51 protein-coding genes (2 of these 51 running past the window's edge) are annotated in these 56931 nt (G+C 61.9%); 30 read left to right on the forward strand and 21 right to left on the reverse strand.

Annotation, left to right across the window (positions count from 1 at the left end; genetic code table 11):
• From J2X43_RS30445 to J2X43_RS30475, 7 genes are all read right to left on the reverse strand, one after another.
• A protein-coding gene (locus tag J2X43_RS30445; RefSeq protein WP_310301327.1) for a VWA domain-containing protein crosses the window boundary here: on the reverse strand, positions 1 to 522 show its 5' end (the start). The gene continues 1032 nt to the left of window position 1, outside the view; 522 of the gene's 1554 nt are visible here — the first part of the coding sequence; its start codon is at positions 520 to 522; its stop codon lies beyond the left edge, outside the window.
• Positions 519 to 1508 carry a VWA domain-containing protein gene (locus J2X43_RS30450; RefSeq protein ID WP_112389980.1) on the reverse strand — a complete coding sequence of 330 codons (990 nt, stop codon included), beginning with the start codon at positions 1506 to 1508 and terminating at the stop codon, positions 519 to 521. Before J2X43_RS30450 ends, J2X43_RS30445 begins: the two co-directional genes overlap by 4 nt.
• The gene (locus J2X43_RS30455; RefSeq protein WP_112389979.1) at positions 1495 to 2007 is read right to left on the reverse strand and encodes a DUF4381 domain-containing protein; all 513 of its coding nucleotides are present in this window, start codon (positions 2005 to 2007) and stop codon (positions 1495 to 1497) included. Before J2X43_RS30455 ends, J2X43_RS30450 begins: the two co-directional genes overlap by 14 nt.
• Positions 2007 to 2960: a DUF58 domain-containing protein gene (locus J2X43_RS30460; RefSeq protein WP_112389978.1), complete on the reverse strand. Its 954-nt coding sequence runs from the start codon at positions 2958 to 2960 to the stop codon at positions 2007 to 2009. Before J2X43_RS30460 ends, J2X43_RS30455 begins: the two co-directional genes overlap by 1 nt.
• Positions 2957 to 3934, reverse strand: a complete 978-nt coding sequence (locus J2X43_RS30465; RefSeq protein ID WP_112389977.1) for a MoxR family ATPase — start codon at positions 3932 to 3934, stop codon at positions 2957 to 2959. Before J2X43_RS30465 ends, J2X43_RS30460 begins: the two co-directional genes overlap by 4 nt.
• A 63-nt stretch (positions 3935 to 3997) precedes the next feature.
• Positions 3998 to 5629 carry an arylsulfatase gene (locus tag J2X43_RS30470; protein ID WP_112389976.1) on the reverse strand — a complete coding sequence of 544 codons (1632 nt, stop codon included), beginning with the start codon at positions 5627 to 5629 and terminating at the stop codon, positions 3998 to 4000.
• A 185-nt stretch (positions 5630 to 5814) separates the two neighbouring features.
• On the reverse strand, positions 5815 to 7026 hold the full coding sequence (locus J2X43_RS30475) for an alpha/beta hydrolase (RefSeq protein ID WP_112389975.1): 1212 nt from the start codon (positions 7024 to 7026) through the stop codon (positions 5815 to 5817).
• Positions 7027 to 7195: 169 nt separating this feature from the next.
• Between J2X43_RS30475 and J2X43_RS30480 the strand changes: the two genes are divergently transcribed.
• Entirely contained in the window at positions 7196 to 8602 is a 1407-nt protein-coding gene (locus J2X43_RS30480; RefSeq protein ID WP_112389974.1) for a DUF1254 domain-containing protein, read from the forward strand.
• A gap of 35 nt (positions 8603 to 8637) precedes the next feature.
• Here the strand turns inward: J2X43_RS30480 and J2X43_RS30485 are convergent, their stop codons facing one another.
• The gene (locus tag J2X43_RS30485; protein ID WP_310301335.1) at positions 8638 to 9942 is read right to left on the reverse strand and encodes an aspartate aminotransferase family protein; all 1305 of its coding nucleotides are present in this window, start codon (positions 9940 to 9942) and stop codon (positions 8638 to 8640) included.
• On the reverse strand, positions 9939 to 10991 hold the full coding sequence (locus tag J2X43_RS30490; protein WP_310301339.1) for a phosphotransferase: 1053 nt from the start codon (positions 10989 to 10991) through the stop codon (positions 9939 to 9941). Before J2X43_RS30490 ends, J2X43_RS30485 begins: the two co-directional genes overlap by 4 nt.
• Before the next feature lie 110 nt (positions 10992 to 11101).
• On the opposite strand from J2X43_RS30490, the gene J2X43_RS30495 reads away from it, so the two are divergent.
• The gene (locus J2X43_RS30495; protein WP_112389971.1) at positions 11102 to 12319 is read left to right on the forward strand and encodes an ROK family transcriptional regulator; all 1218 of its coding nucleotides are present in this window, start codon (positions 11102 to 11104) and stop codon (positions 12317 to 12319) included.
• A 2-nt stretch (positions 12320 to 12321) separates the two neighbouring features.
• Here the strand turns inward: J2X43_RS30495 and J2X43_RS30500 are convergent, their stop codons facing one another.
• A complete protein-coding gene (locus tag J2X43_RS30500; protein WP_112389970.1) occupies positions 12322 to 13347 on the reverse strand; it encodes an SIS domain-containing protein in 1026 nt (341 codons plus the stop codon).
• A gap of 28 nt (positions 13348 to 13375) precedes the next feature.
• A complete protein-coding gene (locus J2X43_RS30505) occupies positions 13376 to 14266 on the reverse strand; it encodes a BadF/BadG/BcrA/BcrD ATPase family protein (RefSeq protein WP_112389969.1) in 891 nt (296 codons plus the stop codon).
• Between the two features lie 139 nt (positions 14267 to 14405).
• Between J2X43_RS30505 and J2X43_RS30510 the strand changes: the two genes are divergently transcribed.
• The 7 genes from J2X43_RS30510 (at position 14406) to J2X43_RS30540 (ending at position 21493) form a co-directional block, all read left to right on the forward strand.
• Positions 14406 to 15656, forward strand: a complete 1251-nt coding sequence (locus J2X43_RS30510) for an extracellular solute-binding protein (protein ID WP_112389968.1) — start codon at positions 14406 to 14408, stop codon at positions 15654 to 15656.
• Between the two features lies 1 nt (position 15657).
• Positions 15658 to 16593 (forward strand): carbohydrate ABC transporter permease, encoded by a 936-nt coding sequence (locus J2X43_RS30515; RefSeq protein WP_112389967.1) that lies wholly within the window; start codon positions 15658 to 15660, stop codon positions 16591 to 16593.
• Positions 16594 to 16622: 29 nt separating this feature from the next.
• Complete coding sequence (locus tag J2X43_RS30520; RefSeq protein ID WP_112389966.1) at positions 16623 to 17453, forward strand: carbohydrate ABC transporter permease; 831 nt, start codon at positions 16623 to 16625, stop codon at positions 17451 to 17453.
• 20 nt (positions 17454 to 17473) lie between these two features.
• Complete coding sequence (locus J2X43_RS30525) at positions 17474 to 18526, forward strand: ABC transporter ATP-binding protein (protein WP_112389965.1); 1053 nt, start codon at positions 17474 to 17476, stop codon at positions 18524 to 18526.
• Between the two features lie 9 nt (positions 18527 to 18535).
• Positions 18536 to 19300, forward strand: coding sequence for an SDR family NAD(P)-dependent oxidoreductase (locus J2X43_RS30530; protein WP_112389964.1), 765 nt, complete (start codon positions 18536 to 18538; stop codon positions 19298 to 19300).
• Between the two features lie 112 nt (positions 19301 to 19412).
• Positions 19413 to 20417, forward strand: coding sequence for a GlxA family transcriptional regulator (locus J2X43_RS30535; protein ID WP_112390083.1), 1005 nt, complete (start codon positions 19413 to 19415; stop codon positions 20415 to 20417).
• Positions 20418 to 20530: 113 nt separating this feature from the next.
• A complete protein-coding gene (locus tag J2X43_RS30540; protein ID WP_112389963.1) occupies positions 20531 to 21493 on the forward strand; it encodes a GGDEF domain-containing protein in 963 nt (320 codons plus the stop codon).
• A 4-nt stretch (positions 21494 to 21497) separates the two neighbouring features.
• Here J2X43_RS30540 and J2X43_RS30545 read toward each other — a convergent pair whose 3' ends face one another.
• Positions 21498 to 22511 (reverse strand): LacI family DNA-binding transcriptional regulator, encoded by a 1014-nt coding sequence (locus J2X43_RS30545; protein WP_112389962.1) that lies wholly within the window; start codon positions 22509 to 22511, stop codon positions 21498 to 21500.
• Between the two features lie 221 nt (positions 22512 to 22732).
• On the opposite strand from J2X43_RS30545, the gene J2X43_RS30550 reads away from it, so the two are divergent.
• From J2X43_RS30550 to J2X43_RS30570, 5 genes are all read left to right on the forward strand, one after another.
• A complete protein-coding gene (locus J2X43_RS30550) occupies positions 22733 to 23872 on the forward strand; it encodes a sugar ABC transporter substrate-binding protein (protein ID WP_112389961.1) in 1140 nt (379 codons plus the stop codon).
• A 78-nt stretch (positions 23873 to 23950) separates the two neighbouring features.
• Positions 23951 to 25489, forward strand: a complete 1539-nt coding sequence (locus J2X43_RS30555; protein ID WP_112389960.1) for a sugar ABC transporter ATP-binding protein — start codon at positions 23951 to 23953, stop codon at positions 25487 to 25489.
• The gene (locus J2X43_RS30560; RefSeq protein WP_112389959.1) at positions 25486 to 26481 is read left to right on the forward strand and encodes an ABC transporter permease; all 996 of its coding nucleotides are present in this window, start codon (positions 25486 to 25488) and stop codon (positions 26479 to 26481) included. Before J2X43_RS30555 ends, J2X43_RS30560 begins: the two co-directional genes overlap by 4 nt.
• Positions 26478 to 27461, forward strand: a complete 984-nt coding sequence (locus J2X43_RS30565; RefSeq protein ID WP_112389958.1) for an ABC transporter permease — start codon at positions 26478 to 26480, stop codon at positions 27459 to 27461. The genes J2X43_RS30560 and J2X43_RS30565 overlap by 4 nt, the downstream gene beginning before the upstream one ends.
• 375 nt (positions 27462 to 27836) lie before the next feature.
• Entirely contained in the window at positions 27837 to 28193 is a 357-nt protein-coding gene (locus tag J2X43_RS30570) for a hypothetical protein (RefSeq protein WP_112389957.1), read from the forward strand.
• On the opposite strand, the gene J2X43_RS30575 is transcribed toward J2X43_RS30570, so the two are convergent.
• Complete coding sequence (locus J2X43_RS30575) at positions 28177 to 28728, reverse strand: ribonuclease H (RefSeq protein ID WP_112389956.1); 552 nt, start codon at positions 28726 to 28728, stop codon at positions 28177 to 28179. The genes J2X43_RS30570 and J2X43_RS30575 overlap by 17 nt on opposite strands.
• Before the next feature lie 139 nt (positions 28729 to 28867).
• Here J2X43_RS30575 and J2X43_RS30580 point away from each other — a divergent pair, with 139 nt between their 5' ends.
• From J2X43_RS30580 to J2X43_RS30595, 4 genes are all read left to right on the forward strand, one after another.
• Positions 28868 to 29137, forward strand: coding sequence for a hypothetical protein (locus J2X43_RS30580; protein ID WP_405049668.1), 270 nt, complete (start codon positions 28868 to 28870; stop codon positions 29135 to 29137).
• 152 nt (positions 29138 to 29289) lie between these two features.
• Positions 29290 to 32262 carry an autotransporter domain-containing protein gene (locus J2X43_RS30585; protein ID WP_112389955.1) on the forward strand — a complete coding sequence of 991 codons (2973 nt, stop codon included), beginning with the start codon at positions 29290 to 29292 and terminating at the stop codon, positions 32260 to 32262.
• A 116-nt stretch (positions 32263 to 32378) separates the two neighbouring features.
• On the forward strand, positions 32379 to 33200 hold the full coding sequence (locus J2X43_RS30590; RefSeq protein WP_112389954.1) for a bifunctional allantoicase/(S)-ureidoglycine aminohydrolase: 822 nt from the start codon (positions 32379 to 32381) through the stop codon (positions 33198 to 33200).
• Between the two features lie 74 nt (positions 33201 to 33274).
• Entirely contained in the window at positions 33275 to 35269 is a 1995-nt protein-coding gene (locus J2X43_RS30595; RefSeq protein ID WP_112389953.1) for an ABC transporter ATP-binding protein/permease, read from the forward strand.
• A 63-nt stretch (positions 35270 to 35332) separates the two neighbouring features.
• On the opposite strand, the gene J2X43_RS30600 is transcribed toward J2X43_RS30595, so the two are convergent.
• The 5 genes from J2X43_RS30600 to J2X43_RS30620 form a co-directional block, all read right to left on the reverse strand.
• A complete protein-coding gene (locus J2X43_RS30600) occupies positions 35333 to 36727 on the reverse strand; it encodes an amidohydrolase family protein (protein ID WP_112389952.1) in 1395 nt (464 codons plus the stop codon).
• A 107-nt stretch (positions 36728 to 36834) separates the two neighbouring features.
• Positions 36835 to 37695 carry a LysR family transcriptional regulator gene (locus J2X43_RS30605; protein ID WP_112389951.1) on the reverse strand — a complete coding sequence of 287 codons (861 nt, stop codon included), beginning with the start codon at positions 37693 to 37695 and terminating at the stop codon, positions 36835 to 36837.
• Between the two features lie 69 nt (positions 37696 to 37764).
• Positions 37765 to 38049: a hypothetical protein gene (locus J2X43_RS30610; protein ID WP_112389950.1), complete on the reverse strand. Its 285-nt coding sequence runs from the start codon at positions 38047 to 38049 to the stop codon at positions 37765 to 37767.
• Positions 38050 to 38125: 76 nt separating this feature from the next.
• Entirely contained in the window at positions 38126 to 39952 is a 1827-nt protein-coding gene (locus J2X43_RS30615) for a GGDEF domain-containing protein (RefSeq protein ID WP_112389949.1), read from the reverse strand.
• A gap of 164 nt (positions 39953 to 40116) precedes the next feature.
• Positions 40117 to 41139, reverse strand: coding sequence for an NADP-dependent oxidoreductase (locus J2X43_RS30620; RefSeq protein WP_112389948.1), 1023 nt, complete (start codon positions 41137 to 41139; stop codon positions 40117 to 40119).
• A 174-nt stretch (positions 41140 to 41313) separates the two neighbouring features.
• On the opposite strand from J2X43_RS30620, the gene J2X43_RS30625 reads away from it, so the two are divergent.
• The 11 genes from J2X43_RS30625 (at position 41314) to J2X43_RS30675 (ending at position 53892) form a co-directional block, all read left to right on the forward strand.
• Positions 41314 to 42306, forward strand: a complete 993-nt coding sequence (locus J2X43_RS30625) for an MsnO8 family LLM class oxidoreductase (RefSeq protein WP_112389947.1) — start codon at positions 41314 to 41316, stop codon at positions 42304 to 42306.
• Between the two features lie 20 nt (positions 42307 to 42326).
• Positions 42327 to 43676: an LLM class flavin-dependent oxidoreductase gene (locus J2X43_RS30630; RefSeq protein ID WP_112389946.1), complete on the forward strand. Its 1350-nt coding sequence runs from the start codon at positions 42327 to 42329 to the stop codon at positions 43674 to 43676.
• An 18-nt stretch (positions 43677 to 43694) separates the two neighbouring features.
• Positions 43695 to 44894: a M20 aminoacylase family protein gene (locus J2X43_RS30635; protein ID WP_112389945.1), complete on the forward strand. Its 1200-nt coding sequence runs from the start codon at positions 43695 to 43697 to the stop codon at positions 44892 to 44894.
• A gap of 7 nt (positions 44895 to 44901) precedes the next feature.
• Entirely contained in the window at positions 44902 to 45447 is a 546-nt protein-coding gene (locus J2X43_RS30640; RefSeq protein WP_112389944.1) for a GNAT family N-acetyltransferase, read from the forward strand.
• Positions 45448 to 45465: 18 nt separating this feature from the next.
• A complete protein-coding gene (locus J2X43_RS30645) occupies positions 45466 to 47244 on the forward strand; it encodes an amino acid ABC transporter permease/ATP-binding protein (RefSeq protein ID WP_112446069.1) in 1779 nt (592 codons plus the stop codon).
• A gap of 89 nt (positions 47245 to 47333) precedes the next feature.
• Entirely contained in the window at positions 47334 to 48278 is a 945-nt protein-coding gene (locus tag J2X43_RS30650) for an ABC transporter substrate-binding protein (protein WP_112389942.1), read from the forward strand.
• A 70-nt stretch (positions 48279 to 48348) separates the two neighbouring features.
• Positions 48349 to 49281, forward strand: a complete 933-nt coding sequence (locus J2X43_RS30655; RefSeq protein ID WP_405049669.1) for an ABC transporter substrate-binding protein — start codon at positions 48349 to 48351, stop codon at positions 49279 to 49281.
• 9 nt (positions 49282 to 49290) lie between these two features.
• A complete protein-coding gene (locus J2X43_RS30660) occupies positions 49291 to 50364 on the forward strand; it encodes an LLM class flavin-dependent oxidoreductase (RefSeq protein ID WP_112389940.1) in 1074 nt (357 codons plus the stop codon).
• A gap of 2 nt (positions 50365 to 50366) precedes the next feature.
• The gene (locus tag J2X43_RS30665) at positions 50367 to 50963 is read left to right on the forward strand and encodes a 2-hydroxychromene-2-carboxylate isomerase (RefSeq protein WP_112389939.1); all 597 of its coding nucleotides are present in this window, start codon (positions 50367 to 50369) and stop codon (positions 50961 to 50963) included.
• 141 nt (positions 50964 to 51104) lie between these two features.
• A complete protein-coding gene (locus J2X43_RS30670) occupies positions 51105 to 52424 on the forward strand; it encodes an LLM class flavin-dependent oxidoreductase (RefSeq protein WP_310301371.1) in 1320 nt (439 codons plus the stop codon).
• A gap of 79 nt (positions 52425 to 52503) precedes the next feature.
• Positions 52504 to 53892, forward strand: a complete 1389-nt coding sequence (locus tag J2X43_RS30675; RefSeq protein ID WP_112389937.1) for an FAD/NAD(P)-binding protein — start codon at positions 52504 to 52506, stop codon at positions 53890 to 53892.
• Here the strand turns inward: J2X43_RS30675 and J2X43_RS30680 are convergent.
• The 3 genes from J2X43_RS30680 to J2X43_RS30690 are packed head-to-tail and all read right to left on the reverse strand — an operon-like array spanning position 53878 to position 56386.
• Positions 53878 to 54369 (reverse strand): Lrp/AsnC family transcriptional regulator, encoded by a 492-nt coding sequence (locus tag J2X43_RS30680; RefSeq protein WP_112389936.1) that lies wholly within the window; start codon positions 54367 to 54369, stop codon positions 53878 to 53880. The genes J2X43_RS30675 and J2X43_RS30680 overlap by 15 nt on opposite strands.
• A gap of 45 nt (positions 54370 to 54414) precedes the next feature.
• On the reverse strand, positions 54415 to 55485 hold the full coding sequence (locus J2X43_RS30685) for an LLM class flavin-dependent oxidoreductase (protein WP_112389935.1): 1071 nt from the start codon (positions 55483 to 55485) through the stop codon (positions 54415 to 54417).
• A 55-nt stretch (positions 55486 to 55540) separates the two neighbouring features.
• Entirely contained in the window at positions 55541 to 56386 is an 846-nt protein-coding gene (locus tag J2X43_RS30690; RefSeq protein WP_112389934.1) for an NADPH-dependent oxidoreductase, read from the reverse strand.
• A gap of 396 nt (positions 56387 to 56782) precedes the next feature.
• Here J2X43_RS30690 and J2X43_RS30695 point away from each other — a divergent pair, with 396 nt between their 5' ends.
• Positions 56783 to 56931, forward strand: partial view of a fructose bisphosphate aldolase gene (locus J2X43_RS30695; RefSeq protein ID WP_112389933.1) — the 5' end (the start) only. It continues 748 nt past the right edge of the window; 149 of the gene's 897 nt are visible here — the first part of the coding sequence; it begins with the start codon at positions 56783 to 56785; the stop codon falls past the right edge of the window.

The raw sequence follows: 56931 nt of genomic DNA on the forward strand, positions 1-56931 counted from the left end.
AGTATCCTTGCCGGGTTTCGGCATGATGCGTGTCGCCAGCGCATCGGTATAGGTTTCGATGAGCGCTTGGTCCTCCGTCAGCGGTACGACGAGAGGCGCCGTCCCGGCATAGGCGACCACCGCGGTGCGGGCACCGGCGCGGGCCGTCAGGATGTCGTGGATCTTGAGCTTGGCGCGCTCCAGCCGGCTTGGCGTGATATCGACGGCGTCCATCGTCGGCGATAGATCGACAGCGATGACGAGGGCGGCCGAATCCGAGACGAAGGGAGGCGCTTCGCGATGCCAGGTTGGCCCAGCACCGGCGAGGATGGTCAACGCGGCCAGAGCCGCGATCATCCAGGCCGGCCGCAGATGACGTCGGCGGTCGGGCTCGATGACCAGGCTGTCGAGGAGGTGCGGGGCAATCATGTCGCTCCAGCGGGCCCTGCTGTCTCCGGCGCGATGTGCCAGCCAGACGATCACAGGGGGCAGAGCCAGTGCAAGCAGCCACCACGGCCGCAGGAAATGGAAATCGGCGATCATCCGGGCGCCCTCCGCCTGACCAGCCCCGCGCCGCCGGAGATCAGATAGTAGCCGCCGAGCAGGACGGCTGCGGCTGTGGCCGGCCAATGGAAAAGCTCGGTGCGCGGCCGCCAGGTCAGAACTTTCTGATCTTCAGGCGTCATGCTGTCGAGCGTGTCGTAGATGGCCGCGAGTTCCTGCTGATTGCCGCCGAAGAAATACTGGCCGCCGCTGCTGGCGGCGATCTGCTTCAGGGTTGCCAGATCGAGCTTGTCTTCGCCGGTGGCATCAGGGTCGCCGATGCCAATCGTGTGGATCGTGACGTTCTTCGCCTTGGCCACTTCAACGGCTTTGAGGGGCGGCATCTTGCTTGCCGTGTCGTTGCCGTCAGTCAGCAGGATCAGGACCTTCTCCGGCACCGTGGTCTTGTCGAACATGCGGATGGCAAGGCCGAGAGAGTCGCCCAGCGCCGTTCGCGGTCCGGCGATCCCTGGCATCAGGTCTTCGACCATCGTGCGGACGAGGGCATGATCCATGGTGAACGGAGCGAGCGGATAGGGCGCATCACCGAAGGCGATCAGCCCGATCCTGTCGCCGCCACGCTTGCCGATGAAACTGGCTACGACCTGGCGGACGGCATCGATGCGGGATTCGAGCGCGCCCTGTGGCGTGCGGAAGTCTTTCGCCTCCATCGATTGCGACAGGTCGAGTGCCAACAGGATGTCGCGCTGCGGCTCCTTCTTCTCGATCGGGGGCTCGACATATTGCGGGCGCGCCAGCGCGATGACGATGAGGCACCATGCAAGCGCGAGAACGGCGGTCTGCACCCATCCTCGCCGCGCGACGACCGAACCCTCGCTCGGTGTCACGCCGGCTGCCCGCGCGACCTGGTCGAAGAAGGGCAGGCGGACCGATGTCGAGGTCTCGCGTTTTGGCGGCAGAAGCCACCAGACGAGTAGCGGTACCGGCAGGAGAAGAAGCAGCCAGGGAAGATCAAGCTGATACATGATGTTTCTCGATCCAGCGGCGGGCGCCGAGAGCCGCATCTTCGACGGTGCCCGGTGCAAGGGCAGAAAGCGCCGCATCCGGCCGGTATTCAAGATCGTCGAGAACGCCATTCAGCGCCTTACCGGCACCTCCCGACGTGCTTAGAAACTGAACCCAGTCTGCGCCATCGATCGCCGCCACGTCCTTTCGCGGCCAGGCGGCGAGGGCAGTGCGCTTCACAAGTTCGGCGATTTCGCGCAGCGCAAGGGCCGGCTTTGCTTTCGCGGTGCTGCTTTCGATCTGATCAAGCTGCCGCATAGCCTCTCGGCGGTAGGCATTTCGGTGGTACCGGAGAGCTGCAAGGATGACCCAAGCGAGAGCGAGCGCACATGCGATCGCCGCCAGGACGGCCCAGCCCCAGGTCTGCGGCATCCAGGATACCGGCGGCGGCACCGCAATGTCGCGCAGCGAGCGCAGCGCCGTTTCCGTCATCGGATCGAGTTTCGCGGCCGGTTCCATCAGCGCCTCCGCTGGCGCCAGGCCGATTGTTCCAGCAGTTTGCGCAGCTGCGGCGCCGTTTCTTCCGCCGCGGAAATCGGCAGCATCGGAAGGCCAAGTTCTTTCTGCCAGGCACGCAATTCGTTGCCGCGATCGGTGGCGAATTTGCCGATGGCGGCGCGAACGGCGCTGCGGCCAAGGCTGAGTTCCGCCTGCAATGCTCCGCCGCTAACGACGATCTCGCCGCTATCGGGCAGTTCCAGCAGAAACGGGTCGTAGATCAGCAGGCATATCACGTCATTGGTGGCGGAAAGCTGCAACAGCAGGTCGCGTGTCATGGCGCCATGGCCATCGAAGTCGCTGACGATGATCACCAGATGATCGTGGCGGGCGACGCTGGCCGTCTGGCGCAACGCATCGTCAAGCGCGGTTGACGCAGGCGCATCCGCATAGGCTGCCGAAAGCCGCGCGTTCTTCTCGGCAATGCGATCGGCAAGAGCAATGACGGCATTGCGACTGCGATGCGGGCGGACTTCGCTGATGCCGGTATCGCCAAAGACGAAACCGCCGACCCGGTCTCCGGAGCCGAGGATGCGCCAGGCGCAGAGCATCGCAGCTTCAGCCGCCGTCACCGATTTCATCGACCGGCGGCTCCCGAAGAACATGTTGATGCGCTGATCGACGACGAGGATGGCGGGCCGCTCCTTCTCTTCGCCGTAGATCCTGACCACGGGCCGCGATGTCCGCGCCGTCACCCGCCAGTCGATGGAGCGGATGTCGTCTCCAGGCAGATATTCGCGCAGTTCTTCGAAGATCAGACCGCGGCCGCGCAGAGCCGATTGCATGCTCCCGGCCATCTGCTGGTGGCTTCTGGCTTTCTGCACGAAGGTCAGGTCGCGGGCTCGGGCTTCGAGTGCGACAAGCTGCTCGGTCGAGATATGAACACCATCGTTTGCCAACGGCGCTTGTTTCATGAGACGGCCACCAGTTCGGTGATGCGGTCGATTACCTGATCGGCAGGCGTGTTGGAGGCATGGGCTTCATACGAGAGGATCAGCCGGTGACGGAACACGTCGTTGACGACGGCCTTCACGTCATCGGGCGTCACGTAGTCACGGCCCCGGAGCCAGGCGTAGGATCGCGAAACCTTGTCTAGGCCGATCCCGCCGCGCGGGCTGACACCGACCTGCAGGAGAGCGGCAAGATCCTTGTTGTAGCGGTCCGGATAACGGGTCGCGAATACCAGGGCGACGATATATTTCTCGACGGGATCGGACAGTGTGACCGCGCCTATTTCCCTGCGGGCATCGAAGACCGACTGCTCGCTCAGACGTTCCACCACCGGCGGTTTGGCTGTCGTCTGAGCAGCGTTCTCTTCGCTCCGGTTGAGCTGCATGATCAGCGCTTCCGACTTTTCGTCGGGATAGCCGACCTCGACATGCATCAGGAAGCGGTCGAGCTGCGCTTCAGGGAGAGGATAGGTACCCTCCTGCTCGATCGGGTTCTGCGTCGCCATCACCATGAAGAGGCCGGGCAGAGGATAGCTTTTGCCGCCGACCGTTACCTGCCGCTCCTCCATGGCCTCGAGCAGGGCGGATTGCACTTTCGCTGGCGCCCGGTTGATTTCGTCGGCGAGGATCAGATTGGCGAAAATCGGTCCTTGCTGAAACTTGAATTCGCCCTTTCCGCCTTCGGAGAAGTAGACCTCCGACCCGGTGATATCGGCGGGCAGCAGGTCGGGCGTAAATTGAACGCGTGAGAGATCGGCGGCGAGGTTCTTCGCAAGGCTCTTGATCGCCCGCGTCTTGGCAAGCCCTGGCAGCCCCTCGACGAGCAGATGACCGTTGGCGAGCAGCCCGAGCAGCAGCCGTTCGACCATGGCGTCCTGGCCGATGATGGACTGGCCGATGCGTTTGCCGAGCGCAATGATATCGTCGCGTGCCGTCATGAAACCCTCGAGGAATAACGGGAAATGGGAGACGCGCACAGATGCGCGCCTCCTTCGTCGTTGTTACTTCTCGATGCCGCGATCCTTGAAGGACTGGTCGATCGCCTTGTCCACCTGGGCGCGGACGCCCTCGATGTTGAAGCTGGCGACCCGCTGGCTCGGCGGATATTTTACGAAGGTCTCCAGAAAATTGGCGGCTTTCAGCTGGCCTTTGACCAGCAGATAGTCGTTGCGAGTCAGCCAGTCGTTATACTGGTCCGAAACCGTATCGGCGCGTTCGTACGGGTCCATCCGCAGGTTGAACAGCTTGGGAATGCGCCAAGTGATCAAAGGCGTACGCCACACTGCAAAGCCACCGGACGCAGGCTGCTCCTTGAAGACAACTTTCCAGTCGTCGTAGCGTATGCAGACCAGATCGCCATCGTCGTCGAAGTAGTAGAAGTCGCTACGCGCGCTCTTGTCGGACTTTCCGGTGATGTAGTCCAGCTGGTTATAGCCATCGAGATGGTTCTTGAACGTCGTGGTGCTGCCCTGTGGCTGCCAGCCATCAAGGAGGCGTTTCTTGACGTCGGGATCGCCCGCTGCCGCGAGCAGTGTCGGGAACCAGTCGAGGCCGGACATCATGCCGTTCGAGATCTGGCCCGGCTGGATGTGTCCGGGCCATTTCACCATGGCGGGCACGCGGAAAGCGCCTTCCCAGTTGGTATCCTTCTCACTGCGGAAGGGCGTTGTCGCCGCATCCGGCCAGGAGAATTGATTAGGCCCGTTATCCGTGGTGTAGACAACGATGGTGTTGTCGGCGATGCCGAGATCGTCGAGTGCCTTCAGGAGTTTACCGACGTCGCCGTCGTGCTCCACCATGCCATCTCCATATTCGTTGCCCGGCATGCCGCTCTGACCACGCATGGATTCACGCACATGGGTGAAGAGATGCATGCGGGTGGTGTTCATCCACGTGAAGAACGGCTTGTTCTGCTTGACTTGACGGCCCATGAAATCGATTGCGGCAGCGGTCGTCTCGTCGTCGATTGTCTCCATGCGCTTCTTGTTCAATGCGCCGGTATCCTCGACTTCACCATCGGCAGAGGCCTTAATGACGCCACGCGGATTATAAGCCTTAAGGAACTCCTGATCATCCTTCGGCCAATACGGCGCTTCGGGCTCTTCCTCGGCATTGAGATGGTAGAGATTGCCGAAAAACTCGTCGAAGCCATGGTTGGTCGGCAAATACTCGTCGCGGTCGCCCAAATGGTTCTTGCCGAACTGTCCCGTGGCATAGCCGAGCGGCTTCAGCGCCTGGGCGATCGTCATGTCGCCGGCCTGCAAGCCGACAGGGGCGCCCGGCGCGCCGACCTTGCAGAGGCCGGTGCGCAGGCAGGTCTGCCCGGTGATGAATGTCGAGCGGCCTGCCGTGCAGCTGTTTTCGGCATAGTAGTCCGTGAACATTATGCCCGCTTTCGCGATGCTGTCGATATTCGGCGTCTTATATCCGACGACGCCGAAGGAGTATGCGCTGATATTGGTTTGGCCGATGTCGTCGCCAAAGATGACGAGGATATTGGGCTTGGCCGCAGCCGTGCTGGCGGCAGGCGCTGCCTGCTGAGCGTTTGCTGGCGAAAGGAAGGTCGTCGATGTCAGCGTCATGGCGGCGGCAACCGCCGCCGAGAACAGCTTCTTCTGAAGAGATACCGTCATGACGCTCTCCTCGCTGATGGATCGTTCAACATTGCAGTCTCCCTTGTGCCGGGCGGCCGCGCCTCCGGCTTCTGATCGTCGTCAGGCGACGCCGCAGGAGACTTGTTCCTTTCAGTAGCGGGCGGAAGTACGTAACAGTAAATCCCGGCGTAACTGAGCGTAAATGCTGGACTAAACCGGCCGGCTCATTGCGTCAGCGGCTTGGATTGCTGGTCTTCCCGCAAGGTCGCTCCGACGTCCGAGTCCGCGGGCCTGTGCGCCGGTTGTTCAACGATCGTCAGTGGCGCCGCCACCGCCGTGCCCGCCACCGTTCCGACCGTGCGCACCGTGCCGCCGACGACCGCCGCCACGCCTTGGCCGAGAGTGATGTTGGAGTCCGTCAGGGTCTGCCCGGTCATCAGCCGCTGACCGATCAGCTGGACGATCTCCGGGCTCTCGGCGAATTTGCCATGATTGAGCCGGTCACCGGATTTGACCTGGGTGAGGTCGATGGCAGTGATGGAGGCCTCAGCGAGCTTCGATCTATACGGCTCCTTGGACGGGTCGATGGCGCCGAGGCGTGAAACACGCCCGGTAATGAAGCTCGACAGCGCCAGCGCCCGGTCGTCCTGCGACACGAAGATGGTGAACTTCGGCCGCGGTTCGCCCATCTCGACGAATTGCTTGGCGAAGACCTGAATATCGATATCAGGCGATGCCAGAATGACATTATGGATCTTGCGGTTCACGTGGCCGTCGCGAATGCCCATCTGCCGAAGAGACTCCATCGCCAGCCATGTTCCCATGGAGTGGGCAAGCACCGTGATGTCCTTCACCTCGGGGTCCTGCGCCAGCACGCGAAGCGTCTGTTCGAGCGCGGTCCGCGAATAATTGGTGCTTTCCTTGTCGTATTCATAGCCCGTCACTTCGGCGCGCGACGGCCAGGTGAAGAGGATCGGCGTGGCATGCATGCCGCTGTCATGGACGATCTGTGCCAGCCGGAAGACGGAATCCTCGTATTTGTTGTTGAAGCCGTGGATGAAGACCAGCGCATGGCCGCCTTGGATATGCTGCTTGAACCAGACGCGCCCTTCGGGCACCGTCGCGATCGGCTGGACGTGGGTCACCGCGAAGTCGGTCGCAGGATTCGGCGGCAGGCGTTTCGGCCATTGCACCTCGCCGGATTTCCTGCCAGGCGGAAGCGATACGGAAATGTCGGTGAGATAGGGCTTCGGGCTGCGCTCACCGTTGAAAAGTGTGGCAGGGTCGCCGGATGGCTGGCGCGTCGTGGCAACGAGCATATCGACCTGCGCGGTCTTCGGCGTCGCCGCCGTCAGCACCACAGGGGTCATGACGCCGCTCGGATGTCCGCAGGATGCGAGCAGCAGCACAATGGCGAAAACAGCTGATATCTTCATTCCGGCTCCATCGATCCCCAACGTCGGCACAATAGGCATCGCGCCCGCACGCGTAAGTACGCAACGGTAAACCGCTGTAAATTTACGGTCCGGTCAGAGGCGTTTACCGTTGCGTACTTATGTTCCCTCTTCGCAGCGCTATCGTTGGTGCAAAGTGGAGGGCAATCCGATGAAGCTGCTACCGGCACTATGCCTGCTATTGTTGACGAGCCTGCCAGCGATGGCGGCAGACAAGGCGAGAAGCGAGATTACCGATCGCGAGATCGAGCGAAAGGCGGTCCAGGCCGTCGTCTGGGGCATGCCTGCCGTCAACTACGATCTGATGCGGCAGGAGATGCTGAACAAGACACCGGGCAAGGTCGGCCAGGTCATCTATTGGGGCGAACCGCTCGACTGGAAGAACCAGACGCTGACGCCAAATCCCGATGCGCTTTACTTCATGGCGTTCTTCGACACGAAGGACGGGCCTTTCGTTCTCGATCTTCCTGCAGCAGAGGCGAAGGGTTCCTTCAACGGCAATATTGTTACGGTTTGGCAGCAGCCGCTTGAAGATGCCGGTCTGCTCGGCGCGGACAAGGGAAAGGGCGGAAAATTCCTCATCCTACCGCCTGATTACAAGGAAACACCGCCTGACGGATACATCCCGCTGAAATCCAATGTCTACGGCGGCTATATACTGTTCCGCTCCAATATGGCGAGCCATGACACCGCCGATGTTGAGGCCTCCATCGAATATGGAAAAAAGATGAAGGTCTATCCGCTCTCGGCAGCGGCCAATCCCCCTCAGACCGTGTTCAGCGATGTGAAGGACATCGTTTTCGATTCGACGATCCAATGGGACGCGCGCTTCTTCGACAATCTCAATCGTGTCGTCCAGGAGGAGCCGTGGATCGCGCGTGACCGGGTCATGATCGATCAGCTGAAGTCGCTCGGCATCGAGAAAGGCAAGCCCTTCAAACCGGATAGTCACGTCAAATCGTTGCTGGCAAAGGCCATGAAGGAAGCGCAAGCCCTGCTTCAAGCAAAGTACGATGACGGTTTTGCGCCGTTTTTCAGCGAGACCAGCCGTTGGACCTTTCCAGGCTATGCCGACGTCGTCACGGCCGCCCAAAGGGATTTCGACGAGGCGGATTCCTATCCTGTCGATCATCGCGGGGTGATCTACACGATGGCCTATATCGGCATCAAAAGACTGGGCGCCGGTCAGTTCTACTCGATCTCCATCCGCGACAAGGACGGCCGCGCCTTCGACGGGCGCCACACCTACAAACTGAACGCGCCGGCAAATGTGCCTGTTCAGCAATATTGGTCGGTGACCGCCTATGACCGCAAAACCCATGCGCTGATCAAGAACGTTTCGCGCGCCAGCCGATCCTCGCAGATTCCGGATCTCGCAAAGAATGCCGATGGTTCCATCGATCTGTATTTCGGGCCAAGGCCGCCGAAGGGCAAGGATGCCAATTGGGTCCCCACCGATCCGAAAAGGCACTTTGAATTGATGTTCCGCGCCTATGGGCCAACCAAGGATTTCTTCGACAAGAAATGGGTACTGTCCGATGCCGTCAGACTTCAGTAGGCCGCCGCCCGACCTTCTTGCCGTAGCGGGCCCGTTCACATCGCGCCTAGCGTCTGCTCCAATGCGTCCAGAAACTGATCGGCGTGATCACGGGCAAAGACCAGCGGCGGGCGGATCTTCAGAACGTTGGCGTCAGGGCCGCTGGCGCTAATCAGAACCTGTCTCTCCCGGAGACCGTTGACGATGCGCGCTGCAAGCGATGCCGACGGCCTGCCGTTCTCGACGATATCGGCCCCGATGAAGAGCCCTGCACCGCGGATATCGCCGATCCCCGGAAAGCGGGTCTTCAGCGCTTCGAGTCCGTGCAGGAAATGGGTGCCGACGTCGCGGGTATGGGCAATGAGATCCTGCTCCTCAATGAAGCGTAACACGGCCATGCCTGCGGCGGCGGCGACAGGATTTCCGCCGAACGTGTTGAAGTAGCGCGAGTTCTTGCCGAATTCGGCGATCACCTCGGGTCTGGCGATCAGTCCGGCGACGGGATAGCCGTTACCCATCGGCTTGCCCGTCGTGACCAGATCGGGCACGAAGCCGTGGCGCTGGAATCCCCACATCGCCTCGCCTGTTCGCCCGAAGCCAGGTTGCACTTCATCGGCAACGAAAATGCCGCCTGCCGTCCGGATCGCCTCGACGGCCGGCTTGAGGAAGCCGGCATGGCCTGGGATGACGCCGTCGCTGGAAAAGATCGTATCGACGATCAGCATCGCCGGCTTGATGCCGTGGCGTGTGAGATCGGCAATTGCGGCCTTCACGCCGTCGGCAAAGGCGGCTTCCATCTGTTCAGGCGGAAGCGAAGGATCGGGTGCGGCGACGGTGCGCACATGCGCTCCGAGATCGACATTGGGGCCGAGCGAGGGTGAGAAGGCGGCAACTGTTGCCGTGACGCCGTGATAGGCATGCGCCGTTACGATGATGCCGGTTCCGCCGGTATAGCTGCGGGCGATCCGCACGGCCAGATCGTTGGCCTCGCTGCCGGTGCAGGTGAACATGACCTGGCTGAGTTCATCCGGGCATGTCGCGGTGAGAGCCTCGGCGTAGTCGAGGATGTTTTCTTGCAGGTAGCGCGTATGCGTGTTCAGCGTTTCGGCCTGGCGGGCGATCGCCTCCAGCACCGCCGGATTGCCGTGGCCGATGGAGGCAACGTTGTTATAGGCGTCGAGATAGGCGCGTCCTTCTGCGTCGTAGAGCCAGACGCCTTCGCCGCGTACGAAATGCAGGGGCCGCTCATAGAACAGCCGGTAGGCCGGTCCGAGTACGCGTTCGCGCCGCTTGATCATCGATTGCTCGGCAGCGCTCAGGCGCTCGAAATCGCCGGCTCCGAATGCGTTGGCCATGGTCATGCTGAGTCTCCGATAGTCTGCCGGAAGAAGGCGGCAAGCGCTTCGTCGCTATGATCCGCCAGGCGAATGAGCCCGGCAAGGGCTGCCGGGTGGTTGCGCAGGATGTAGTCGCGGTTTTCAGGGTAGAGGCTGGCACGCCATTCCGGGATGAGAACGGTCATCGCCAGCCGCGTCCGCAGAAGACAGGGCAGTGCCGAAAGCTCGTCTGCGGAGAGCGGGCGGACCGCATGATAGGCCTGAAGCATCGCAACGATAGCCTCCATTCCGTCGTCACCGCCCGCCTGATAGGACAGCGCCACGGCGAGATCGTTGACCAGCGGCGCCTCGACGAGATCGCCGAAGTCGATGACCCCGGTGATCTCCGCAGGGTCGTCTGCCGCTACGAGAATGTTGTGCGGATTGAAATCGTTGTGGATCACTTGCCGTGGGAGCCCGGAAAATCCATTGGAAGCGAGACGCTCGAAGCCGTCGAGCGCTGAAACGACGAGGCTGCGCCGCTCTTCGCCAACGTGAGAGGTGAGGGGCCGCAAAGCGGCGGCGTTGCAGATGTCCCAAAGCAGGTTCTGCAGCAGCGGCTCAGGTCTGAAATCCGCCAGAGCCTGAGCGAGTCGCGCCAGGCTGCGCCCCAGCGCTTGTATCTGCGGCACGGAGCGCGGTGCCTTGTAGAGCTGAACGCCATCCAGAAATGTCAGCATGCGTACGAAGCGCTGGTCGCTTCCGAAACCCAGCTTGAGGAGAAAATTGCCGTTATAGGCCGGGATCGGCTTGGGAAGGGGAAGCGCCAGCGGTTTGCGCTCGAGGTGGCGCAAGGCATCGGTCTGGAAGGTCAGCACATCGGCGCGCTCGGCCGTATTGGCGATCTTCAGGATCGCGCGCTGGCCATGCGTGGCCTGGATCAGGAAGGTCTCGTCGCGTTCGCTTGAGAGTACCGAAGCGCGGCCGGCGATGCAGAAATACTGGGCAGCAATGGCTTCGACGCGCGCAAGCGGCGTCCTCTCCAGTTTTGCCGTCAGGGCGTCGTTGGTATCGGGCTCGGAGGTTTGGGTCATCAAGCTGGCCTTTATTGACACCGGGTCACGGACGATGTTTGAAATTCGATGCTGCGCGATTTGAACGATGCGTTGCACGCAACCGGCCAATGCCGGATGAAAGAGAAGCAATGCCGCCAGCCACCATTCCGCCGCTTACCGAAAGCTCCCGCTCCGTTCTGCGCGTCGTTGCGTCTTCCGGCCCGATCACCCGGCCGCGGCTCGGCGCGATGCTCAATCTGTCCAAGCCGACAATGACCGCAGTGATGAACGAGCTCGGCGCATTGGGACTGGTGGCCCCGATCGGTTCGCAGCAGGGGGCAATGGGCCGTTCGGCCACGGTTTATGCCCTGGGGCCGGAAGCCGGATATGTGCTCGGGATCGATGTCGGTGTCGCGCAGGTGCGCGCTGTCGCGCAGGGGCTCGACGGAACGCCGCTCGCAACCGCCGAACTGAAAATCGCCAAGCAGCAGCGCGCCACGACGGAAGAGGTGGCGGAGATCGTCGATGAGGCGGCGCGAACTGCGATCCTGGCGGTCGGCAAGCGCAGCAAGAACCTGCGCAGCATCGCTGTCGCCGTTCCACGCATCGTCTCGCGCAACCGGCTGGGGCTGAGCCGCCGCAAGGGGCCGGAAGCCGTCTTGCAGCGGTTGCGGCAATCCGTCGAAGCGCCGATCCTGCTGGAGAACAACGTCAACTGCGCGGCCTTCGGCGAGCTTCGCGACGGCGCGGCGCAGGGCCGCGAGATCTTTCTGTTTCTGCAGATCGGCGTGCGCATCGGCCTCGGCATCGTCATCGGCGGCAAGCTCTTCCGCGGCTTCAATGGCGCCGCGGGTGAGGCTGGCCGCCTGCCGTTTCCGTGGTCGGCCGGACATGTGCCGGAGCGCGAGGGCCTGGAACATCATTTGGGCTCCGATGCGCTGATGGAACGTTGCATCGCCGGATGGCCCGCCACCGCCGGGGAACCCCCGGCGACGGCACGCGAACTCTTCGACCGGGCGCATGCAGGCGAAAAGGAAGCGGTCCTCTGGGTCAACAGACATGGGGCCGATATCGGGAGAATGGTCGCTGGCTGCATCGGCTTCTTTGATCCGGGTCTCGTTGTTCTGGGCGGCGGCGTCGGTCAGAATCCGCTGATGCTCGATGAGGTCCGTCATGTTGCCCGCGACCTGACCTGGGCGACGGAGATTGCGGTGAGCAGCCTCGGCGTCAATGGCACCGTGCTCGGGGCTACCCGGCTTGCCGCCGACTATGCGCTGGCCGATATTCTCGGCGAAGCGCCGGATGCGACGCTGGTGCTGCCCGCCGGCCCGGCCTCGGACGAGGGGCCGGAAGCGTCTTTCGGCTGATCCTACACTTCCGTCGGCGACCACGGTTTCAGCTTGGTATCGGTTTGGCGATAGCGGAAGGTGATGTTCGTCAGCCCGGCGGCGTCCTGCATGTCGCCTGTTATCATCTGCAGGGCGACGATCTCGATGATCGCATCGGCGATCGGGTGGTTGAGGCCGGGCACGGCGATCACCACCAGATTGTCACGCTGGGCAATGTCGTGGCGGTTGGTGATCAGAACAGAGGGGCAGCCGAAGCCCGCCATGTCCTCGGCGATCTTCGTCTCCCGGCCGTTGCCGAAGGCGATGACACCGGTTCTCCGATCCTGCGATTCCATCGGCCCATGCAGATAGTTCATTGTGTCCCATCCGGCGGCGGGAATACGCACCGCCTCGCGGATCAACATCGCACCTTCGCCGGCATTGGCATAGCCGGTCCCTCCGCCGACGAGATCGATCGAACTGCAGGCACCGAGCATCTTTGCGGCTTCGGACGCTTGCCCCGCGGCGGATTGCAATGTCTTCGAAACAGCGGCTGGCAGGCGGTTCCACTCGGGAGAAGAGCGTCCGCCCGCCAGCCTCTCGCAGAGCAGCCCGATGGCGAGCAGCATGCCGGTATAGCCCGTTGAGCTCGCGCCATTGTCGGAACCGGACCCCGTCGGAAGGACGGCGCCGGTGAGTTCGGCAAGCGGGTTCTCGCTGCCTCTGCAGATCGCAATCTTCGGCGTGGAAGGCCGGAGCCGCATCACGTCTGAGATTTCACGGCTCTGACCCGATGCCGACAGGGCCACGAAGGCGCCGGCGGCGCTATCTAGCGCTTCGTAGAGATCGGTCGGGCAATAGGGAAAGGATGGGATGCCCAGCGCGCGAAGGTAAACGGCGCCCGCCATGGCGGCCTGATAGCTGGCGCCGATACCGGCAAAGCCTACTGTCTTGCCGGCGAATCCGCTGATATCGAGCCTGGCGAGCGCCTCGCGCACGACGCTCAGGCCTTCCGCCAGGCTTTCCGGCTGGCGGGCAACCGCGTTTCTGTAACCAATGCGTTCCATTTCCGCTTCCTCTGTCTATCCAATCGGTTCAGCCGAGCAGGCGGCGCGCGAGCGCCAGCGCGCCGTTGACCGGGGCTGCGCGCAGCAGGGTGATTTCGCTCTTCGGAGAGACTTCCGCCATCGCCCGGCGAAAGGCCTCGAACAGGCTCGGCTGCTCGACAACGACACCGCCGCCGATGACGACGTGACTGGCGTCCGCACCGCGGCTGATCAGAATGCCGACAAGGCGGGCGAGGGCGGCGGCACCGTCCTCGATCACCCTCGATGCGAGTGGCGATTTCTGCGAGGCAGCGTCGAATACGGCATCGGCATAGCTGCCCCAGACGGCCGCGCCGCGCGTCTCGTTGAGCAGGCGGCCGATCTTCGTCGCATCGTCGGTCTGCAGCTTCGACATCAGACCGGCGACAAGCGGATCACCGCTCTCGCCGAGATCGATCGACTTGCGGATCGCCCGGGCGGCTTCCCTGACGAGCGCTGCGGCACTGCCTTCGTCGCCGAGGATCCAGCCCCAACCACCGGCAACCAGCATCTCGCCTTCGCCGTTGCGTGCAACGGCAATCGACCCGGTGCCGGAGACGACCCCGATACCTGCCTCGAAGCCTGCTGCGGGAACCAGCAGTTCGGAATCGTTGACGACCTTGATCTTGCCGGTGAGGTGAGCGCCGAGGTCGCTTTCCATCTGCGTGCAATGTGGACCGGTATCGCAGCCATGGGCACCGACAGCGATAGCGGCAGGTTCTGCCTTCGCCGTTCCCGTGATCAGCGCTGCGAGTACGGCAGCATCGGCGGGCCGGTCCCATGTTCGCCAGTCCGAGGTGGGCACAACCGTATCAGCAACCACATTGCCGTCTTCGCTGACGAGCAGATGCGTCTTTGTGCCGCCGATATCGATGCCTGCGATCAGGCCGCTTTTCGCCATAGAATATATGCCTTCTGCATGAAGTTCGGTGGGCTAAAAAATATAGTTAGGCAGCTTTACAAACTATCTAGCCAAAAGGCAAGAACTATGATTTGTTAATGATCGTGAACACGCCCTAGAAAACGAAAAGGGGAGCGTAATGAGAGTGAGATCGATAGCAGGGCTGCTGACCGCAGCGACAATTGCCTGGGGGCTTTCCGCTCCCTTCACCTATGCCACGGACATTTCCTTCTGGACCTGGCGCCAGGAAGACAAGGCGGCCTACAACGAGCTGTTTGCCGACTTCACCAAGGAAAATCCGGATATCCACGTGAAGTTCGAATCCTTCCCGGATGAGAACTATCCGACGATCGTCTCGACGGCGCTGGCCGGCGGCAAGGGCGGCGATGTCATTCACACGCATGCCTATGGCTGGCTCGAGCAGTTCGTGAAGTCAGGCTATTTCGTCAAGCAGGACAGCTCCAACATGCCCTCGCTGGCAAACATGTCGGCCGATGCGCTCCTGTCGGGCACATACCGTGCAGACGGCCAGGTCTATTCGCTGCCCTTCGCCTCGCAGACCCTCGGCCTCTTCATCAACAAGGATGTCTTCGAAAAGGCCGGTCTCAAGGCGCCCACCACCTGGGATGAGTTCATTACCGTTTCCAAGGCGCTGAAGGAAAAGGGCGTCATTCCGCTCGCCAACGGCCTTGGCACCAGCTGGTTCAACGAAATGTTCGTTGCCTCCTTCACCGGCCCGCTGCTCGGCCAGGATTTCGTCTCCGACCTGAAGACCGGCAAGGCGACTTTCAAGGATCCGCGCTACATCGCGGCGCTCAACAAGCTGCTCGAGCTGCGCGACTACATGTCGCCAGGCTTCGAAGGCATCGATTACGATACCGCGGGCCAGCTCTTCGTCAGCGGCCGTGCGGCCATGCTTGCCGGCGGCAGCTTCGACATCTCCACCTACAAGGGCGAAAACCCGCAGATCAACATGGACTTCATTGCACCGCCGGCTGCAAAGGCAGGCGATGTTCCCCAGGCAACGAAGTTCTATGACGGCGGCTATGCGGTCAACGCAGCATCGCCGAACAAGGAAGCCGCTCTCAAGCTGGTCGCCTGGATGGGCACCAAGGAATTCGGCGACAAGTTCACCGCGCTCCTCGGCAACATCTCGCCGATCAAGGGCGTCGTCGTAAAGGACCCGCTGCTGGCAGAAGTCGCCAAGCTCAACGAGACCGCGATGCCGCACATCAACGTCGTCTATTTCCGCTTCCAGAAGCCCACGGGTTCCGAGTTGCTGCAGAACGACATTACGAAGATGATGTCCGGCAGCATGACGCCCGATCAGCTTGGCGCCGATCTGACCGATGGTCTCGCCAAGTGGTACAAGCCTTTCCAGGGGAAATGACATGAACAAGGACCGGCGCCGCACGACGACTTTTCTGCCGCAGCGCCGGTCCTTGTGGATCTGCTTCCTGCTCTTCCCGGCGATGGCCGTGATGACGCTCTTCGTCGTCTGGCCATTGCTCTCCGCCCTCCGTTTTGCCTTTTATGATTTTAACGGCCTGCTGCCGTCGAACTTCATCGGCCTGGAGAACTTCCGAAAGGTCCTCTTCGAGGAGCCCTATAGCGACTGGACGTTCAATGCCTTCTGGCACAATGTTATCGTCTTCGTCTCTCTGATGGTCTTCGAAAACGGCACCGCTTTCCTCATCGCCTTCGGGCTGTTGAAGGGATTGCCCGGCCACCGCATCCACCAGGTCATCGTGTTTCTTCCTGTGGTGCTGTCTTCCGTTATCGTCGGCTTTCTCTGGAAGCTCTTCCTGCATCCGCTGTTCGGTATCGTCAACGGCGCGCTGGCGCTGATCCACATCCAGGGACCGGCATGGCTCGGCAATGAAAATACCGCACTCGGGAGCATCATCTTCGCCAATATCTGGCATTGGCTGGGTTTCCCGACGCTGGTGCTGCTGGCCGGCATGCAGCGGATTTCCGCCGAGGTGATCGAGGCGGCGCGGCTCGATGGAGCCGGCGACTATGTGCTCCTCCGCCGCATCATCTGGCCGCTGATCGCCCCCAGCGTCACGATCGTCTGCATCCTGACCTTCATCGGCAGCTTCAACTGGTTCGAAATCCCTTATGTCATGGCGGGGCTGACAGGATCGCCCGGCGGATCGACCGATGTGCTCGGCCTCTATTTCTATCGCACGGCCTTCGGCAGCGTCACCAACGGTATCCAGGATTTCGGCCAGGGCAGCGCGCTCGCCGTCCTGATGTTCCTCTTCGTCGCCGGCTTCTCCTTCGTGGCGCTGCGCTTCCTGCGCCGCCGTGAAATCCAGCTCTAGGCCGCCCTTTGCCAGTTTCGGGAAACGACATGAAGAATTCCAACGAGTGGATCAAGAACGGCTTCATTCAGGCAGTGCTGGTGCTGAACGCACTCATCATGCTCTACCCGCTTGTCGTCATGGTACTTTCCTCATTCAAGAAGAATGCAGAGATCTTCACCTCGCCCTTTGCCCTGCCGCAGAGCTTCGGCTTCGACAATCTGCAGAAGGTCTGGGATCAGACGAATTTCATTCGCTACATGCTGAATTCCTTCGGAGTCACGGCGGCCTCGATCATCCTGATCCTGACCTTTGGCACGATGGCGGCCTATGCGATCGCCCGCTATGAATTCCGCCTCGGCAGCGCTGTGCTGATGTTCTTCATCAGCGGCATGACGGTGCCATTGAAGCTGGCGATCATCCCGCTCTTCATCCAGCTCGATACGCTGCATCTGGTCGATACCTATGCCGGCCTCGTCCTCGTCTATGTCGCCATGGGCCTGCCGTCGGCGGTGTTCATCATGACGGGTTTCCTGCGCACGCTGCCGCGCGAGCTGGAAGAGTCCGCGCGTATCGATGGCGCCAGTGAATTGCGGATCATGCTGAAGATCATGCTACCGCTCGCGCGCCCAGCCATGGTGATCGTGGCAATCCAGAATGCGGTGCCGATCTGGAACGACTTCTTCTTCCCGCTGATCCTGATCACCTCGGACAATCTGAAGACATTGCCACAGGGCCTGACTGTTTTCATCGGCGAGTTCACCACAGATTGGGGCGTGATGTTCACCGGCCTGACGCTGGCCGCATTGCCGATCACGCTTCTCTACATCGTGCTTTCCAAGCAATTCATCGCCGGCATCACCCAAGGCGCCGTCAAGTAATTCCAGGAGATTGGACCCGAATGAGCTCCGTGCAAATCCGCAGCGTCAGCAAGAGCTACGCCCAGACCAGCGTTATCAAGGATGTATCCGTCGATATTCCGGACGGCGAGTTCGTCATCCTCGTCGGTCCCTCCGGCTGCGGAAAGTCGACGCTTCTGCGGATGATCGCCGGACTTGAGGATATCAGCGGCGGCGAGATCGCCATCGGCGGCAACGTCATCAACGACGTCGCACCGAAATCCCGGGACATCGCCATGGTGTTTCAGAACTATGCGCTCTATCCGCATATGACGATCCGGGAAAATATGGAATTCGCACTTCAGCTGAAGAAGGTGCCGAAGGCCGAGATTGATGGCAAAGTGATGCGCGCCGCCGAAATCCTCGGGCTTCAGGATCTATTGGCACGCTATCCGCGCCAGCTCTCCGGCGGCCAGCGCCAGCGCGTCGCCATGGGCCGCGCCATCGTTCGCGATCCCAAGGTGTTCCTGTTCGACGAGCCGCTTTCGAACCTCGATGCCAAGCTCCGTGTCCAGATGCGCGCCGAAATCAAGGCGCTGCACCAGCGCTTGAAAACCACCACAGTCTACGTCACCCATGATCAGGTCGAGGCGATGACCATGGCGGACCGCATCGTCGTCATGCGCGCCGGCATCGTCGAGCAGGCCGGAACGCCGCTGGAGCTCTACGACAATCCCGCCAACATCTTCGTGGCGCAGTTTATCGGCTCTCCGGCGATGAATATCATCGAGGGGACGGTTGTTGGAGGGGCGTTCGAGAGCCTCGACGGCATCAGCTTTCCCCTGCCTGCGAATGCGCCAGCCGAGGAAAGCAGGATCCACTATGGCATCCGGCCGGAGCATATCGTCCTGTCGGACAAGGGCGTGGCCGGTATCGTCCATCTCGTCGAGCCGACCGGCGCCAGCACCGAGGTGATCGTCAGCGTCGGCAAGCATCAGGTCGTCGTCCAGGCACATGAGCGGCTGGTCGTGCAGCCCGGTCAGCAGGTCCATCTGGCCTACGATCCTGCAAAGGTCTGCCTGTTCGACGAGGGCGAGCAGCGCATCCGGATCTAGGAGCAGACCATGAGCAGCAGGAAAACTGTCATCATCACCGGTGCCGGATCCGGTATCGGCGCGGCAACGGCGATCGCCTTTGCCCGCAGCGGCTACGACGTTGCCGTCAACTACAGCCGCAACAGGACAGGCGCGGAAGACGTGGTCCGCCAATGCCTGGAAGCGGGAGCCGACGCGATCGCCATCCCCGGTGATATTGCCGGGGATGCGGATTGCCGACGGATCGCGGACGAGACGATCCGCCGCTTCGGCAGGATCGACGCGCTCGTCAACAATGCCGGCGTCACGCGCCAGGCCCCAGCCGGAGATCTCAATGCATCCAACGCTGCAGATTTCGAAGCGATCTTCCGCGTCAATGTCAGCGGCACCTATCAGATGATCCGCGCCGCCGTCCCCTATCTACAGAAGGCGCCGCTGGGGTCGATCGTCAACGTCTCGTCGGACTCGGCCATCTCGGGCTCTGGTTCGTCGCTGGCCTATGCAGCCTCGAAAGGGGCCGTCAACACGATGACCCGCGGCCTTGCGCGGACGCTGGCGCCGCATATCCGCGTCAACGCCGTCTGCCCCGGGTTCGTCGATACTTCCTGGGCGCTCTCCTGGCTCAGCGAAGATGCCTACCGTGAGTTCAAGGCCGGGCTGATTGCCGCAGCACCGCTGAAGAGCATTCCTGAGGCATCGGATATTGCCGATGCGATCCTCTGGCTGTCGGACCGCGCCTCGCGGATGACCGGGCAGTGCCTTGTCATCGATGGCGGGGCGAGCCTCGTAGAGTAAGTTCGGCAGATCAGACGCCGCGGACAGTCTGCGTGAATGTCGCCAACACTTGTGCACGCAATGCTGTTTCCGCATATGCTCGCGACAAACTTGCTGCCGGATGGATCTGCATATGCGTGGCGACAGAGCCAACTCACTGAAGTTGAAGATCGGCTTCCTGCTGGCGCGAAATTTTACGCTGAGCGCCTTTTCCCTGTTCGTCGATACGCTGCGGCTGGGCAGCGATCAGCGCGACAATTCCGGGAGAATTGCCTGCGATTGGTTGGTCATGAGTGTCGACAAGCATTTCGTGACGTCGAGCTCGGGCGTACCCGTGCCACCAAACGCGTCGCTGAAACCACCCGCCGAGTTCGACTATATCGTGGTCGTCGGCGGCCGGATCAACGAGAAGATCGAGGCGCTCGACAGCGCCGCTGTCTCCTATGTCGTCAATGCCGCGCATGCGGGTGTGCCGGTGATCGGCCTCTGCACCGGCAGTTTCATTCTGGCGGAGGCGGGTCTTCTCCAGGGAAAGAAGGCCTGTGTCAGCTGGCTGCACCATGGCGAGTTTCGCGAGCGCTTCCCGGACATCTCCGTGACGTCGCACGAGCTGTTCGTCGAGGACGGAAACGTCATCACCTGTGCGGGCGGCAGCAGCGCGGCGGATCTGGCGGCGTTTCTGCTCAACCGGCATGTCGGAGAGTTCGCCGAGAAGAACGCGCTCGAAATCCTGCAGATCGCTAGACGGCGGGATGCCAACGAGATGCAGCCCCGAAATCCGATCGGGCAGGGCAGTATCGACGATGCGAGGGTCGAAAAGGCGCTTCTGACGATGGAGCAGCATATCGAAGATCTGCTCGATATCGAGGATATCGCATCGCAGAGCGGGCTATCGCGCCGCCAGCTCGAGCGCTCGTTCCGGGCGGCGGTCGGCACTTCTCCGGCCTCCGCCTACCTGATCGTCCGGCTGGACGCGGCGATGCGCCTGGTGAAAACCACGAAGATTCCGCTCGCCGAGATCGCCATTCGCGCCGGCTTTCAGAATTCCTCGCATTTCATCAGAAAGTTCAGGGAGCGTTTCGAGGCACCTCCGGCCACCGTCCGGAAAAATATCAAGCTGCGCGGACTGAGCGGCTGAGACTGCGGCAATAAAGCCTGAGAAACAGAGTGTATCTTCGATGGCTGATAAACCGCCCGTCAATAAATCCATGTCAGATTTCCGTCATCCCATAGCCGGGATGGAGGAACATGATGCCGTCGTCGTCCCCGGTCAGGAAACGATCAAGCCGAACGGACACCGTTGAGGTCGATCGCATCGATCTCGCGAGCGACGTCTATCATCTCAAAAAGGTCTTCGACAGCTGCTCCAAGGCTGCCCGCATCGGCGCCTGGGAATGCAGTCTTGCCGATGAGCGCCTGTGGTGGACCGACATGGTCTACGAGCTCTTCGATGTCGATCCGGGAACACCTTTGGTGCGCGATGAGATCGTCACCATGTATTCCGCCGAGACGCTCAGCGAATTGAAGCGGCTTCGCAGTGCCGCGATCGAGCAGCTCGGCAGCTTTTCGCTCGACGCCGAGGTGATCACCCGAAAGGGAAATCGCCGCTGGATCAGGATCACGGCGCGGGTCGAATCCGAAAACGGCAAGGCGGTGCGGATCTTCGGGCTGAAGCAGGACGTGACGCTCGAGATCATGATGCTGAAGGAAATCCGCCATCGTGCCGATTTCGATCATCTGACGGGACTGGCGAACCGCTTCAGGTTCCATGAGCGCCTCGATACCCTCGTCGGGTCCGGGCTGGCGACCGACTGCGCGCTGCTGCTGGTTGATCTCGACGGCTTCAAACGCGTCAACGACAGCCTCGGCCACCGAGTCGGCGATTCCTGCCTGATCGAGGCGGCGCGCCGGCTGAATTTTGCCGCCGAAGGTGCTGATCTCGTATCCCGAATTGGCGGCGACGAATTCGCGGTCATTTACAGGAGCGCCTCGATCCAGCAGGTGGAGACCGCGGCAAACCGCATCGTCGCCGCCATGCAGTGGAATGCGGGGGACGATATCGCGCTCGGCGCTTCGATAGGCGTCGCATGGGCCGGATCGGGATCGACCTCGGCTTCGCTCTACGAGGAAGCGGACCGGGCGATGTACCGCGCCAAGGCGTCGGGACGAAACCGCTTCGTCGTTCATCAGCCGCCCAGTCTCGACGCCGCCTGATCGCCTAAGATCGCTGTCCGCCCGTGCTCTCGCGCACGATCAGCTTGAAGCCGAGATCGATCTGCTCGGCGCCATGGGCGGTGCTGGCGTTGACGGCCGCCAGAACTTTTTCAGCGGCGAGCCTGCCGGTCTCGTAGCGTCTCGATGCGATGGACGATAGCGAAGGGGAGGCGCAGGCGGCAAATTCCAGGTCGTGGAAGCCGATGATCGAGATGTCGCTCGGAATCCGGATATTGTGTTTCCGACACTCCTGCATGGCGCCAAGCGCAAGGTTGTCGTCGGTGCAGAAGATCGCCTCGGGAATGTTGCCGCGTTCGAACATCTCGGCGCAAAGTGCCGAGCCAAGCGCGATGGAGCTGTGGCGGGGTTTCTGCGTCACGAGCTCCAGGCTCTGATAGTCCGCCTCCTTCATCGCCAGATGGTATCCATCGAAACGCGACTGGGAACGATGATCGAGATTGCCGCTGAGGAATGCAATGCGCTGGAAACCGCGCTCGATGAGGTGGCGTGTCGCCGCCCAGCCGGCCTTCTCCTGCGACATGCCGATATTGATATCGATGGGATCGTCGGAGAGCTCGAATGTCTCGACGACGGGCATATTGGCATGAGCAAGCAGCTGCCGCGCATGTGCCGTGTGGTGAATGCCGGCCATGATGATCGCCTCGACCCGCTGGCCGAGCAGCGCCTTGACGGCATTTTCCTCCTCGAGTTCCGAATAGCGGCTATTGACGACAATGACCTGAAAGCCGGCGCCGACGAGCACTTCATGCAAGGCAAACAGATACTCGGCAAAGATCACGTTGTAGAGCGTCGGCACGATGACGCCGATCGCGTGAGTACGGGCAGAGGCGAGCCGGCTTGCGGCGATATTCGGCACGTAGCCGAGCTCCTTCACCGCGGCGTTGACACGCATGCGCAGGCCCTCGGAGACGGCATCGGGCTTGCGCAGTACCCGTGACACGGTAATCGGGCTGACGCCCGCAAGACTTGCAACATCGTCCAATGTCACGCGTCGCATGAAGTAATTCTCCGGTATGATATATTTCTCTATGCGAAGTCAGAATATCTATAGTTATGCCATAGTTGACAGCGCTAGCAAATAGAATTTGACAGCGCTGTCAACTATGTTACCTTTTTGCCGTTCCGGATATGGATGGGAATGGAGCCTTCCGGATCAAGCATGCCAATCAGATCATACTGGAGAGGCGGCTTCGATCCGCCTCGTGGAGGAGGACATTCATGCCCAAGTCGTTGAAAGCGAAGTCCATCCGGCTCGCTGGCCTTGCCGCGCCCATGCTGGCTCTTTTGTGCAGTGCTGCCTATGCGGAGCCGAAAGTCGTCTCCGGCCCGGCCGCCGATCCGCAATGCATGACGCCATGGGCGTCCGATACGCAATTCCTGCAGTTCCCCAAGAAAGAAGGCCCGTACCGCATCGCGCTGGCGAACGGCTATATCGCCAATACCTGGCGCATTCAGATGGTGCAGACGGCGAAGGCGTATGCCGCGCAGCCTGACGTCAAGGCAAAGCTCAAGGAGTTCAAGGTCGTCTCCACCGGCGAGGACGTGCCGGCACAGATATCGGCGATCAACAACTTCATTGACGCCGGATATGACGCCGTCGTCGTCGATGCGCAGAACCCGACAGCCTTTGGCCCGGTCATCAAGCGCGCCAAGGAGGCCGGTGTCGTCTTGGTTGCCTTCGACAACACGCTCGACAGCAAGGACGCGATCAACGTCAACGTCGACCAGAAAGGTCTCGGGGTCATCTGGGGCGATTGGCTGGTCAAGCATATGCCTCAGGGCGGCAAGGTTCTCGAAGTTCGCGGCGTAGCCGGCACATCCGTCGATACCGACCGCCACGATGGCATCAAGGAAACGCTCGCCGCATCCGGCAAGAAGTTTGACGTGACCGAAGTCGTCGGCAAATGGGACGACGGCGTCGCGCAGAAGGCCACGGCCGACGCAATTGCCACCAACGGCCCGTTCGACGGGATTACCGCCCAGGGCGGTGATACCGGCGTCGTCCAGGCGATGATCGATGCCAAGCATCCCTTCGTGCCGTTTGGTGGCGAGACCGAAAACGGCTTCCGCAAGCTCTGCGCTGCCCATGCCGGCGATGGCCTGAAATGCACGTCGGCCGGCACTGGCCCGGCCCAGGTTGCCGTCGCCATCAAGACGGCGATTGCTGCTCTTGAGGGGCAGGTGATCCCGCAGGCGATCAAGCTGCCGACGGCGCTCGTGTCCGATCCTGATTTCAAGGAAGGCCAGGATTACTATCCGAAGGAATCCGACAATTTCTTCGTCGGCAATGCCTTCCCCACCTGCGGCATCAATTTCACCGCCCAGGAAATCATGGGGCAGAGCAAGGAAAACCAGTAAGCGGTCCAATTTGCCATATTGACTGCGGGCGTTCGCGCCCGCAGCCTTGCTGTTGCTGCGACCGCGGGAGGTGGACGCATGAATTTGCCTGAACCGTTTTTCCGGATGGACGGCGTATCGAAGCGATATGGCGGTGTGATCGCGCTGAAGGATGCGAGCATCGCTATCCGGCCCGGCGCCATCCATGCCGTGCTTGGCGAAAACGGAGCTGGAAAATCGACGCTGATCAAGATCATGGCAGGTGCCGTCGCGCCCGATGAAGGGCGCATACTGCTCGATGGCGGCGAGGTCTCCTTCGCCAGTCCGGCTGCAGCAACGGCTGCCGGTATTGTCTGCGTCTTTCAGGAGCTGTCGCTGATCCCGGACCTGTCGGTTGCCGACAATATCGTCATCAGTAACCCGCCCTTACGCTTCGGCCTGATTGACCGGCGCCGGCAAAGGGCGATAGCCGAAGAAGCGTTGGCACGCGCCGGCGCATCCGACATTCATCCTTCGTCGCTGGTCAAGGACCTGCCGCTGTCGCGCCGCCAGATGGTGGAGATTGCCAAGGCGCTGGCCCGCAAGCCCAGGCTGATGATCCTGGACGAAGCGACGTCGGCCTTGACCCAATCCGATGTCGAGAAGGTTTTCGGCGTGTTGAAGCGGTTGCGTTCGGAAGGCATGGCACTCGTTTACATCTCCCATCGCATGCACGAGATCGCAGCGCTCGCCGACGATTGCACGGTGTTTCGCAATGGCCGCAGCATCGAATCGTATCCCGCCGGCACCAAGACCGATCAGCAGGTGGTCGAATTGATGATCGGCCGCGAATACACCAATGTCTTTCCACCGAAGCCTGCAAAACCGGCCGATCGCGCCCCGGTGCTCTCCTGCCGCGGGCTTTCCTGGGGAGACAGGTTGTCAAATATCAGCTTCGACATTCGCCCCGGCGAGATCATCGGCTTCGGCGGGTTGGACGGGCAGGGGCAGCGCGAACTGCTGCTGGCGCTGTTCGGCGTGCTTCGCGACACCAAGGGCAGTATCGAGGTTGCCGGTCAGCCGGTGGCATTGAGGAGCCCGAAACAGGCAAAGTCGGGCGGCACGTCGATTGCGCTGATCCCTGAGGATCGCAAGACGGAAGGGCTGATGCTGCCGATGACCGTGCGCGAAAACCTGTCGATTGCCGCACTCGGCAGCGTCTCCAGGCATGGCGTCATCGATCGCAGTGCCGAGCAGGCGAGGATCGACGAACTCCTGAAGCTCCTTGCAATCAAGGCCGCAACGATCGACATGCCGGTGGGGGCCCTGTCCGGCGGCAACCAGCAGAAGGTGGTCATCGCCAAATGGCTGATGAACCGCCCGAAGATCACCCTGCTCAACGATCCGACGCGCGGCATCGACGTCGGCACCAAGCAGGAAATCTACGCGCTGTTGCGCAAGCTTGCCGATGATGGCGCGGCAATCATCTTCTACTCGACCGACTACGATGAGCTGATCGGCTGCTGCGACCGTGTTCTGGTCATGTATGACGGCAGAGTCATCCGCTCGCTCGAAGGTGAAGAGATCAACGAGCATGAACTGATCGCCAGCGCACTCAACATCAATCCGCAGGCCGTCGAACAAAGGATCGGGCAATGAGCGCGAAGTCTCCAAGCGACTGGCGGTTCTGGTATGTTCAGCACAAGGGCACGCTGCTTGCCGCGGCGCTGTTCCTCGTCATGTTCGTGATCTATGTCAGCAACCATCCCGCGGGCTTCACGCCGAATGTCGTTCAGACGGCGTCGAACAAGGCAACGCTGCTTGCTTTTGTCGCCATGGCGCAGTGTTTCGTGGTCATCACCGCGGGCATCGACCTTTCGGCCGGCATGATCCTGATCCTTTGCAATTGCCTTGCGTCGTGGCTCGTGGTCGGCACACCGCTGCAAACAGGTCTTGGCATTGTCGCGGTGCTGCTGACCGGCCTTGCCTGCGGCCTGCTCAATGGCCTGATCATCATTTTCGGCAGGCTGCAGCCGATCGTCACGACGATCGCGACGAGTGCCATCTTCTTCGGCCTCGCCTTGCTGCTGCGGCCGACTCCGGGAGGATCGGTGAACGAGGATCTGGCCGATGCCTTCACCTCCAAGCTGTTCGGCATTTTCCCAACCAGCCTGATTGTCCTGGCATTGACGATCCTGATCATCTGGGTACCGTTCAGCCGGTCGGTGCTTGGCCGCGCGGCCTATGCCGCGGGTTCGTCCGAAAACGCCGCCTATATGTCGGGCATGCCGATCAAGCGGGCCAAGCTGGCAGCCTATGCGCTGGCCGGGCTCTTATCGGCGATCGGCGGCCTATACCTGACCTTTTTCTCCTATACCGGCGAGGCGGCGTTTGCGAGCGGCAACGCCTATACGCTCTATTCGATTGCCGCCGTGGTGCTTGGCGGCGTGTCGCTGGCCGGCGGCAAGGGCAGCGCCATCGGCGCGGTGTTCGGCGCCCTGGCTTTCCGCACCATCGGCGACCTGTTGTTCGTCTTCGACCTCGATCCGCTTTGGCAGCCCCTTTTCCAGGGGATCGTGCTGATGGCGGCGATCAGCATCGGCTGCATCGGGCTTGCCCGCGTTCGCAACCGGCTGGAGTGGTTCCAATGAGTGAGGATGCATCCTACATGCGCCAGTCGATCATTCCGGTCCGTCTTCGCAGCGTCGATCCGGCCGTCGCCATCGCCTTCGGCTGCATCATTCTGCTGCTGCTCGGCGGCTCGATCTACTCATCGAATTTCCTGTCTCCCGACTACTTGCTGCAGCAGCTGAAGGTCGCCTCGTTTCTTGGGGTGATCGCGACGGGAATGATGATGGTGATTCTGCTCGGCCAGATCGACCTCTCGGTGCCATGGGTGGTGACGGCGGGCGCGATGATGGCCTGTGCGGCAACGGCCTATGGTACGGCGGGCTCGATCGTTGCGATCCCCTTCGGTATCCTCTGTGGTGCGGCAATCGGCGCCTTCAACGGTGCAGCGGTTGCCTATCTGCGTATTCCATCGATGATCATCACGCTCGCGACCAATGCCGTCGTCCAGGGTCTGATGGTCGTCTATACCGGCGGTTTCGCGCCGCAGGACGCGGCCTCTCCAGCGATGCGCTTTCTTGCTACCGGCTACCTCATTCCGGCCATTCCAAACGGCGTGCTCGTCTGGCTCGTCACCGGCATTCTCACCGTTTTCCTCTTGACGCGGACGACATTTGGCCGCTCGCTCTACGCCATAGGCAACCGTGAACGGGCCGCCTACATGTCCGGCATCGATACCCGCCGGATCACGCTCCTCGCCTTTGTCATATCGGGTGCACTGAGCGCGCTCGGCGGCGTGCTGCTTGCCGGATATGCGTCGAAGGCCTCGCAATCGATGGGAGATGCCTATCTGCTGCCGTCGATTGCCGCTGTCGTTCTTGGCGGCACCCATGTACTGGGCGGCAAGGGCTCATATCTCGGGACGGTTGCAGGCGTGATCCTGATTACCCTGTTGCAATCGATCCTCTCCGTCATGCAGATCGAGGAAGCCGGACGGCAGCTGATTTACGGCGCGGTCATCGTCTGCATGCTGCTGCTCTATGGACGCCAGAAGCTTGCCTGATACAGCGCGGGCCGCGATCCTAGCCGAATTTGGTATCAAACCGTGCTTGCAAATCCATGCAGGCGGAATAGACTAACCCCATGACATCGCTCAGACAGTGACCACGGATGTACTGGCACGAGGCTGAAGCGATAAAGAAAGGTCGGTGCGATTGTTCGCCCGGCCTTTTCTTTTGGACGCGAGTGATCCGCATCTCAGATGGCTGACCGCCGACAGGTGGTGAGCAGGCATCTGAAACAGGTCGCGGCAGACTCAAAAATGCCATGTTGAATGGCAAGACCGGATACAGGCGCGCTCGACTCATCCTTGCGCCTCGTTGCGGTGACGATTGCGTGCAATCGGCGCCAGGCCCCATCAACGCTCAGAAAGTCACTGATGTCCAAAAAATCCTCCGGCGGGTTGTTCGCCGCTGCTGCCGTCGCAATTACCATGCTTTCGGCACCCGGCGCGTATGCTGCCGAGTCTCTGGCGCGCGTGGTTGCCGACGGCAATCCCTGGGAAATGTATGTCGTCAAGCGCCGGGTATCGAATATCCTGGTTTTCAAACCGGATGGCGGCGGAACGATCAGCGACAGCATGGTCAGCATTCACCCGACCTGGAAAGCCGTGGCGGACGGGATCTGCATCAGGACCGAGCCGCAGGCTGCGGAAAAATGCCTGATGCTGAAGCGGACCAAGGAGGGCATCGAGGCGTCTCAAGGCGGCAAGGCGGTCTTCATATTGAAGCGCTGATATTGTCGCCCGTCTTCGCCAGACGCGCTTGTGTCGCCAGCGCGTCGGCGCGAACATTGCCAGCGATGCCGGAATGCGCCTTGCACCAGTTGACGGTGATCTGGTCGTTCTGCTGAAGCTCGATATCGAGGGATTGCCACAGCGCGCGATCGGCAATCGCCCGCTTCCTGCGGCGGCTGTCAGGCTCGATCCTCTTCCAGCCGTTGCTTCTCCAGATGAAACGCCATCGATTGCAGCCCTCCAGCACATAGCGGGAGTCGGTCAGAATGACGGCCTGCCGGTTAGCGGCATGGGCGTTGAGCCATCGAGCGGCGTTCAGGATTGCGGTCAGTTCGACTGCATTATTCCCTGGCGCAGCCGGGAAGCGCCCGGCGCTTGCAAGCACCTCGACCTCATCCGCATAGACGACGAAGGCCCATCCCGCGTGGGCAGCACCTGGCTCGAAGGAGCCATCCGTGAAGATGATCAGCGGTTGGTGGCTCCGGGGAATATCCAGCTGGCTGTTCTCCGGTCCGCTTATAAGCTTCGTCGTCATGGCTGCCAGCCTTGATGCCTTTCCGGGAAGTGGTCAACTGGCTGCTGTCGAGGGAAGCGCCGGTTGACACCGGCCAGCACGACACCTAGCTACGTTTGAAAGTGTCCCGAACATGCGCCGGATGGCGCAGGAGATTAAAGTGGCGAAAAAGGCCAAGGAACCGAAGCTTGAACATTCGGAGCTGTCAGGTGAATTCACGGAAGATGGTGTCACCGTGCTTGTGGACATTTTCCGGACCCAGGGCAGCCAGGAAGACTGGACGATGGAAGTCGTGACCCAGTCGGAAGACCTGATCCGCTGGGACGAACCGTTCGAGACCGACCGCGATGCGTTCGACGAATTCCTGGCGACCATCGCCCGCGACGGGATCGCGTCCTTCCTCGATGACTCGGAGCCGGCCGTCCACTAGCGAGCCGGTTTCAGCGTTTCCCGTCCGGTCGATCAGGATTCGGCAAAGGGCTTTCAACCCAACGATGTAAGACTTCATTAACCAGGCTCGGATAGGAATTGTTAACCGTCCCGCCGGCGAATGGCGGGTGCTTGCTAGCGTCGGCCGACCTGATGAAACCACTGCTTCCGGCATTCTCCCGCCGTCTAGGCCTGTTCACGGCGCTGGCTTCCGTGGTGCTGCCTGTGCACGGCCTTGCCCAATCGGCGTGGTCGGGCAGCTCGGACAATGAATTCAGTAATAGTTCGAACTGGACGCCTGCCGCGCCCGGCGCAGCCGACACCGCTGTCGTCAACACCGGATCTCCGCAGGTCACAAATGGCGTTTCTGTTGGAACGCTCGATGTCGGCGGCGGCAATGTCACCATTACCAATACGGGCGTGCTGAATACGACGAACGGCACCACGATCAGCTCGGGTAGCGTCAGCATCAATGCGGGCGGCATACTGAACTCGAATGTCAGCCTGGATGGCGGCGCGCTTTCCGTCGATGGCGACCTCAACGGCCGCCTGATGCTCAACAATGGCAATGTGACGGTCAACGGCACGCTCGACAGCGCCGTGGTCGGAACGGCGACCGCATTGACCAACAATGGCGGGATGGATGCCGTCGATGTTTCCGCGGGCGGGACGTTCGTCAACAACAATGGCGCCATCACCCAGACGGTCACCAATGCCGGGACGGCTTCCAACGCCGGGACGATCGGCACTCTGACGAATACGGCGGGCAATTTCACCAACAACACCGGCGGCACGGTGACCGGGAAAACCACGGTTTCCGGCGGCACGGTCACCAACAATTTCGTCATCACCGACGCGGACGTTGCCGCCGTTGCCGCCTTCGTCAACAACAATGGAGCCACGGCCGGTGCGATCCGGAATTCCGGCGCGCTCACCAACGCCGGAACGATCGGCTCCGTTCAGAACGACGCCGGGTCGTTCACCAACAATTTCGGCGGCGTCGTTACCGGCGGCACCAACGTCTCGGGCGGCACGGTGACAAACAATGCCACCCTTCACAACGTCAATGTCGGTGCAGATGGCATGTTCACAAATGCCAGCGGCGCGGCGGCCGGCGCCGTCACCAATGCCGGTAACACATCGAATGCCGGTACGATCGATGCCCTGACCAACACCGGCGGCGCTTTCACCAACAATGCCGGCGGGACGGTGACGGGTAAGACGACTGTTACAGGCGGGGCTGTCACCAACAATTTTGTCATCACCGATGCGGATGTCGCTGCGGTCGCCGCCTTCGTCAACAACAGCGGCGCAACTGCCGGTGCGATCAAGAATTCCGGCACCGTGACCAATGCGGGCACGGTCGCCTCGCTTCAGAACGACGGCGGCACGTTCACGAACAACGGCGGTGGTGCAGTCACGGGGGCGACGACCGTCAACGGCGGCAGCGTCGTCAACAACGCAACGCTCGATGACGTCGCTGTTGGGGCAGCAGGCAGTTTCACCAACAATAGCGGGGCGGTCGCGGGCGCCGTCACGAACGCTGGCAACGCCTCTAACGACGGCACCATCGCGTCACTCGTCAACAGCGGAGGCACGTTTGCCAACACTGGGACGATCAGCGGGCCGGCAACGGTGTCCGGCGGCTCGCTGGTCAATGACGGAACGATATCCGGCGCGGTCGATATTTTCGGCGGCGGCCTTTTGTCCGGCAGCGGCGTCGTCGGTGGCCTGACGGTGAATTCGGGTGGCATCCTTTCGCCTGGCCCGGGGATTGCAACGCTTGCGGTAACGGGGGGGCTGACGTTTCGCGCGGGCTCGACCTATCAGGTGGATATCGACGCCAGTGGTGCTGCCGACAAGGTGGACGCGACAGGCGCCGTCGATATCCAGGGCGGCACGCTGGATATAAGGGCGGCGAGCGGCAATTACGGGCTGGCAACCAATTACACGATCCTCAGCGCCGGCAACATCACCGGCACCTTCGATGACGTCACGAGCAACTTCGCCTTCCTGTCGCCGACGTTGACCTACGGCACGACCGCTACCGACATGCAGCTGGATCGCAACAGTGTGCAGTTCGCCGATGTCGCGGAGACGGCGAACGGCCGTTCCACAGCGGCTGCTGTCGAGGCCCTGGGTTCGGGAAATGGTGTCTATGACGCCGTTCTGCCGCTGGATATCAGCACCGCCAACAGCGCCTTCTCACAGCTAAGCGGCGAGGTTCACGCTTCGCTCAAAAGCGCTTTGCTGTGGGAAAGCCGCTTTGCCCGCGATGCAATTATCGAGGAAGTGGCATCGCGCACCGATCAGCAGCACGACCAGGCAACATTCTGGAGCGCTGGCTTCCTGTCTTCAAACAGCTGGCAGGGCGATGGCAACGCCGCCGGTCTCGACACCACGACATCAGGCATCATCGCAGGTGGGGACGTGCCGGTTTCGGATCACTGGCGTCTCGGCGGGATGGCCGGTTACAGCCACGATGCCCTCGATCAGGCGGATACGGATTCATATCACGGCGGTCTTTATGCCGCGGGCGATTTCGGACCCCTCGACCTCGTCGGTGGGGCCATCTATTCTCACAACGACGCATCGACCCAGCGCGACATCGCCTTCGGCACCTTTGCTGATCAGCTGACCGCCGGCTATGCCAGCGCCACGAGCCAGGTCTTCGCCGGCATCTCCTGGACGCAGGAGCTGGATGCCATCAAGCTGCAGCCCTTCGCCAACCTTGCCTACGTCAATCTGGATAGCGATGGCTTCCGCGAGAGCGGCGGTGCGGCGGCCTTGTCGGCTACGGACGGCAACGACGCGATCGTCGCCTCGACGATCGGCTTTCGCTGGTCGGCCGACTGGCCGCAGGGCGATCTTCCAGTCAAGGTCTCCGGCATGTTCGGCTGGCGGCATCTCGCCGGCGACCTGACGCCGTATTCGAGCCTGGCCTTTGCAGGCGGCTCGCCGTTCGTCATCGAAGGGGTCGAGATGCCCCAGGATTCCCTGCTGGTGAGGCTCGGCCTCTCCGCAGCACTCACCAAATCCACCTGGCTGACGCTCAGCTATTCCGGCGAGTTCGGCAAGGGCCTGCAATCCAGTACGGCACAGGCGAGACTGGTTGCGAATTTCTAGGAGGGGCCGCACCTCCTGATGCGCCCGATAAAATCCGCCGGATTGCAAAACCGGTCTTGAGCCGCCGCGTGCCGAAGACTACCGTCCGAACCGTCGAAAACGCTGAGAGAATGACCATGGCAAACCGCTCGTATTACTCCCCTCCCGGTGGCCTTCCGCCGCAGACCGATCTCCTCTCCGGCAAGGCGGTTTTTACCACGGCATATGCGGTCATCCCGCGGGGCGTGATGACGGATATCGTCACCAGCTATCTGCCACACTGGTCAAAGACCCGTGCCTGGATCATCGCGCGGCCGATGACCGGTTTTTCCGAGACCTTCTCTCAATATATCATGGAAGTGGCGCCCGGCGGCGGCAGCACCAAGCCGGAAGGTGAGCCACGGGCCGAGACGGCTATCTTCGTCGTGTCGGGGACATTGGCGATCGGACACGAAGGACGCGTCCATCAGCTTCGCGCCGGATCCTTCGCCTATCTGCCTGCCGGCAGTGCATGGACGCTGCAAAATGACGGCGCGGAGCTTGCGACTTTCCACTGGATCAGAAAGGCATTCCAGCCTGTCGAGGGGCTGGAGGCGCCGCCCGCCATCTTCACCCATGAGGACCAGCACGAACCGGGCGCGATGCCCGGCACGGACGGCAAATGGGCGACGACGCGCTTCATCGATCCCGCCGACATCCGCTACGACATGCATGTGACCATCGTCACCTTCGAACCGGGCGCCGTGATCCCCTTCATGGAAACCCATGTCATGGAGCATGGTCTCTATGTTCTCGAAGGCCGGGCCGTCTACCGCCTCAATCAGGATTGGGTGGAAGTCGAGGCCGGCGATTTCATGTGGCTGCGCGCATTTTGCCCGCAGGCCTGCTATGCAGGCGGCCCCGGCCGCTTCCGCTACCTGCTCTACAAGGACGTCAACCGGCACGCACCGCTGTTCTAGAGGACGTCTTGCGGGCGCGACCCAAATTGTCCGGCCGGCGTGAAACCTTTTGATTTTTGCGCCGTTGTCGGCTCATGACCGAAGCAGAACTGAAACCGAAATCGGTCGACGGTGCCAAACCGGATGGCGCCGCGAAATCGCCTCAGGGCGTGGGGCCGGTTGTCGAGGCTCCACCGCCGCCGGATGCCGTTGAACCCGATCCGGGACTGACGCCGGAAGAAGCCGAGCATGCGCGCAAGCGCTATCTGCTGCGGCGGTTCTGGATCAGCGCCCGCGGCTATTGGGGCCGTCACGGCGACCGATCGTCATGGCCGTGCTCCATCGGCCTCTTGGCGATGATCATCCTCAATGTCGGCCTCCAGTACGGGATCAACCTCTGGAACCGGCATATTTTCGACGCGATCGAGACGCGCGATGCAGGCACCATCTATTATCTGAGCGCGGTATTCCTGCCGCTGGTGCTTGCAAGTGTCGCACTCGTCACGGCGCAGGTCTCCGTTCGCATGATGATGCAGCGGCGTTGGCGCTCTTGGCTGACATCGGCCGTCATCCAGCGCTGGCTGGCGAATGGCCGTTATTACCAACTGAACCTGATCGGCGGCGATCACGCAAATCCGGAAGCCCGCATTTCCGAGGATCTGCGGATCGCGACGGAATCGCCGGTCGATTTCGTTGCCGGCGTGCTCGTGGCATTTCTGTCCGCCTCGACCTTCATCGTGGTGCTGTGGACCATCGGCGGTGCGCTGACGCTTCCGGTTGCAGGCTCGACGGTCACCATACCGGGCTTTCTGGTCATTGCCGCCGTGCTCTATGCAGGCATCACCTCCACGTCGATCGCCATTATCGGACGCAGTTTCGTTGCCGTCTCCGAGGTCAAGAACCAGGCAGAGGCCGAGTTTCGCTATCTGCTGACGCATGTGCGGGAAAACGGGGAAAGCATCGCTTTGCTCGGCGGCGAAGAAGAGGAGCGTAACGACGTCGACCGCACCTTCGGAAAGGTTCTAAAGCAATGGGCACTGCTTGCGGGCCAGCATATGCGTACGACACTGGTATCGCAGGGATCGAGCCTCATCGCACCTGTCGTTCCTATCCTGCTATGCGCTCCGAAGTTTCTCGACGGCAGCATGACGCTTGGCGAGGTGATGCAGGCGGCCTCGGCCTTCACCATCGTGCAGGCGGCATTCGGCTGGCTGGTCGACAACTATCCGCGGCTGGCGGACTGGAATGCCAGTGCCCGGCGTATCGCCTCGCTGATGATGTCGCTGGACGGCCTTGAGCGCGCCGAGAACAACGATTCGATCGGCCGCATCCAGCGCGGGGAGACGGAAGGGGATGCCATTTTGAGCCTGAACGAGCTTTCGGTATCGCTCGATGACGGGACGTCCGTCGTTAAGGAAACCCAGGTCGATATCGAACCCGGCGAGCGCGTTCTGATTGCCGGGGAATCCGGCTCGGGCAAGAGCACGCTCGTCAGGGCGATTGCGGGCCTCTGGCCGTGGGGGCGCGGCAGCGTCAATTTTCGCGCCGGCAGCCGGTTGTTCATGTTGCCGCAGCGGCCCTACATCCCCTCCGGGACGCTGCGCAGGGCAACGGCCTATCCCCGTGCCGCCGATGACTGGACGGTGGAGGAAGTATTGGCGGCACTGGAGGCGGTCGGGCTCGGCTATCTCGGTGAGAAGATCGAGGAAGACGCGCCCTGGGACCAGACGTTGTCGGGTGGCGAGAAGCAGAGGCTGGCCATCGCGCGCCTGCTGCTGCACAATCCCGATATCATCGTGCTGGACGAGGCAACGTCGGCTCTGGACGAGAAAAGCCAGGAGCAGATGATGGAAACCGTGATCCGCGAATTGCCGAAAGTCACCATCGTCAGCGTCGCGCATCGGGTCGAGCTGGAAGCATTTCACAGCCGCAAGATCACCCTGGAACGCCGCGACGGCGGCGCCAAGCTTGTCAGCGATATCGATCTGATCCCGCGGAAGAAGAGGCCGAAATCGCTGCTGCGGCGCAGCGCCTCGGCGCTGCTCAACACGAAGCGACACTCCGGCCACAAGAACGGCGGCCGGAACTAAACTTGCTGGAGCAAGCCATGACGCGCTGCGGCTATCTGCGGGCAGCGCGTCATGCATCGATTATCAGGATGACGCCTTGGCGACGCCGCCGGAAACGAGGCGTCCTTTGTGGAACGTTGCGCTGCGCGGCGACACGCGGGCGACGGCCTCTGCGGAGCAGCTGGCGCTGGCAAGCGTGAAGCCCGCTTCGTCGCCGATCTTCGGCCAGGCGCGATTGCCATCGGCGTCGAGTGGCAGGATGCCGCCGGTCGAAATGGCAAGCGACCGCGACAGGTGATACTCGTCGGAACCACGATAGAGCTGGGCGTAGAGATAGGCCTTTTCCAGCATGTCTCCGCTGCCGAATGGCGACCAGTGATCGATGACGCTGTCGGTGCCGGTCATGACGAAGACGCCGGCCTTACTGAGTTGGGGCAAGGGCATCGTCAATCCGCCGATCGGCACTGTGGAGGCGATGGTCATGCCGTTCGCCGCCAGCCGCGCGGCGGTTTCGTCAAGCGCTTCCGGGGAAAGCGTCGTCAGCGCGAAGGCATGGCTGATGGTCACCTTGTCTTTCAGCACAGGGTTCTTCTCGACAGTGTCGATCATGTAGTCGATCGCGGCGACACCGGCCGGGCTCGTCTCATGCAGGTGGATATCAACGCCCTTGCCGCTGTCGATCGCAATCTGGAACATCGCATCGAGCGACTTTTCCATGGCGCTGTCGACATTCGTCGGGTCGAGACCGCCAACATAGGCGGCGCCCATCTGCATCGCCTCTCGCATGAGGCCATCGACCTTCGAGTGCAGCAGGCCGTGCTGGGGGAAGGCAACGATCTCGCAATCGAAGCTGTCCTTGTGCTTTTCCAGCGCGAGTTTCAGGTGTTCCAGGCTCTTCAGGCCGCTGACCGGATCGATGTTGCAGTGGCTGCGGGCGACCGTGCTACCCTTGGATTGGATCAGCGCAATCAGACCCTCGGCCCGCTGCTCGGATGTCGGCAGCAATTGCGGCAGCAGTTTTTCCTCAAGCGCGATCATGTCCATGATCGTCTTGCCCTGACGGGGCAGAGGCGCCTTCCACGGACCGCCGTAGAAGGTCTTGTCGAGATGGATATGCATGTCGCGCATCTTCGGCAGCGCCAGCTGGCCGCTGGCCTGATAGACAGGGACGCCAGATGGAAGCGTAGTGCCGGCTGCGTGCAGCGCGGCGATCTTGCCGTCCTTGATTTCAAGCGTATTCAGCGACGTGCGGGTTCCGGTGACGATATCGCCGTCGCGTTCGAAACCGTCTTCGAGGCGAACATCCGTCAGCAGGTAGTGGTTATCGGTGATGGCTGTGACATCGGCTTCGCTGGCGCAATCGGCAGCTGCGGCCTCGCGGCTCATGCCGCCTGTCAGGCCCGCAAGCGCTGCGGCTGTCGTCACCTGTCCGGTTCGGCTCAGGAAGGCTCTGCGGCTTTGCGATACGGCATTGTGCATGATCGTCTCCTCATCGTCGTGCATGAAATGGATGAGGCCATTTTAGGAAATGACGCGGCGCGATGGCAGCGACATATGACAATGGTGACTATTCGATTTGCGAATGATCAGTGGTGCTTCAGGCCGCAAAAGGAAATGAGACGCTCGGCGAGATCGAGGGCGAGCGGCGAGGCGGTGTCGCGGTAAAACAGCGCGAGCTCGAAATTCTCGATCGGCGGCAGACCCTCGGCGGTACCCAGCACGCGATGCCCCTGAAGCCGGCAGCTTGCCGGCAGGAGGCTGACGCCAAGGCCAGCGGCAGAGGCTGCGGCAAGCGCCGCGAGCCCGCCGCTGCTATAGCCGACGCGCCACCTGAGGCCGAGGCCTTCAAGCGTCTCGCACAGTTCTTCGCGGTAAAGGCCGTTGACAGGAAAGACGGCGATCGGCACCGGGGATTGTTCGATCGCCGGATACTTTTCGCTGTCGAACCAGAGCAGCGGCTCGGCGCGCGCGGCCCGGGGCAGATGCACGCGCACCTGCTTGACGAGCACAAGATCCAGCTCTTCCAGCAGATAGGCCCGGTGCAGCTCGCGGCTGAGGCCGCTTGAGACATCCAGCCGCAGATGCGGATGCTCGCGCTTGAATTCGGCGAGAAGGTCGATGGTCGGTACGGTCAGATCCTCCGGCATGCCGAGCCGCAAGACGCCATCTCTCCATGGCCCCGTCAGCGCGTCATGCGCCTCTTCGTTGAGCGCGATGATGCGGCGCGCATAGCTCAGCAGCTTGATGCCTTCTTCGGTCAGCCGCACCTCATGCGACGTCCGCTCGAGCAGCGCTTTTCCCAGCAGCTCCTCCAGCCGCCGGATCTGCTGGCTGATGGTCGATTGCGACAGCGAGACGCGATCGGCGGCGCGGGTGAAACTGCTGGTCTCGCAAACCGCGACAAAGCTGATCAGCAATTGCGGGCTGAACATCGGATAGCGTGTCATTTTCTCGCTGTCTCAACCATCGCCGACTCCTATCTGCCGGCAATTATTTACGGGAATGCCGGGCTCGGGTCAGTGCAGGCGGGATCCGGCAGGCCGCCGGTTGACCGCAAGCCTGAGAACGCTGATCAAACGCGCGGCCGATCTCATGACTTCGAATGCGATATCAGGGTCGCCGCCGGCGATATCGTCGGCCAGGCGCCGCAGCGTCTGCGACACATCGGTGATGAGTGCACCCATCTGGGCGCGGTCTTCGTCCCGGAGGCCGGCAAGCAGGCTGAGGAGCGTATCGGCAAAGTTCAGCAACGCCGTGGTCGCCTGCGCCGGGGTGAGTGTCGAATGAGATATCTGCGTCATGGGCTCGCTTTCACGGGTTAGGTGTCGCGAGCTAGAGCGATTTCAAGGTTGTAACGTGACGAAGGCGCCCCCTGCTTCAAAGTGCCCGGCTAAGGCGGTCGTGGCGCAGTGGAGGCCGGTTGTTCTCACCGGCGTCGTCGGGCTTTTGACCCCTGGTTCTCAGGAGTTCGGTGGCGGCATCAAACCCGACAGCGCGGGAATAGACGAAACCCTGGCCGAGAATGCATCCCATGGCGAGAAGATGCGATGCCTGCTCTTCGGTCTCGATACCCTCGGCAACGACCTTGATGCCAAGTCTGTGAGCGATGCCGATCAGTCCTTCGACGATGGCGGCACCCGGTTCTTCGCTGATCAGGCGATCGACGAAGGACTTGTCGATCTTGATGATATCGACGGGGACGGTCAGCAGGTGGGTGAGCGAGGCATAACCGGTGCCGAAGTCGTCGAGCGCGACGCGCAAGCCCTGTTCCCGAAGCGCCCGGATCTCGTCGCCGACCGTGTGGTCGCGGGGGCCGAGATAGACGGATTCCGTCACCTCCAGGATCACATGGTCCAGCGGCACGCCTTTGCCGATGAGATGTTCGTCCAGTTTCGCTCGGAGATTGCCGGTATGAAAATCGGCAGCCGAAAGGTTGATCCCGACATGCTGAAGGGGGAGGCCGAGATCAAGCCACCGGCGCATGTCCGATGTCACCATGTCGAGCATCCGTTCGGTCAGTTGCAAGGCGATCTCGCCGTCCAGCATCGCCTCATGGAAATGGGCCGCCGCGACCGTCTCGCCGGCCGGCGTGCGCATACGGCACAGCGCTTCGAAGCCGACGACCTCGCCTGTGTCCAGCCGGACGATTGGCTGGTAATGCGCTTCGATACGCCGCTCCGCCAGCGCGATACCAACATCGCGAATGGCCCGGAAACGCCGCGTCAGCGCGGTGCCCATGCCGGGATAATAGGCGGTGAACTGGCCGCGGTGCCGGGACTTGCCGTGATAAAGCGCGACATCGGCATTCTGGCGGGGATCACCATCTCCGGCAACGGCGCCGCCCGCCGTCATCGATGGGAAGACCACATGCTTGTCGCACTGGGCGGGCCGCTTGACGGCGCGAAGGATGGCATCGCCACAGGCTGCCAGCTCCTCCATGCCGCCGCCATCGAGGATCACGGCGAACTCATCGCCACCCAGCCTGAAAGTCCGCTCCGGCGGAACGACCGATGCGATGCGCCTGGCGACCGTCCGGATCAGCGCATCGCCTGCACCATGCCCGAAGGTGTCGTTGACCAGTTTGAGATTGTCGATATCGGCAAGCAGCAGACCGAAGGTGCGGTTGGCGGTCTGGAGTTCTTCCAGCACTTCGTTGAACCGTGCGCGGTTGGCTTCGCCGGTCAGCGCGTCCGTGTAGGTCAGACGTTCGCGCTCGCGGACCCTTTCATCGCGCTCGATGGCGATGGCGCAGAGATGCGTGCAGGTTTCGATGATTTCCTTGTCTCCATCGTCAGGACGCCGGCACTCCTGAAAATAAAGAGCGAAGGTTGCGATGACCCGGCCTGCGCTGATCACTGGGGTGGACCAGCATGCCAGAAGACCGAGCGGCAGAGCCAGATCGCGATAGGCCGCCCATCGGCCATCGGTTGCGATATCTGTGACGATAACAGGGACACCGTAGAAGGCGGCCGTGCCGCACGACCCGGCAGCCGGTCCGACCTCCAGATTGTCGAGAGCCTGGCTATAGGAATGGGGCAGGGACGGGGCTGCGAGCGGATGGAGTCTGCCGTTTTCAACCCGAAGAACAGAGCATTTGACCTCCGGAAGCCTGATCTCAACCAGCAGGCAAAGCGCCTCCAGCGTTGCCGCAAGCGGCTCGCCCTTGGCAATGCGTTCCAGAACCTTGTTTTGCAATTCGAGCATGTCATCGCCACGGGGTTAGCAAAACCTAAAGTAGGCGGATGAACGATCAAATCTCGTTTCAGGAATAGCTAAAATTGACGCGATTGCTGGATTTTTGGCAGCGCGTGGACGATCGCACAGGTTCTATCGGCCATGGACCGCAGCCCGAGGCTTTCGCCGGCCAATCATTCGCTCACACGCACGATCAGTTTCCCGAAATTCTTGCCTTGCAGCAGGCCGATGAAAGCCTGGGGCGCATTGTCCAGACCATCGACGATATCCTCACGGAATTTCAGGCGGCCGTCCGCCAGCCATCCGGATGCCTCTTCAAGAAAATCCGGCCGCTGCGCGGCGAACTCGCGCTGAATAAAGCCGCGCACGGTCAGGCTCTTGCGCAAAACGGCGCGCATGAAGCCGGGAAGGCGGTCGAATCCCTCCGCCGCCTCATTGTTGTAATGCGCAATCAGCCCGCAGACGGGCACGCGTGCGAAGTCGTTCAGAAGCGGGAAGACCGCTTCCCAGACATGGCCGCCGACATTCTCGAAATAGACGTCGATTCCATCCGGGCAGGCCAAGAGGAGCTGAGCGGTAAAGTCCTTCGCGCGGTGATCGATGGCAACGTCGAAGCCGAGCGCGCCGCTGACATAGGCACATTTCTCGGCCCCACCGGCAATGCCGACGACCCGGGCTCCGCGTATCCTGGCGATCTGGCCAACCACCGCACCGACAGCGCCGCTGGCGGCAGCGACGACGACGGTCTCGCCTTGCTGTGGCTTGCCGATGTTGCGCAGGCCGGCATAGGCGGTGAAGCCGGGCATGCCGAGAACGCCGAGCGCGGTTGTCAGCGGCGCCTGCTGCGGATCGAGCTTGCGCAGCCCCTCACCGTTTGACGTCGCATAGGTCTGCCAGCCCGAATGCGACAGGACGAGATCGCCGGGCGCGAAATCGCTGTTTCGGCTGCGGATGACGCGGGCAACGGTACCGCCCTCCATGACCTGCCCGATGCCGACGGGCGCGGCATAGGATTTGGCGTCATCCATGCGTCCGCGCATATAGGGATCGAGCGACAGGAAGAGGATCTGCAGCAGCACTTCACCTTCCGCCGCGGCGGGGACCGGCTGCCGCTCGATCTGGAAATTCTCCGGTACGGGCGATCCTTTCGGCCGTGACGCCAGGGTGATCCTTACGTTTTCCAGTGCTTCGGGCATGACAATCCTTTCCATGATGAAGACGGTGTTTCGCGCAGGCCGACGCTAACGCCGTCATGCGCGAGCGGCACGGTCGATTTTTCCCTTCTTTCAACTCCAAAGAGAAAGCGGTTCCTTACGATGGCAATTATCTACTGATTTTATAGACGATATAGAAATAAATGAGGCGTCGTGATGACATATCTTCTCAGCCTGCTCGACAAGGCCCCGATCGAAGAGGGCGCCAATGCCGCCGAAGCGCTCGTGGCGGCCGTCAAGCTTGCGACCGCCGCTGAAGAGCTCGGCTATCACCGTTTCTGGGTGGCAGAGCACCACAGCATGAGCAATCTGGCAAGCTCGGCGCCTGAGGTCCTGATCGCCCATCTTCTGGCAAGGACGCGCTCGATCCGCATCGGCTCCGGTGGAGTGATGCTGCAGCACTATAGCGCCTACAAGGTTGCCGAGACCTTCAACGTTCTCTCGTCTCTTGCGCCGGGGCGTGTCGATCTCGGCGTCGGAAAAGCGCCGGGCGGCTTTCCATATTCGACGCGCGCGCTGCAGGTCGCGATCGATCCGGCGCTGAAGCCGAGCTTTGCCGACCAGCTCTCGGACCTGAACGCTTACCTCGCTTTTGAGACGCGTGAAGACCGCGCCGCTGCAACGCCGATCCCGCCGGTCAAGCCCGAACGCTTTCTGCTGGGCGCCAGTGTCGAAAGCGCGCTTCTCGCGGCCGAGAAAGGCTGGCGGCTGGTTTTCGCCGGGCATCTGAACGGCGATCCCGACAATCTCAAGCGTACCTTTGATGCTTACGCCCAGGCAACCGGAGGGGATGTTCCGATCCTCGCGCTCGCCGCCTTTGCCGCCGAGAATGCCGAACGGGCCCGCCAGCGGGTCGGCGATCTGCGGATCGTCAAGCTGTTCCTGCCGAACGGTCAGACCGTGAATGTCGGCAATGAGGAGCAGGCCGCAGAATATGCCAGACAGGCAGGCGTCGCCGAATTCAGGACCGAGGAGAAGATCCCAAGTGTCCTGCATGGAACGGCACGCCAGGTGCGCGACGCGCTCGACGGCCTCCACTCCCAATATGGCGTCCAGGAATTCGTGCTCGACACGCCGGCTCTGACGCCGAGCGAACGTCTGGCGTCGATCGAGCTCCTCGCCAAAGAACGCCTTTCACTCGCTGCCTAACTGCGCTCCGGAGACACATCATGGCTCAGAAACACGTCACTTTCGGTATCATGTTGCAAGGCCCGGGCGGCCACATGAACGCTTGGAAGCATCCGAGCGGCCCGGCCGATGCATCGACCAATCTTCAGTTCTTCATCGATACGGCGCGCAAGGCCGAAAACGTGGGCATCGCCTTCGCCTTCGTTGCCGACGGCCTCTATATCAACGAGCAGTCAATCCCGCATTTTCTGAACCGTTTCGAACCTCTGACGATCCTGTCGGCGCTGGCCGCCTCGACGTCGAAGATCGGTCTCGTCGGTACGGTCTCGACCTCCTATAGCGACCCCTTCACCATCGCCCGCCAGTTCGCGTCGCTCGATCTCATCAGCGGCGGCCGCGCCGGCTGGAATGCCGTGACCTCGCCGCTCGAAGGATCCGGGCGCAACTACGGGCGCGAGCATCCCGAGCATGAGCTAAGATACGAGATCGCCGAGGAATATATCGACGCGACCAAGGGGCTATGGGATTCCTGGGATGACGATGCCTTCATCCGCGACCGCGACAGCGGGCAATATGCCGACTTCGAAAAGATGCACCGGCTCGATCACAAGGGGCGGTTCTTCCGCATCGAAGGGCCGCTCAACATCCGCCGCTCGAAGCAGGGGCAGCCGGTCGTCTTCCAGGCGGGCGCCTCGGATTCCGGCATAAAGCTTGCCGGAAAGCACGCCGACGCTGTCTTCACCAATGGCGGCCCGATCGAGGAGCCAAAGACCTTCTACAAGCAGCTCAAGCAGAGCGCCATCGCTCAGGGCCGCAGCGCCAGGGAAATCGGTATCTATCCCGGCATCGGCCCGATCGTTGGGGCGACGGCGGAGGAGGCGGAAGCCAAGTATCAGGCAATCCGGGGTCTTGTTACCATCGAGGAGGCCCTGCGCTATCTCGGCCGGTTCTTCGATCACCACGATTTCAGCGTGTATCCGCTGGATGAACAATTCCCGGAACTCGGCGATATCGGCCGCAACAATTTCCGCGCCACGACCGACCGGATCAAGAAGACGGCGCGTGAGAACGGCCTGACACTGCGCGAGGTGGCGCTCGATGCGGCAACGCCGCGCACGGCCTTCATCGGAACCGCCGATCATATCGCCGACGAGATCATCCGCTGGATCGACGAGGAGGCTGCCGACGGCTTCATTCTCGGCTTCCCCGTGATCGCTGAAGGCTTTGACGACTTCGCGCATCACGTCCTGCCCATCCTGCAGCGCCGCGGCTATTTCGATCCGAAGCTGAAGGGCGAAACGCTTCGCGATCATCTGGGACTGCCCTTCCGCACCAGCCGCTATGCCGAAAGCGACGGCGATGCAGACCAGCGAAAGGCCGCCAGCGCCTGAGCGCTGGGGAAACCTCTGATGAACGCAAGAGCTCAAACACCTCTAAAGCATGATCGTGTGGAACTGGGCATTGCCTCATTCCTTAACGAATTCATCGAGCTGCGCCGTGATCTTCACCAATATCCGGAGCTGGCCTTTCGGGAACATCGGACCAGCAAGCTCATCGCCTCGCGTCTTGCCTCATGGGGCTATGACGTCGAACACGGCATTGCCGGAACCGGCATCGTTGCGACGTTGAGGAAGGGAAGCGGTGGCAAAAAGCTTGCCATTCGCGCCGATATGGATGCGCTGCCGATCGAGGAGGCGACGGGCCTTGCCTATTCGAGCAGCAATCCCGGTGTCATGCATGCCTGCGGACATGATGGGCACACAACCATCCTGCTGGCCGCCGCGCGCTATCTCGCCGAGAGTGGCCGCTTCGATGGCACGCTCCGGCTGATCTTCCAGCCGGCCGAGGAGATTGGCGCTGGGGCGCGCAAGATGATCGCCGAAGGTCTGTTCGATCGCTTTCCTGTCGATGCGATCTTCGGGCTCCACAATTGGCCTGGCGTTCCCGCGGGGCATTTCGGCTTCGTCGCGAATGCGGCCATGGCATCGGTCGACCAGGCGGTGATCAGGATCGTCGGCAAGGGTGGCCATGGTGCCGAGCCGCATCGCGGCGTCGATCCGGTGCTCGCATCCGCGTCCCTCATCACGGCACTGCAGAGCGTCGTCTCGCGCAATGTCGATCCGCAGGACATGGCGGTGGTCACCGTCGGGTCGATCCATGGCGGATCGGCCTCTAACGTCATCCCCGAAAGCGTCGAGCTGAAGCTTACCATGCGCGCCTATAGCGAGAGCGTTCGCGAAAGGCTGGAGACCCGCATTCCGGCATTGGCTCGCGCACAGGCGGAGAGCTTCGGCGCGACGGCTGAAGTTGATTACCGGCGCGGTTTCCCGGCGCTCATCAACCATCCCGATGAAACGGCATTCGCGAAAAGCGTGGCACTGAAGGCATTCGACCGCAGCCTGACCGAGGACGATTTCCGTCCGCGAACGGCCAGCGAAGACTTCGCCTTCATGCTGAAGGAAAAGCCGGGAAGCTATCTCTTCATCGGCAACGGCGAGAGCGCGCCGCTGCACAGCGCCCACTATGATTTCAATGACGCCATCATAGCGCCTGCTGCCCGTTACTGGGTGCAGCTCGCCGAAACCTTCCTCTCCGAAGACAACGGGTAACGACGACATGAGCGACACGTTTCTCTACACAACGCCATTGGATCCGCAGGCCAAACCGCTGATCGACGAGCTCATTCATGAATATGACAGCCGCTACGGCAGCTACTTTGATGAGAAGGGTGCGGCGGCCGAGCTCAACCGCTATCCGCCGGAAGCCTTCGCGCCGCCGGACGGGAACTTCGTGCTCTTGATCCGCGATGGCGTGACGATCGGCGGCGGCGCCTTCAAGCGCTACGACGAGCGGACCGCTGAGTTCAAGCGCATCTGGACCCGCTCCGACCTGCGCCGCCAGGGGCTGGCGCGAAAGGTTCTCGTCGAGCTTGAGCTGCAGGCGGCTCGCCAGGGCTACTGGCGCGTCTATCTGACGACCGGGTTCAGACAGCCGGAAGCCGTCGGTCTCTATCTGAGCAACGGCTACACGGCGCTGTTCGACATCAATGTCGATCCCGAATTCTACAAGACGCTGCCTTTCGAAAAGGCGATCGCTTCAGGCGTCATGGCGCCGGCGGCGGATATCGACGCAACGCCGCTTCGTGCGGTCGCCAATCTTTGATTTGAGAAGGAGCAGGGCATGGCGCTGACCAGCGAATTTGCGGGTATCGCAAAGCACGAGCACAGAGCGGCGGAAACCTCCGACTATGCGCGCTACAGGATCGTTCCGGCGCGCCACCCAGCGCGTTTTGCGGGCACGGTCTTTGCCGCCGTCGTCATCGCGGCCATCATCTATTCGACATCCACGAACCCGCGCTGGGGCTGGAATGTCTTTGCCGAATGGTTCTTCGCAGAACCCGTGCTGGCCGGCCTCGGCCGCACCCTGCTTCTGACGGCGCTCGCCACCATCTCCGGCTCCATCCTCGGAACGGCGCTCGCGCTGGCGCGTGTTTCCCGGTCGCCGCTGCTGTCCGGTCTCTCCTGGGGCTATATCTGGCTGCTGCGCTCGATCCCCGTCATCGTCCTGCTGCTGGTTCTCAATAACCTCGGCTATCTCTATGAAACCATTACGATCGGCATTCCCTTTACCGACACGGTCTTTGCGAGTTATCCGACGACGCAGCTTCTGACGCCGTTTGCCGCAGCCTTTCTCGGGTTGACGCTGAACCAGTCGGCTTTCTTCGCTGAAATCGTGCGTGGCGGCATTCTCTCGGTGGACCAGGGGCAGCTCGAGGCCGCAGCCTCGCTCGGCCTCTCGCATCGCCGCCAGGCCTTCCGCATCATCTTGCCCCAGGCCATGCGCTCGATCCTGCCGACAGGCTTCAACGAGGTGATCGGTCTCGCGAAGGCCACCTCGATGGTCTACGTGCTCGCTCTGCCGGAACTCTTCTACACGGTGCAGGTCATCTACCGGCGCAATCTGGAAGTCATTCCGCTGCTGATGGTCGCGACCGCATGGTATCTGGTCATCATGACCGTGCTGTCGATCGCTCAGCACTACATCGAACGGCATTATTCGAAGGGCGCCCTGCGCAATCCGAAGCCCTTACCCTTCCAGGCCTTCTTCTCGCGCTTCACCCACCAGCCGGCGGCCGCTGAGTTTGCATCTGACACGACGGTTGCCCATGCGGGGTTTGCCGATGCCGCGGTTCTGCGCGCCGGCGGGGCAATCAGCATCCAGAAAATTTCGAAAAGCTTCGGCTCGCTGAAGGTGCTTGATGGTATCGACCTCAATCTGCCAGCTGGCAGCGTGACAGCGATTCTCGGACCCTCCGGTTCCGGCAAATCGACGTTGCTGCGCTCGATTAATCATCTGGAGCGCGTCGATGCGGGCTTCATTGCCGTCGACGGTGAACTCGTCGGCTACGAGCAGAAGGGCAATCTGCTTTATGAGCTGAAGGAAAAGGAGATCCTGAGGCGGCGCGCCGATATCGGCATGGTGTTCCAGAGCTTCAATCTCTTCCCGCATCTGACCGTGCTTGAGAATCTGATCGAGGCGCCGATCCAGGTGCGCGGTGCCAAGCGCGAGGAAGCCGTTCAGCTTGCTCAGGAGCTGCTCGCCCGGGTCGGGCTTGCCGACAAGATCAATGCCTATCCCCGCCAGCTCTCGGGCGGTCAGCAACAGCGCGTGGCGATTGCCCGGGCGCTGGCACTCCGGCCCAAGGTTCTGCTGTTCGACGAGCCGACATCGGCGCTCGATCCGGAACTGGTCGGCGAAGTGCTCGATGTCATCAAGGAGCTTGCCCGGACGGGGACGACGCTTGTGGTGGTGACGCACGAGGTCGGCTTTGCCCGCGAGATTGCCGATACCGTCGTCTTCATGGACGGCGGCCGAATCCTCGAATCCGGCCCACCGTCGAAGATCTTCACCCGGGCCGAACATTCCCGCACCAGAGAGTTTCTCGCCAAGGTGCTCTGAGCTTTCCGCAGGAAACGAAACTCCGGCCGCGACGGGCGTCCGGATCGCATGCCAACACCCACAATCTAAAGAAGAAATGGAGTAGGGACATGACATTCAGAAATAGTGCAATCCGCCTGCTAGCCGGCGCCGTTGCAGCGGCGACCCTGGGGATCGGCTCTGCACAGGCTGCCGAGAAGTTCAACTTGAGCCCGGATACCTCGAACCGCATCCGCGCCGAAAAGGACGAAGCCGCGATCAAGGCGATCTCCCCGTCCTTCAAGTTCGTCCAGAAGGGCAAGTTCACCGTCGCCATCAACCCGTGGGATCCGCCGGTCGCGACCTACGCAACGGATGCGAAGACCGTCGTCGGTACCGATCCCGAGATTGCCCAGCTTCTCGCCGATTCCTTCGGCCTCGAGCTCGATCTCGTCCCTGTCGCCTGGGAGGACTGGCCGCTCGGCGTCTCCTCCGGCAAATATGATGCCGTCATCTCCAATGTCACGGTGACGGAGGAACGCAAGGAGAAGTTCGACTTCTCCACCTACCGCAATGACGTGCTCGGCTTCTACGTGAAGGCCGACAGCAAGATCAGCGCGATAAAGGAGCCGAAGGATGTCGCCGGCCTGAAGGTCATCACCGGTGCTGGTACCAACCAGGAGAAGATCATCCTCGAATGGGATCGTGAAAACGTCGCTGCTGGCCTGAAGCCGATCGAGGTTCAGTATTACGACGACCGCGCCGCTGCCGACCTCGCGATCCAGTCCGGCCGCGCCGATGTGGAGTTCAACCCGAACGCCACGCTTGCCTACAGCGCCTCCATCAAGGGCTCGACCAAGCTGGTCGGCACCGTCAGCGGTGGCTGGCCAGTTGCGGCCGAGATCGCCGTGACGACGAAGAAGGGTGCCGGTCTGGCCGATGCGGTGACACTCGCTCTCAACGACCTGATCAAGGACGGTAAGTACGGCGAGGTGCTGAAGCGCTGGAACCTGACATCCGAGGCGACGGCGGAATCGAAGACCAACCCGCCAGGCCTGCCGAAGAGCGGTTCCTAAGGCTGGTTGAGCGGACCGGCGCGAGGGATGCGAGCCGGTCCGCACGTTTGATTTCAGGAGATTTGAAATGATGTCTATTGCTTCCTGGCGCCCGGCGCTGCTCTTGAGCGCAATGATGCTGTCCGGCTTCGCCACTGCGCATGCCGGTGACGAATTCGATCTGAGCCCCGAGCAGCCGGCGCGCGTTCATGCGGCGAAGAACGAGGCCGCGATCGCCTCGATCCCGAAGAACTTTTCCTTCGTGACACCGGGCAAATTTACCGTCGCGATCAGCCCCGGCGGACCGCCACTCGCGACTTATGCCACCGATGCGAAGACGGTTGTCGGCGCCGATCCGGAATATGCCGGTGCCATTGCCGAAAGCCTCGGGCTGGAGCTGGAGATCGTTCCGGTTGCCTGGATCGACTGGCCGCTCGGCCTGGTCTCCGGAAAATATGATGCGGTGATTTCCAACGTCGGGGTTACCGAGCAGCGCAAGGAGAAGTTCGATTTCTCCACCTACCGCAAGGGGCTGCATGGCTTCTTCGTCAAGGGCGACAGCGCCATCACCTCCATAAAGGAGCCGAAGGACGCTGCGGGTCTCCGGATCATCGTTGGTGCCGGCACCAACCAGGAGCGGATCCTGCTCAAATGGAGCGACGAGGACACCGCTGCCGGTCTGAAGCCGATCGAACTTCTCTATTTCGATGATGAGGCGGCAAGTCTGCTGGCGCTGCAATCCGGCCGGGCAGACGTCATCGTTCAGCCACATGCGCAGCTCGTCTTCATCGCGGCGCGCGACAAGAACATCAAGCGGGTGGGAACGCTGAGCGCCGGCTGGCCTGATCGCTCCGATGTCGCGATCACCACGCGCAAGGGCAGCGGCATCGCCGATACGCTTACGATCGCGACGAACGGTCTGATCAAGGATGGCACCTATGCCAAGATCCTCGATCACTGGCATCTGTCGGAGGAAGCATTGCCCGCATCCGAGACGAACCCGCCCGGCTTGCCGAAATTCTGAGTTCCAGAGATGACCAGCAATTCCATCGCGATAAAACATGTCGGTTTCCTGACACCCGGAAACTACCCCGAAGACGATCCCAATCGCGGGCTCGAAGAGACCCTTCAGCTTCTCAAGCATGGCGAAGAGCTCGGTTTCAACAGCGCCTGGGTCAGGCAGAGACACCTGGAGCCGGGCATCTCCTCGGCGACCGCCTTTCTCGCTGCGGCCACCCAGCGCACCAGCCGGATAGAGCTCGGCACGGCCGTCATCCCGATCGGCTACGAAAGTCCCTACCGGCTGGCCGAAGATCTCTCGACCGTCGATGTCCTCTCCAGGGGGCGGCTCAATGTCGGCCTGAGCGCCGGACGGCCGCTTCATGCCGATCTGATCGGGCCTCTTGCCTTCGACGGTGACTGGGAAAGCCACGATTTCTCGCATGCCCGCGTATTGAGGTTCGCTGACAATCTGAAGGGCAGCTATCTCGGGGACGAAGAGACGCGGATCAAGACGCCGTTCGGTCCGCAGCGTCCGCGGCTCAACCCCCATGCGAAGGGACTGATCGACCGCATCTGGTATGGTGGAGGGTCGCTGCGCTCGGCTGCCTGGGCGGCGCAGAACGGCTTCAACCTTCTGATCGGCAATGTGACGACGGGCGAGGAGACCGATGCGTTCTTCGTCGCTCAGGGACGGCAGCTTGAGCGTTACAAGACGTCCGGCGGCGCCGGCCGACGGGTGGCGCTCGGAAGGGTCATCGTTCCCTTCGACAGCGCCAGCGCGGCGACGCGAAAGCGCTACGCCGCCTATGCCGCGGGCCGTCACGAGCGGACGCTCTCGCCGCAAGGGGAACGGCGGACCCTCTTTGCCCGCGATCTCGTCGGGACCGCGGACCAAATTCTGGAGGCGCTGCACGCCGATCCGATCCTGCCGCATGTTCAGGAATTCCGTCTCGAACTTCCCTATGAATTCATCGACGAGGATTACCGGCAGATCCTACACGACTTCGTGACGCTGATCGGTCCCGAACTCGGTTGGCGCGCCCCTGCGCTTCAGCCATTATCGCCGCGCGCCGGTGACGTGAGATCTTTGAAATCAGGATATTAGCAATGACCAAGTCCCTCGAATATTTCTTCTCCATCGGTTCTCCCTGGTCCTATATCGGCCTCGATGCCTTCACCGATATCGCCAGGCGGCATGAGGTCGAGATCGAGCCCTTCCTGACCACTGTCATCGAAGAAAACGGCGGCATCTTCTCGCGCAACCGGCCGGAAATCCGCCGCGCCTACTGGATGAGAGACCTGAAACGCTGGGCAAAGGTACGCGGCAAGACGATCTGGCTGGACAAGCGCCCGGAACTCGGCGATCCCACGCCTGCCTCCTTTCTGGTGATTGCTGCCTATCTCGACGGCAAGGACTGGGTCGGCGTCACCCGCGCCCTGCAGGCGGCCTATTGGGCCGACGCACGCGATATCGGCAAGCCTGAGGTCCGCGCCGAAGTGGTCACCAGAGCAGGCTTTGACGGCGAGGCACTGTTGAAGCGCCAAGGCGATGACGACGTTCAGAAGAAATGGAGCCGCGACCGGGAGCGCGCCCGAAACAGCGGCGTCTTCGGCTTCCCGACATTCATCTATGACGGCGAGACCTATTGGGGTCAGGACAATTTGCCGTTCCTGGAAAGGCATTTCGAGGGCGACAGACCCTGACGGCGGGCGTTCTGAGCGCATTTGCGTTGCCATCCGATAGAAGGGGAAGCGGTGCGAAACGCCTCTTGAACCGGCCTCGTGCCGTCGCCAAATTCCTCTAGCCGCAACCCGTTCGGCCGCCCGCAATCATGGTCAGGTTCATTGACTGAGAAACAGCTTCACCTCGGCGCCTTCATGCGCCCCGTCAGCCTCCACACCGGCGCCTGGCGCTATCCCGGCTCCTATCCGGACGCCAATTTCAACTTCGGGCATATCGTCTCCTTCGCCCAGAAGCTCGAGGCCGCGAAGTTCGATGCGTTTTTCATGGCCGACCACCTCGCGGTCTTGAACATGCCGGATGAGGCGTTGAAACGCAGTCACACGGTGACGTCCTTCGAGCCTTTCACCTTGCTCTCGGCGCTTGCGGCGCTGACGAGCCGCATCGGCCTTGTCGCCTCCGCCTCGACGACATTCGACGAGCCCTATCACGTGGCGCGGCGCTTCGCCTCGCTCGATCATATCAGCGGTGGCCGCGCCGGCTGGAACATTGTCACGACGGCCAATCCCGATGCTGCCCTCAATTTTGGTCTTGAGGAGCACGTAGCCCACGGTGAGCGCTATGAACGCGCCCGTGAGTTCTACGATGTCGTTACCGGCTTGTGGGACAGTTTCGAGGACGATGCCTTCATTCGCGACGTCAAAAGCGGCGAATATTTCGATCTCGCCAAAATGCATGTCCTCAATCACAAAGGCCCCGAACTTTCGGTGCGAGGCCCGCTCAACATCGCCCGGCCGCCGCAGGGCTGGCCTGTGATCGTCCAGGCCGGACAATCCGAGCCCGGCCGCCAGCTTGCCGCTGAGACCGCCGAAGTGGTTTTCTGCGCGCCGCGCGATCTTGCCACCGGACAGGCGCTCTATGCCGATATCAAAGGGCGGATGGCCACGCTTGGGCGCGACCCGGGGCACCTGAAGATCCTGCCGGCGGCATTTGTGGTGATCGCGGACACGATCGAAGAGGCGAAGGCCAAGCGCGCGGACCTCGACAGCCTGGTTCACTACGACAGCGCGATCGCCTCGCTTTCTATCGCACTTGGTCATGACGCGTCGAAATTCGATCCCGACCAGCCGCTTCCTGATGTGCCTGAAACCAATGCCAGCAAGAGCGGCCGCGAGCAGGTGATCAGGCTCGCCCGCCAGGAGCAGCTGACCGTTCGCCAGCTGGCGCAGCGCTATGGCGGCTATTCGGGCCTCGCCTTTGTCGGAACGCCGGCGACAATCGCAGACGAGATGGCGGAATGGTTGCAAAGCCGCGGATCCGACGGTTTTAACGTCGTCTTCCCCTATCTGCCGCAGGGGCTCGATGACGTTGTCGATCGCCTTGTTCCCGAGCTGCAGCGCCGCGGGCTATTCCGCTCGGAATATGAAGGCGCTACGCTGCGCGATCATCTCGGGCTGCCGCGGCCGAAAAGCCGTTACCTTTGACCCTGGGCGGTCTGCGCCCAATTCTACCGGAACCCGATCTGCACCGGATGCGTTTGCTCTTGGCATTTGAGGGATTTGAATGATCTACGACGCGGTACTGGTGGGGTCCGGTTTTTCGGCCATAGCAACGCTCTGCAACCTCATCGAACTTCTTCCCGTAACGGCGACGGTTGCCGTTATCGGCGATGATCCGGGTTTTGGCCGCGGAACGGCCTATCGCTCGGAACTCTATCTTCACCGGTTGAACGTGCCTGCGGGCCGCATGAGCCTGTTTCCCGACAGGCCGGACGGGTTCGTCGAATGGCTTGCGGAGCGAAAGCGGCCTCTCCGGGAAGGCGACTTTGCCTCCCGTCAGGACTATGGCCTCTATGTTCGCGACAGTCTTGCAGCCCTGCTGCGCAGCAAGCGCTCGCGATGCAAGGTCGATTTCATCAGGGCCAAGGCGACGGGTTGCGTCGAGCGCTACAATGCCACGCTCGGCTTTCTGCTCGACAATGGCGGCGAGATCGCCGGGCGCAACGTCGTGCTGTGTCTTGGTGTCGGCAATGCGCCGCTGCCGGTGAAGATTTCCGGCTTGTCCGGCGAGGCGAAGGACAGGGTGATCGAGAATCCGTGGCGGCTGTCCTGGCTGAGGCGGGTCGGCCTTAATGACCGTGTGTGCATACTCGGCTCCGGGCTGACGATGATCGACCAGGTTCTGGCCCTCCACGCCCGCGGTTTTCGCGGCAAGATCGACGTTCTATCAAGGCGCGGCCTCGTTCCGCACGGCCACGCGAAAACGCCGGAGCCGCCGGCCGATTTCGATCCCGCGACCCTGCCTGCAACGATGAGCGCGCTTCTCCATCGTCTGCGCAGGGAAGCCCGGGTTGCTGGTGATTGGCGCTCGGTCATGGACCGGTTGCGCCCACACACCCAGGCCCTGTGGGCACGCTTGCCGGCCTCCGAGCGCAGTCGTTTCCTCCGTCACGCGCTGCCATGGTGGAACATTCACCGTCATCGCGTGGCGCCCGATGTCCACACCCGGTTCCAACAGTTGCTGACGAGCGGCCAGGTCGCTGTCCATGCCGGTTTTCTGTCGGGTGTCGCCGGGCGCGAAGGCGGGCTCGCCATCAGCTATCGACCGAAGGGGGCGCGGGACATCGAGAGCCTCGACACCGGTTGGCTGATCAATTGTACGGGCGTCGAGAGGGCAGGGATCTCGCATTCTCCCCTTCTTGCGGAGATGAGGCGTCAGGGCCTCATCAAGGCCGATCCGCGGGGGCTCGGCATCGCCGTCGACCACGGTTCGAAGGTGATCGGGGACGTCGCCGTCAATGCGCAAGTCTATGCTGTCGGCGCGCTGACGGCCGGGCAGTTCTGGGAAATCACCGCCGTTCCCGATATTCGCGTCCAGGCACGCGCAGTTGCGTCCGAAGTCGTCGCGGCAGTCGCATCTCCTGCTGCGGTCGCCCACTCAGCGCCCGCGTGATGCCTTCGGATTGGCAACCGGCAGGTAGGACAATGGAAGCTCGGTGGTGAATTTCAGTTCCTGCATGGCAAAGCGCGAGCTGACATCGCCGATCTCGACCTTGGCCACCAGCCGCTTGTAGAAGGCGTCATAGCCCGCCACATCGGGCACGACGACGCGCATCAGATAATCGACATCGCCGCTCATGCGGTAGAATTCGACCACTTCCGGGAAACTCGCCACGACCTCGGAAAACCGGCGCAGCCACTCGGGAGAATGGCTCCTGACGCGAATGGAGACAAAGACCGTCACCGCAGCGTTGATCTTCGCCGCATCGAGAAGCGCCACCCGGCGGCGGATGATCTTTTCTTCCTCGAGCTTCTGCACCCGGCGCCAGCAGGGCGTGGTCGATATGCCGACGGCCTTTGCAAGCTCGGGGCCGGGAATGTCCGCATTGTTCTGCAGTTGCGCCAAAATCTTGCGGTCGACTCTATCCATATTGTCCTCTGGCTTGCCGGTTCGCCGTTCGCAGTTTGACTGCCTCTACCGCCTCAGCAGCGGCAGAAGCTTGTCTCCCTGCCGCCTGATCTCTCCGAGATAAGGCGTGTCCGACAGCACGAAATGCGTGATGCCGAGCGCCTCGTATTTGCGCAGCGAGGCTGCGACGTCTTCGGCTGAGCCGACGAGCCAGGTCGTGCCCGCGCCGCCGCCGCCAAATTTGCCCGGCGCGGTGTAGAGATTGTCGTCGAGCACATCGCCACGTTCATGGAGCTCCAGCAGGCGGCGCTGGCCGACGGCGACGGTGCGGCGATGGTCCTGCCAGTTGCCGCCCTGGCCGGCCGCCATTTCGGCAACCTTCTTTTCGGCGTCGGCCCAGGCTTCCTCCCGCGTATCCCTGACGAGGGTCGTGATCCTCAGGCCGAATTCCAGCGGTGCGAGATCGCGGTCGAGGTCGCGGCTCAGCGCCTTCAGCCTTTCGATGCGCTCCTTCACGCCGTCGAGCGGCTCTCCCCAGAAAAGCTGGACGTCGGCCTCGGTGGCCGCCACTTTCTCGGCGGCCTCGGAGGCGCCGCCGAAATAGAGCTTGGGATGGCGGCGCCCGGCGCGCTCTGCAATGCGCGGCTGAACGGTGGAGCCTTCGACGCTGAAATGCTCGCCTGCAGCGGTGACGTTCTCTTCGGTCCACAGGCGGCGGACGAGGCGCATGAATTCCTTCGTGCGGGCATAGCGGTGCGCCTGATCGCCCTCGCTGTCGCCGTAGGCCGCAAGATTGTCCTGGCCGGAGACGATGTTGACGCGGACGCGCCCGCTGCTCAGGTGGTCGAGCGTGGCCGCAGCCGAGGCGAAATTCGCCGGGCGCCAATAGCCGGGGCGAATGGCGATCAGCGGCTCGAAGGTTGCCGTGCGTGCCGTCAGCGCGGCTGCGACGGTGAACGTGTCGGGCCGCCCCCAGCCAGTACCGATCAGCGCACCCTTCCAACCATGATCTTCAAGCGCGCGGGCGTGTTCCGTCAGCGTCTCCAAACTGTTGTGATTGACGGTCGCGCTGTCGCCGCGGTGGCCGGCTGTGACATCGTTGGGGATGTACCAGAGGAATTCGGAACTATCGGTCATGCGTCTGCCTGCTTGTCGATCTAAGTGATTGTATCGGATGGCCGGGCGGCGCGGCTTATTTGAGCGGAAAGCCGAGCTTGCGAATAACGCTCTTCAGCACGTGCCTGCCATTGAGCGCAGCGACAGTGCCGATGCGCTTTCCGACCTGCTCGGTCCAGTCGATCCTCGGCATGGACTGTTCCGCCTGGAATGTTGAGAGCGCCTGATTGTAGTCGCCAAGAAAGGCACGATGCGCGGACGGATCGTAGCGGTTGCGATGAACGACCGCCGGCTGGGCGAGACGTGGTTTGACATCCGCAGGACGGGCGGGATCGGGATAGCCGACGGTCAGCCCGAAAACGGGGAACACCCCGTCAGGCAGCCCCAGGGCCTGCGATACCGCGTCCGGGTCGTTGCGGATGGCGCCGATATAACAGGTGCCGAAGCCAAGGGATTCCAAAGCGACGACGGCATTTTGTGCCGCAAGGGCGGCATCGATGACCCCGAGCAGAAAGCTTTCCACATAGTCGAGACCTTCGGCAGGGCCGCCCTGTTCCTCGGCGATGCTGCGCGGCCGGGCAAGATCGGCAAGCCAGACCAGGAGAAGTGGCGCTTGCGTAATCTGCCGCTGATTGCCGGCGACGGCGTTCAGCCTGTCCTTGATATCCTTGTCCTCGACGGCAATCACGCTCCAGGCCTGCAGGTTCGAAGAGCTGGCCGCCGACTGCGCCGCCGCCACAGCGATATCGATGACATCAGCCGGGACGGCCTGCGGACGATAGTCGCGGACGCTGCGGTGGGACAGGATTGCCTCGAGCGCTTCGTTCCACGGGCCCGACAGCGTCTGTCCGTTACGATAGCGGCTGGCGGCCAGTGCAGTCAGCCTGTTGTGATCCGGCGTGACAGGCGCGGACAAAGTCATTCACATCTCCTCGGGCGGTGCAGCGATGGCACGGACTGCCGGGACCATGCCCGCTCGGGCGCGGGCTTTCCAATTACAAAAGTTCCTTCAACGCTCCCGAAATAGAATATAATTTCTATAGATTATTTTTCGATCAACCTGATCTGATCGCGATGAGCACGCATGACGGCATTGGCGATGCGCTGGGGGATCTGATCGAGACCGGACGCGCCGCTTCGCGTCATCCGGCATTCCGTATCGGCGCGATCGTTTATCATCTTTTCGAGAGATATGATTGCACTCGCTGCGAAATATGCGACGTTGTCTCATTGGGACGGTTCGGCCGTCTCGATGACAATAGCCGTTTGAAATCGAGCAAAAAGCGCGCGTGAAACGCAGCGCGATGGGGAGAGAACAATGGCAGATGCAGAAATGATGTCGCAGATGACCGGCAAGGCAGGTTTCATCGCCGCTCTCGACCAGAGCGGCGGATCGACGCCTGGCGCCCTGCGTCTCTACGGCATTGCCGACAGCGATTATGGCAGCGAGGAGGAGATGTTCCGCCT

The sequence above is a fragment of the Rhizobium sp. BE258 genome (assembly GCF_031457345.1).
In the GTDB taxonomy this organism is placed as follows: Bacteria; Pseudomonadota; Alphaproteobacteria; order Rhizobiales; family Rhizobiaceae; genus Rhizobium.

What these genes read in the sequence shown, in the direction of transcription:
- J2X43_RS30450 (WP_112389980.1), bottom strand. Translation starts at nt 1,508, where the DNA reads ATGTATCAGCTTGATCTTCCCTGGCTGCTTCTTCTCCTGCCGGTACCG.
- J2X43_RS30455 (WP_112389979.1), bottom strand. Translation starts at nt 2,007, where the DNA reads ATGGAACCGGCCGCGAAACTCGATCCGATGACGGAAACGGCGCTGCGC.
- J2X43_RS30460 (WP_112389978.1), bottom strand. Translation starts at nt 2,960, where the DNA reads ATGAAACAAGCGCCGTTGGCAAACGATGGTGTTCATATCTCGACCGAG.
- J2X43_RS30465 (WP_112389977.1), bottom strand. Translation starts at nt 3,934, where the DNA reads ATGACGGCACGCGACGATATCATTGCGCTCGGCAAACGCATCGGCCAG.
- J2X43_RS30470 (WP_112389976.1), bottom strand. Translation starts at nt 5,629, where the DNA reads ATGACGGTATCTCTTCAGAAGAAGCTGTTCTCGGCGGCGGTTGCCGCC.
- J2X43_RS30475 (WP_112389975.1), bottom strand. Translation starts at nt 7,026, where the DNA reads ATGAAGATATCAGCTGTTTTCGCCATTGTGCTGCTGCTCGCATCCTGC.
- J2X43_RS30480 (WP_112389974.1), top strand. Translation starts at nt 7,196, where the DNA reads ATGAAGCTGCTACCGGCACTATGCCTGCTATTGTTGACGAGCCTGCCA.
- J2X43_RS30485 (WP_310301335.1), bottom strand. Translation starts at nt 9,942, where the DNA reads ATGACCATGGCCAACGCATTCGGAGCCGGCGATTTCGAGCGCCTGAGC.
- J2X43_RS30490 (WP_310301339.1), bottom strand. Translation starts at nt 10,991, where the DNA reads ATGACCCAAACCTCCGAGCCCGATACCAACGACGCCCTGACGGCAAAA.
- J2X43_RS30495 (WP_112389971.1), top strand. Translation starts at nt 11,102, where the DNA reads ATGCCGCCAGCCACCATTCCGCCGCTTACCGAAAGCTCCCGCTCCGTT.
- J2X43_RS30500 (WP_112389970.1), bottom strand. Translation starts at nt 13,347, where the DNA reads ATGGAACGCATTGGTTACAGAAACGCGGTTGCCCGCCAGCCGGAAAGC.
- J2X43_RS30505 (WP_112389969.1), bottom strand. Translation starts at nt 14,266, where the DNA reads ATGGCGAAAAGCGGCCTGATCGCAGGCATCGATATCGGCGGCACAAAG.
- J2X43_RS30510 (WP_112389968.1), top strand. Translation starts at nt 14,406, where the DNA reads ATGAGAGTGAGATCGATAGCAGGGCTGCTGACCGCAGCGACAATTGCC.
- J2X43_RS30515 (WP_112389967.1), top strand. Translation starts at nt 15,658, where the DNA reads ATGAACAAGGACCGGCGCCGCACGACGACTTTTCTGCCGCAGCGCCGG.
- J2X43_RS30520 (WP_112389966.1), top strand. Translation starts at nt 16,623, where the DNA reads ATGAAGAATTCCAACGAGTGGATCAAGAACGGCTTCATTCAGGCAGTG.
- J2X43_RS30525 (WP_112389965.1), top strand. Translation starts at nt 17,474, where the DNA reads ATGAGCTCCGTGCAAATCCGCAGCGTCAGCAAGAGCTACGCCCAGACC.
- J2X43_RS30530 (WP_112389964.1), top strand. Translation starts at nt 18,536, where the DNA reads ATGAGCAGCAGGAAAACTGTCATCATCACCGGTGCCGGATCCGGTATC.
- J2X43_RS30535 (WP_112390083.1), top strand. Translation starts at nt 19,413, where the DNA reads ATGCGTGGCGACAGAGCCAACTCACTGAAGTTGAAGATCGGCTTCCTG.
- J2X43_RS30540 (WP_112389963.1), top strand. Translation starts at nt 20,531, where the DNA reads ATGCCGTCGTCGTCCCCGGTCAGGAAACGATCAAGCCGAACGGACACC.
- J2X43_RS30545 (WP_112389962.1), bottom strand. Translation starts at nt 22,511, where the DNA reads ATGCGACGCGTGACATTGGACGATGTTGCAAGTCTTGCGGGCGTCAGC.
- J2X43_RS30550 (WP_112389961.1), top strand. Translation starts at nt 22,733, where the DNA reads ATGCCCAAGTCGTTGAAAGCGAAGTCCATCCGGCTCGCTGGCCTTGCC.
- J2X43_RS30555 (WP_112389960.1), top strand. Translation starts at nt 23,951, where the DNA reads ATGAATTTGCCTGAACCGTTTTTCCGGATGGACGGCGTATCGAAGCGA.
- J2X43_RS30560 (WP_112389959.1), top strand. Translation starts at nt 25,486, where the DNA reads ATGAGCGCGAAGTCTCCAAGCGACTGGCGGTTCTGGTATGTTCAGCAC.
- J2X43_RS30565 (WP_112389958.1), top strand. Translation starts at nt 26,478, where the DNA reads ATGAGTGAGGATGCATCCTACATGCGCCAGTCGATCATTCCGGTCCGT.
- J2X43_RS30570 (WP_112389957.1), top strand. Translation starts at nt 27,837, where the DNA reads ATGTCCAAAAAATCCTCCGGCGGGTTGTTCGCCGCTGCTGCCGTCGCA.
- J2X43_RS30575 (WP_112389956.1), bottom strand. Translation starts at nt 28,728, where the DNA reads ATGACGACGAAGCTTATAAGCGGACCGGAGAACAGCCAGCTGGATATT.
- J2X43_RS30585 (WP_112389955.1), top strand. Translation starts at nt 29,290, where the DNA reads ATGAAACCACTGCTTCCGGCATTCTCCCGCCGTCTAGGCCTGTTCACG.
- J2X43_RS30590 (WP_112389954.1), top strand. Translation starts at nt 32,379, where the DNA reads ATGGCAAACCGCTCGTATTACTCCCCTCCCGGTGGCCTTCCGCCGCAG.
- J2X43_RS30595 (WP_112389953.1), top strand. Translation starts at nt 33,275, where the DNA reads ATGACCGAAGCAGAACTGAAACCGAAATCGGTCGACGGTGCCAAACCG.
- J2X43_RS30600 (WP_112389952.1), bottom strand. Translation starts at nt 36,727, where the DNA reads ATGCACAATGCCGTATCGCAAAGCCGCAGAGCCTTCCTGAGCCGAACC.
- J2X43_RS30605 (WP_112389951.1), bottom strand. Translation starts at nt 37,695, where the DNA reads ATGACACGCTATCCGATGTTCAGCCCGCAATTGCTGATCAGCTTTGTC.
- J2X43_RS30610 (WP_112389950.1), bottom strand. Translation starts at nt 38,049, where the DNA reads ATGACGCAGATATCTCATTCGACACTCACCCCGGCGCAGGCGACCACG.
- J2X43_RS30615 (WP_112389949.1), bottom strand. Translation starts at nt 39,952, where the DNA reads ATGCTCGAATTGCAAAACAAGGTTCTGGAACGCATTGCCAAGGGCGAG.
- J2X43_RS30620 (WP_112389948.1), bottom strand. Translation starts at nt 41,139, where the DNA reads ATGCCCGAAGCACTGGAAAACGTAAGGATCACCCTGGCGTCACGGCCG.
- J2X43_RS30625 (WP_112389947.1), top strand. Translation starts at nt 41,314, where the DNA reads ATGACATATCTTCTCAGCCTGCTCGACAAGGCCCCGATCGAAGAGGGC.
- J2X43_RS30630 (WP_112389946.1), top strand. Translation starts at nt 42,327, where the DNA reads ATGGCTCAGAAACACGTCACTTTCGGTATCATGTTGCAAGGCCCGGGC.
- J2X43_RS30635 (WP_112389945.1), top strand. Translation starts at nt 43,695, where the DNA reads ATGAACGCAAGAGCTCAAACACCTCTAAAGCATGATCGTGTGGAACTG.
- J2X43_RS30640 (WP_112389944.1), top strand. Translation starts at nt 44,902, where the DNA reads ATGAGCGACACGTTTCTCTACACAACGCCATTGGATCCGCAGGCCAAA.
- J2X43_RS30645 (WP_112446069.1), top strand. Translation starts at nt 45,466, where the DNA reads ATGGCGCTGACCAGCGAATTTGCGGGTATCGCAAAGCACGAGCACAGA.
- J2X43_RS30650 (WP_112389942.1), top strand. Translation starts at nt 47,334, where the DNA reads ATGACATTCAGAAATAGTGCAATCCGCCTGCTAGCCGGCGCCGTTGCA.
- J2X43_RS30655 (WP_405049669.1), top strand. Translation starts at nt 48,349, where the DNA reads ATGTCTATTGCTTCCTGGCGCCCGGCGCTGCTCTTGAGCGCAATGATG.
- J2X43_RS30660 (WP_112389940.1), top strand. Translation starts at nt 49,291, where the DNA reads ATGACCAGCAATTCCATCGCGATAAAACATGTCGGTTTCCTGACACCC.
- J2X43_RS30665 (WP_112389939.1), top strand. Translation starts at nt 50,367, where the DNA reads ATGACCAAGTCCCTCGAATATTTCTTCTCCATCGGTTCTCCCTGGTCC.
- J2X43_RS30675 (WP_112389937.1), top strand. Translation starts at nt 52,504, where the DNA reads ATGATCTACGACGCGGTACTGGTGGGGTCCGGTTTTTCGGCCATAGCA.
- J2X43_RS30680 (WP_112389936.1), bottom strand. Translation starts at nt 54,369, where the DNA reads ATGGATAGAGTCGACCGCAAGATTTTGGCGCAACTGCAGAACAATGCG.
- J2X43_RS30685 (WP_112389935.1), bottom strand. Translation starts at nt 55,485, where the DNA reads ATGACCGATAGTTCCGAATTCCTCTGGTACATCCCCAACGATGTCACA.
- J2X43_RS30690 (WP_112389934.1), bottom strand. Translation starts at nt 56,386, where the DNA reads ATGACTTTGTCCGCGCCTGTCACGCCGGATCACAACAGGCTGACTGCA.